Source organism: Thermus antranikianii DSM 12462 (assembly GCF_000423905.1).
Classification (GTDB): Bacteria; Deinococcota; Deinococci; order Deinococcales; family Thermaceae; genus Thermus; species Thermus antranikianii.
Window position 1 is genome coordinate 1 of the sequence record NZ_AUIW01000016.1, and the last position, 43,246, is coordinate 43,246.

39 protein-coding genes and 1 pseudogene are annotated in these 43,246 nt (G+C 64.8%); 14 read left to right on the plus strand and 26 right to left on the minus strand.

The window, feature by feature from the left end:
• The 9 genes and pseudogenes from G584_RS12545 to G584_RS0109740 all read right to left on the minus strand — a co-directional run.
• Positions 1–186, minus strand: a pseudogene (locus G584_RS12545) (IS256 family transposase); the annotation flags it as partial.
• Positions 179–1,114: an MFS transporter gene (locus G584_RS12145; RefSeq protein ID WP_051209241.1), complete on the minus strand. Its 936-nt coding sequence runs from the start codon at positions 1,112–1,114 to the stop codon at positions 179–181. The pseudogene G584_RS12545 and the gene G584_RS12145, both read right to left, overlap by 8 nt.
• Positions 1,102–2,370, minus strand: a complete 1,269-nt coding sequence (locus G584_RS0109710; protein ID WP_028494453.1) for a TRAP transporter large permease — start codon at positions 2,368–2,370, stop codon at positions 1,102–1,104. The genes G584_RS12145 and G584_RS0109710 overlap by 13 nt, the downstream gene beginning before the upstream one ends.
• A gap of 4 nt (positions 2,371–2,374) precedes the next feature.
• Complete coding sequence (locus tag G584_RS0109715) at positions 2,375–2,833, minus strand: TRAP transporter small permease (protein WP_028494454.1); 459 nt, start codon at positions 2,831–2,833, stop codon at positions 2,375–2,377.
• Positions 2,833–3,879, minus strand: coding sequence for a DctP family TRAP transporter solute-binding subunit (locus G584_RS0109720; protein WP_028494455.1), 1,047 nt, complete (start codon positions 3,877–3,879; stop codon positions 2,833–2,835). The genes G584_RS0109715 and G584_RS0109720 overlap by 1 nt, the downstream gene beginning before the upstream one ends.
• Position 3,880: 1 nt before the next feature.
• The gene (locus G584_RS0109725) at positions 3,881–4,123 is read right to left on the minus strand and encodes a lipoyl domain-containing protein (protein WP_028494456.1); all 243 of its coding nucleotides are present in this window, start codon (positions 4,121–4,123) and stop codon (positions 3,881–3,883) included.
• Complete coding sequence (locus G584_RS0109730) at positions 4,114–5,094, minus strand: alpha-ketoacid dehydrogenase subunit beta (protein WP_028494457.1); 981 nt, start codon at positions 5,092–5,094, stop codon at positions 4,114–4,116. The genes G584_RS0109725 and G584_RS0109730 overlap by 10 nt, the downstream gene beginning before the upstream one ends.
• Positions 5,091–6,062 carry a thiamine pyrophosphate-dependent dehydrogenase E1 component subunit alpha gene (locus tag G584_RS0109735; protein WP_028494458.1) on the minus strand — a complete coding sequence of 324 codons (972 nt, stop codon included), beginning with the start codon at positions 6,060–6,062 and terminating at the stop codon, positions 5,091–5,093. Before G584_RS0109735 ends, G584_RS0109730 begins: the two co-directional genes overlap by 4 nt.
• Complete coding sequence (locus G584_RS0109740) at positions 6,049–6,885, minus strand: TrmB family transcriptional regulator (protein ID WP_051209244.1); 837 nt, start codon at positions 6,883–6,885, stop codon at positions 6,049–6,051. The genes G584_RS0109735 and G584_RS0109740 overlap by 14 nt, the downstream gene beginning before the upstream one ends.
• Positions 6,886–7,181: 296 nt before the next feature.
• Here G584_RS0109740 and G584_RS0109745 point away from each other — a divergent pair, with 296 nt between their 5' ends.
• From G584_RS0109745 to G584_RS0109770, 5 genes are all read left to right on the plus strand, one after another.
• Positions 7,182–8,174, plus strand: a complete 993-nt coding sequence (locus tag G584_RS0109745; protein ID WP_028494460.1) for a LacI family DNA-binding transcriptional regulator — start codon at positions 7,182–7,184, stop codon at positions 8,172–8,174.
• 88 nt (positions 8,175–8,262) lie between these two features.
• Positions 8,263–9,567, plus strand: a complete 1,305-nt coding sequence (locus G584_RS0109750; protein WP_028494461.1) for a sugar ABC transporter substrate-binding protein — start codon at positions 8,263–8,265, stop codon at positions 9,565–9,567.
• Between the two features lie 43 nt (positions 9,568–9,610).
• A complete protein-coding gene (locus tag G584_RS0109755) occupies positions 9,611–10,531 on the plus strand; it encodes a carbohydrate ABC transporter permease (RefSeq protein WP_028494462.1) in 921 nt (306 codons plus the stop codon).
• A gap of 2 nt (positions 10,532–10,533) precedes the next feature.
• Positions 10,534–11,391, plus strand: a complete 858-nt coding sequence (locus G584_RS0109760) for a carbohydrate ABC transporter permease (protein ID WP_028494463.1) — start codon at positions 10,534–10,536, stop codon at positions 11,389–11,391.
• A 171-nt stretch (positions 11,392–11,562) separates the two neighbouring features.
• Positions 11,563–12,858 (plus strand): GH1 family beta-glucosidase, encoded by a 1,296-nt coding sequence (locus tag G584_RS0109770; RefSeq protein WP_276324495.1) that lies wholly within the window; start codon positions 11,563–11,565, stop codon positions 12,856–12,858.
• A 66-nt stretch (positions 12,859–12,924) separates the two neighbouring features.
• Here the strand turns inward: G584_RS0109770 and ppdK are convergent, their stop codons facing one another.
• The gene (ppdK, locus tag G584_RS0109775; protein ID WP_038051042.1) at positions 12,925–15,531 is read right to left on the minus strand and encodes a pyruvate, phosphate dikinase; all 2,607 of its coding nucleotides are present in this window, start codon (positions 15,529–15,531) and stop codon (positions 12,925–12,927) included.
• 108 nt (positions 15,532–15,639) lie between these two features.
• Here ppdK and G584_RS0109780 point away from each other — a divergent pair, with 108 nt between their 5' ends.
• From G584_RS0109780 to G584_RS0109790, 3 genes are all read left to right on the plus strand, one after another.
• Complete coding sequence (locus G584_RS0109780; protein ID WP_028494466.1) at positions 15,640–16,779, plus strand: MFS transporter; 1,140 nt, start codon at positions 15,640–15,642, stop codon at positions 16,777–16,779.
• A gap of 47 nt (positions 16,780–16,826) precedes the next feature.
• Complete coding sequence (locus G584_RS0109785) at positions 16,827–17,819, plus strand: pyridoxal phosphate-dependent aminotransferase (protein ID WP_028494467.1); 993 nt, start codon at positions 16,827–16,829, stop codon at positions 17,817–17,819.
• A 180-nt stretch (positions 17,820–17,999) separates the two neighbouring features.
• Positions 18,000–19,913, plus strand: coding sequence for a cobyric acid synthase (locus G584_RS0109790; RefSeq protein ID WP_028494468.1), 1,914 nt, complete (start codon positions 18,000–18,002; stop codon positions 19,911–19,913).
• On the opposite strand, the gene G584_RS0109795 is transcribed toward G584_RS0109790, so the two are convergent.
• From G584_RS0109795 to hpaI, 14 genes are all read right to left on the minus strand, one after another.
• Entirely contained in the window at positions 19,910–20,707 is a 798-nt protein-coding gene (locus G584_RS0109795) for an SDR family NAD(P)-dependent oxidoreductase (RefSeq protein WP_028494469.1), read from the minus strand. The genes G584_RS0109790 and G584_RS0109795 overlap by 4 nt on opposite strands.
• 96 nt (positions 20,708–20,803) lie before the next feature.
• Entirely contained in the window at positions 20,804–21,226 is a 423-nt protein-coding gene (locus G584_RS0109800) for a thioesterase family protein (protein WP_028494470.1), read from the minus strand.
• A gap of 2 nt (positions 21,227–21,228) precedes the next feature.
• Positions 21,229–22,566 carry a phenylacetate--CoA ligase family protein gene (locus tag G584_RS0109805; protein ID WP_028494471.1) on the minus strand — a complete coding sequence of 446 codons (1,338 nt, stop codon included), beginning with the start codon at positions 22,564–22,566 and terminating at the stop codon, positions 21,229–21,231.
• Positions 22,566–23,027: a hydroxyphenylacetyl-CoA thioesterase PaaI gene (gene paaI, locus G584_RS0109810; RefSeq protein WP_028494472.1), complete on the minus strand. Its 462-nt coding sequence runs from the start codon at positions 23,025–23,027 to the stop codon at positions 22,566–22,568. The genes G584_RS0109805 and paaI overlap by 1 nt, the downstream gene beginning before the upstream one ends.
• Positions 23,028–23,030: 3 nt before the next feature.
• The gene (locus G584_RS12150) at positions 23,031–23,819 is read right to left on the minus strand and encodes an ABC transporter ATP-binding protein (protein WP_051209247.1); all 789 of its coding nucleotides are present in this window, start codon (positions 23,817–23,819) and stop codon (positions 23,031–23,033) included.
• Entirely contained in the window at positions 23,816–25,570 is a 1,755-nt protein-coding gene (locus G584_RS12155; RefSeq protein WP_038051044.1) for a branched-chain amino acid ABC transporter ATP-binding protein/permease, read from the minus strand. Before G584_RS12155 ends, G584_RS12150 begins: the two co-directional genes overlap by 4 nt.
• Positions 25,570–26,547, minus strand: coding sequence for a branched-chain amino acid ABC transporter permease (locus G584_RS0109825; RefSeq protein ID WP_028494473.1), 978 nt, complete (start codon positions 26,545–26,547; stop codon positions 25,570–25,572). Before G584_RS0109825 ends, G584_RS12155 begins: the two co-directional genes overlap by 1 nt.
• 3 nt (positions 26,548–26,550) lie before the next feature.
• The gene (locus tag G584_RS0109830) at positions 26,551–27,723 is read right to left on the minus strand and encodes an ABC transporter substrate-binding protein (RefSeq protein WP_028494474.1); all 1,173 of its coding nucleotides are present in this window, start codon (positions 27,721–27,723) and stop codon (positions 26,551–26,553) included.
• Positions 27,724–27,853: 130 nt separating this feature from the next.
• A complete protein-coding gene (gene hpaD / locus G584_RS0109835; RefSeq protein ID WP_028494475.1) occupies positions 27,854–28,810 on the minus strand; it encodes a 3,4-dihydroxyphenylacetate 2,3-dioxygenase in 957 nt (318 codons plus the stop codon).
• On the minus strand, positions 28,798–29,247 hold the full coding sequence (hpaC, locus tag G584_RS0109840) for a 4-hydroxyphenylacetate 3-monooxygenase reductase subunit (RefSeq protein ID WP_028494476.1): 450 nt from the start codon (positions 29,245–29,247) through the stop codon (positions 28,798–28,800). Before hpaC ends, hpaD begins: the two co-directional genes overlap by 13 nt.
• A 50-nt stretch (positions 29,248–29,297) precedes the next feature.
• Positions 29,298–30,749 carry a 4-hydroxyphenylacetate 3-monooxygenase, oxygenase component gene (gene hpaB, locus G584_RS0109845; protein WP_028494477.1) on the minus strand — a complete coding sequence of 484 codons (1,452 nt, stop codon included), beginning with the start codon at positions 30,747–30,749 and terminating at the stop codon, positions 29,298–29,300.
• Between the two features lie 4 nt (positions 30,750–30,753).
• On the minus strand, positions 30,754–32,304 hold the full coding sequence (gene hpaE, locus G584_RS0109850; protein WP_028494478.1) for a 5-carboxymethyl-2-hydroxymuconate semialdehyde dehydrogenase: 1,551 nt from the start codon (positions 32,302–32,304) through the stop codon (positions 30,754–30,756).
• Positions 32,301–33,041 carry a fumarylacetoacetate hydrolase family protein gene (locus G584_RS0109855; RefSeq protein WP_028494479.1) on the minus strand — a complete coding sequence of 247 codons (741 nt, stop codon included), beginning with the start codon at positions 33,039–33,041 and terminating at the stop codon, positions 32,301–32,303. Before G584_RS0109855 ends, hpaE begins: the two co-directional genes overlap by 4 nt.
• Positions 33,038–33,928, minus strand: coding sequence for a 2,4-dihydroxyhept-2-ene-1,7-dioic acid aldolase (gene hpaI, locus G584_RS0109860; protein ID WP_028494480.1), 891 nt, complete (start codon positions 33,926–33,928; stop codon positions 33,038–33,040). The genes G584_RS0109855 and hpaI overlap by 4 nt, the downstream gene beginning before the upstream one ends.
• 144 nt (positions 33,929–34,072) lie before the next feature.
• On the opposite strand from hpaI, the gene G584_RS0109865 reads away from it, so the two are divergent.
• Both G584_RS0109865 and G584_RS0109870 read left to right on the plus strand, forming a co-directional pair.
• Positions 34,073–35,449 (plus strand): PucR family transcriptional regulator, encoded by a 1,377-nt coding sequence (locus G584_RS0109865; RefSeq protein ID WP_028494481.1) that lies wholly within the window; start codon positions 34,073–34,075, stop codon positions 35,447–35,449.
• A gap of 9 nt (positions 35,450–35,458) precedes the next feature.
• Positions 35,459–35,890, plus strand: coding sequence for a hypothetical protein (locus G584_RS0109870; protein WP_028494482.1), 432 nt, complete (start codon positions 35,459–35,461; stop codon positions 35,888–35,890).
• A 200-nt stretch (positions 35,891–36,090) separates the two neighbouring features.
• Here the strand turns inward: G584_RS0109870 and serA are convergent, their stop codons facing one another.
• Entirely contained in the window at positions 36,091–37,656 is a 1,566-nt protein-coding gene (serA, locus tag G584_RS0109875) for a phosphoglycerate dehydrogenase (protein WP_028494483.1), read from the minus strand.
• Between the two features lie 99 nt (positions 37,657–37,755).
• On the opposite strand from serA, the gene G584_RS0109880 reads away from it, so the two are divergent.
• Genes G584_RS0109880 through dtd form a run of 3 tightly spaced genes read left to right on the plus strand, consistent with a single transcriptional unit; the run spans position 37,756 to position 39,895 of the window.
• Complete coding sequence (locus tag G584_RS0109880) at positions 37,756–38,598, plus strand: DegV family protein (protein WP_028494484.1); 843 nt, start codon at positions 37,756–37,758, stop codon at positions 38,596–38,598.
• Positions 38,582–39,424 carry a DegV family protein gene (locus tag G584_RS0109885; protein WP_028494485.1) on the plus strand — a complete coding sequence of 281 codons (843 nt, stop codon included), beginning with the start codon at positions 38,582–38,584 and terminating at the stop codon, positions 39,422–39,424. The genes G584_RS0109880 and G584_RS0109885 overlap by 17 nt, the downstream gene beginning before the upstream one ends.
• A 3-nt stretch (positions 39,425–39,427) precedes the next feature.
• On the plus strand, positions 39,428–39,895 hold the full coding sequence (gene dtd, locus G584_RS0109890) for a D-aminoacyl-tRNA deacylase (RefSeq protein WP_028494486.1): 468 nt from the start codon (positions 39,428–39,430) through the stop codon (positions 39,893–39,895).
• On the opposite strand, the gene G584_RS0109895 is transcribed toward dtd, so the two are convergent.
• The gene (locus G584_RS0109895) at positions 39,882–42,839 is read right to left on the minus strand and encodes a bifunctional diguanylate cyclase/phosphodiesterase (protein ID WP_245563391.1); all 2,958 of its coding nucleotides are present in this window, start codon (positions 42,837–42,839) and stop codon (positions 39,882–39,884) included. The two genes, dtd and G584_RS0109895, sit on opposite strands and share 14 nt — an antisense overlap.
• An 85-nt stretch (positions 42,840–42,924) precedes the next feature.
• Here G584_RS0109895 and G584_RS0109900 point away from each other — a divergent pair.
• A partial coding sequence (locus G584_RS0109900) for a transposase (RefSeq protein WP_028494488.1) occupies positions 42,925–43,246 on the plus strand: 322 nt, incomplete at its 3' end.

The window sequence follows — 43,246 nt, forward strand, 5'->3', positions numbered from 1 at the left end:
GCTTGCGGGGGTAGTAGCCGTTCCTGCGGCCTCCGTGCACCTGCAAGAAGGCCGTCCGGTCCAACTCCAGAACCGTCTGCAAAACCTCGGCCACCTCTCCCGCACCGCTTCCCTCAGCAAGATTCGCAAGGTATCCTGGTCCACGGGGCACCTCCTCGTGCTAAGGTGTGCCCCCCTATTAAACACGGACCCTTACACATAAATCCTTACACGACCGGAAGAGACCGGCTGTGAAGAAGGCGATACCAAGAAGCAAAGAACATTTTGTACCGCAATGGCCAGCCAGTATACCAGCCAACACCCCTCCAACAACGGATGCGGCGTTGAGAATCAGGAGCCACAATCCTACCAGGCGAGCATCCAGGCCTACCTCGTAGGCATAGGCCCCCGCCCATAGGCTCTGCACGGCGAAGAACCCACCAATGTAGGCAAACGCCACCAAGCTCAGGGAAACCAAGCCCCAGCTAGCCACTCCTGGAGAGTCCTCCTTATCGACGGATAGGGGGATAAAACCCCTTAGGACACCCCCGGGAACCACGCCAGGCCGGTTCTTCGCTGACGGTGGATCCCGGGGAACCGTGCATAGCCCCACAAAGGCCAGGACAAAGGCGAGTAAGGCCAACAGCAGAAAAGCTCCCTGCCAGCCCACGCCTTCGGTTACGTAAGCCATAGGCGAGGTAGCCAGAAGCCCGCCCAAGCCTCCCAGGGCCACGGTAAACCCGCTTAAAGCGCCCATATGAGCGGGAATGTGCAACTGGTAAGCCCTCACGGCACCCACCAACGCCAAGGCCACACCGGCCCCCATGAGGGCGCGTCCAATCAGCAGAAGGGCAAACCCTAGGCCCAGGGCAAAGAGAAGGGAACCAAGACCCGCAACAAACAGGAGGGGGAAAAGCACCCTGCGTGGACCGTACCTGTCCAAGAGCCAACCCAAGGGAAGTTGGGCCAGGGCAAAGGCCAGGTAAAAGGAGGCCGTTAGACTTCCTAGAGCTGCCGGGGAGAGCCCGAGGTCCCCAGCCAATGGGCCCGCCAAAACAGCATTGGCAGAACGCAGTAGGTACGAAAGGGCATAGCCCAGGGCATAAGGCAGTAGCCGGAAGGCTAACCGCCCCATAGGACGCGCCGCAAGAAGGGCCAGTAGGCCAGCAGGAGGAGGCCCACCGCCGAGGCCAGGACGAAAGGCCAGATCTCCCGCCAGATCTTCTCGATGGGCAATCCGCTAATCCGGGCGCTCACGAAGAGGTTCACCGCCACCGGTGGGGTGATCTGCCCGATGGCCATGTTTACGGTCATGACGATGCCCATCCACACCGGATCCCAACCCATGTGGAGCATAACCGGAAGCAGGATGGGCAGGGTCAGGTAGTAGATGCTCACAGCATCCAAAAGCATCCCCAGCACCAACCAGAAGAGGTTGAGGACGAGCATCAGGACCAGGGGATTTCCAGACCACTCCAGAAGGACCTGGGAAGCCCTTCCCACCAGGCCCACGGTGTCCGCAGCCCAGGCGAAGATCCCCGCCCAGGCCACGATGGCCATGACCACAGCGCTGGATACTCCCGCCTCCACCAGGAGAGGAACGAGATGGGCGGGGCGCAGGGTCCGGTAGACGAAGAAGCCCACAAATAGCCCCCAAAACACCCCCACGGCGGCCGCCTCCGTGGGGGTGAAGACCCCGCCGTAGATGCCCCCCAGGATGACCAGTGGGGTCAGGAGCCCGGGCACCGCCTCGAGGAAGAGGTGGAACCGGGGCACCCCCACCTCCACCGCTTCCCCCCAGCCCCGGGCCCGGACCACCAGAACCGCAGCCAGGCCCAGGAGCCCCCCTATGAGGATTCCCGGAAGGATCCCCGCCCAAAACTGCTGGGCCACCGAGGTGCTGGCCAGGGTAGCGTAGACGATCAGGGCGATGGAAGGAGGGATGATGATGGAGAGCTCCGCCGAGGCGGCCACCAAGCCAGCGGCGAACCCCGGGGCATACCCTTGGCGCACCATCATGGGGATGAGAATCCCTCCCAAAGCGGCCACGGTGGCGGGGCCCGAACCGGACACGGCACCCCAGAACATCCCGGCCAGAACCGTGGTTATCGCCGCCCCCGCCCGCCATCCCCCCATGAGGGCCAGCAGAAGGCGCACGATCCTCTCGGCGATGCCGGCCCGGTCCATCACCGCCCCAGCCAGGATGAAGAAGGGGATGGCCAGTAGGGGAAACTTGGCAATGCCCGCCTGGAAGTTGAAGGAAACCACCTGAAGCCCAAGCCCCCCGGCAGCGATCACGCAAACAGCGCTGGCCCCCAAAGCAGCGGCCACGGGAACGCGCAACAGGAGGAGGGCAAGGAAGAGCCCTATGAGGAGGACCCCAAGCCCCATCCGCCTACCCCCGAAGGCTCCGCCACACCCCTTCTAAGGCGCGAAAGGCCACCCAGAGGGCCAGGAAGGGGGTGGGCAGGGTGTAGACCGCATTGGGCAGGCCCAGGGAGGGGGAGGTGGTCCTGAGGAAGAGGTCGTCCTGGGCCTGCCTCCAGGCCAGTAGGGCCAAGAGCAGGAAGAGGAAGCCAAACACCGCAAAGCCCAGGGCAACAAAACCCCGGCGCCAGGGCCCTGGAAGAACCTCAGTCAGGGCCACAAAGCGGATGTGGGCACCCTCCTGGCCCTCGCGCAAACCGATGGCTACGCCCAGCAGGGTGGCCCAGACAAAGGCGTTCACCAGGAGTTCCTCCGTGAAGGCCAGGGGATAGCGCAGGAAGTAGCGGGTAAGCACGTTGGCGAAGGCCAAGGTGACCATGCCGCCCAGGAGCAGGGCTAAGAGGGTTTCCTCTACCTTGCGCAGCATCACTTGGCCCGCTTCTTGTCCGCCTCCGCCTGGACGATCAGGGTCCCCCCAATCTCCCCCATCCACCGCTGGACCACACCCGACACCCGCTCCCGGAAGCGGCCGATCTCCAGGGGCGTCAGGACCGTGACCTGCACGCCGTGGGACCGGAGATAGGCCAGCGGATCGGCGATCTCCACCTTCACCCCCTGGGAGGAAAGGTAGCGGAGGGCGGTGCCGTCGTCCATTCCCGCGCGGGCCAGGGCCTTCTGGTAACGGGCCGCCTCGAGGGCAGCCTCCTGGATGGCCTTCTGCACATCGCTGGGGAAGGTGCGCCAGGTCTGGGCGCTGGCGGCGAAGATCAGGGGATCGATCACGTAGTTCCACACCGTGAGGTAACGCTGTCCAAGCTCCCAGAGCTTATAGGGAATGATCACCCCCACGATGGGGTTCTCCTGGCCCTCGATGACCCCCTGTTGCAGGGCGGTCAGCACCTCCGCCCAGCTCATGGAGGTGGGGTTAGCCCCAAGGGCACGGAAGGTATCGATGAAGATGGGGGCCCCCACCACCCGGATCTTCAGCCCCTGGAGGTCCTCCGGGGTGCGGACGGGCCGCTTGGAATTGGTGAGCTGGCGATACCCGTTTTCTCCCCAGGCTAAGGGTTCCACCCCCAACTGCCTTAGCCGTTGGAAAATGGCCTTACCTGCTTGACCCTCCTCCACCGCATCCAGCTCCCTATAGCTGGGGAAGAAAAAGGGCAGGTTGAAGAGGTTCAGCTCCTTCACCTGGGGAGACCAGTTGATGGTGGAGCCGATGGCGAAATCGGCCACGCCAGTGCGCAAAAGCTGGAACTCGTTGGTCTGCTGTCCGGCAAAGAGCTGGCCCGAGAAGTAGACCTTGATGTTGACCCGGCCCCCCGTCTTCTCCTTGACCAGATCGGCGAACCTCTGGGCCCCCATGCCCCAGGCGGTGTTGGGAGCCACCACCACGGAGAGCTTGTACTCGCTCTTGAACTGGGCGAGAGCGAGTCCCAAGAGCACCAGGATGCCGGCCAAGATCCTCTTCATCTCACACCTCCTCGTAGTACCCCAGAATTGCGCCCACGGGGTAGGTTCTGCCTACCTCCGCCAAGGCCTCCCTCAAGACGCCATCCGCCTCGGCCTCCACCTCCACCAAGGCCTTGTCGCTTTCCACCTGAAAGAGGGGTTCCCCACGGCGAAACCGCTCACCCACCTCCTTGAGGAAACCCTGGAAGGTTCCCTCCTGCATGGTGAGGCCGAGCTGGGGCATCAGGATGGGTTTTAGCGCCACGCCAACACCTCCTTTGCCGCTTTGAGGATGTCCTCCACCTGGGGAAGAACCCGGCGCTCCAACGGAGGGCTAAAGGGAATGGGCACATGGGCCGCCCCCACCCGCGCCACGGGGGCCTTGAGCTTTCCCCAAAGCCTCTCCTCCAAGGTGGCGGCGATCTCGGTACCCGGACCCAGGAAGCGCCACCCCTCGTGGGCCACCACCGCCCTGCCCGTCCTTTCCACGGAGGCCAGCAGGGTATCCCAGTCCAGGGGATAGAGGGTCTTAAGGTCCACCACCTCCGCCTGCACGCCCTCCCCGGCCAGGAGTTCGGCAGCTTCCAGAGCCTTGTGCAGGGTCAGGGAGTAGCTGATGAGGGTGAGGTCCGTCCCCGGACGCACCACCTCCGCCCGGCCCAAGGGGACCAAGTACTCCTCCTCGGGGACAGGCCCTTTTCGCGGATAAAGGGCCTTGTGCTCAAGATAGAGCACGGGGTCCTCAGACCGAATAGCGCTTTTTAATAGACCCTTGGCATCCTTGGGGGTAGCGGGGGCCACCACCTTGAAGCCCGGCAGGTGGAGGAAAAGGGTCTCGAGGCTCTTGGAATGATGGGCGCCAGCGGAACGGATGGCCCCATCCGGGGCCCGGATCACCAGGGGAACCCGGAGCTTGCCCCCGGACATGTAGCGGATGCTGGCCGCCTGGTTGGCCAGCTCATCCATGGCCAGAAGAAGGAAGTCCGCGAAGTGGATGTCCAAGACGGGACGGGCACCCACCAGCGCCGCCCCCAAGGCCGCCCCCACCAGGGTGGGCTCGCTGATCGGGGTATCCCGAACCCTTTCCAGGCCGAACCGCTCCGGCAACCCTTTGAACTGCCCGAAAATGCCCCCCTGCTTGGCGATGTCTTCCCCCATAAGAAAGACCCGAGGATCCCGGGCCATCTCCTCCTCCATGGCCTCCCGGGTGGCCTCGGCAAAGGTGATCTCCCTCATCCCTCCCCCCACGGGTAGTCGCCCACCGGCTCGGCGAATAGGTCTGTCAGGGCTTCCTCCGGATCTGGCCACGAGCTGCGCTCCGCAAAGGCCACCGCCTCCTCCAGAAGCTCCTCCTCTTCCCTTTCCAGGTCCTCGAGTTCTTTCTGGGCAACGCCTGAGGCCAGGAGCTTACCCCGGGCGATGGCCAAGGGATCCCTCCTTCGGGCTTCCTCCACCTCCTGGCGGCTCCGGTACCGCTCGGGATCACCCACATAATGCCCCTTAAAACGATAGGTGTGCACCTCCAGGAAGGCTGGCCCCCGGCCCATGCGAATGCCGGAGAGGAGTTCGGCCGTAGCCCCATAGACCTCCTCCACGTCGGTACCATCCGCTTCCAGATACGGCACCCCATAGGCGGCGACCAGGGCGGGAACACGGAAAGCATGGCTCTCCTCAAAACCGGTGGTGGAAGCATACCGGTTGTTTTCCAGAACAAAGAGCACGGGAAGCCTCCACAGGGCCGCCAGGTTCAGCCCCTCGTGGAGCACCCCGCGGCCCAAGGCCCCATCCCCGAAGAAGCAGAAGACCACCCCCTCCCGCCCCAAAACCCGGAGCCCCAGCCCGGCACCCACGGCGATGGGGATACCGCCAGCCACGATGCCGTTGGCCCCCAGCATCCCCCGGTCGGCGTCAAAGAGGTGCATGCTCCCCCCCTTTCCCCGGCAGATCCCCGTCTTACGGCCGAAGAGCTCCGCCATCATGGCCCTCGGTTCGACCCCCACCGCCAGGGCGTGGCCGTGACCCCGGTGCGTGCTGGTGAGGTAGTCCCCCGGACGGTAGTGGGCCAAGACTCCTGCCGCCACGGCTTCCTGCCCGATATAGAGGTGGACAAAGCCAGGGATCTTTCCCGCAAGAAAGAGGCGCTCCACCCGCTCCTCGAAGCGGCGGATCCGGTACATGAGCCGGTAGAGGTCAAGGAGCCCCATGAACCTCCTCCCCCGTCACCATTTGCCTGAGATCCTCCCGTCCCGTCCACAGGGCGGTGAGCTTGTCCACCCCGTACGCAAGGGTCATCTCCGCCAGAACCACATCGTGGCGCACATATTCCTCCGCCACGAGCACAAGGGCAGGATCCCGCGTACGAACGGCCCAGCTATCTCCCTGGCTACTGAGGTTGCCCACCACCACTTCTTGATGATCCCGAACAACCACGAAAAGTCGGGCACGAAGCCTGCCTTCCACTACTTTGGGATCGACGAAGTGATGGTAGTAAACCTTTCCCAGTCTGGGATCAGCCCGATCCCCAAAAAGCACGAGGCGGATCCGCACACCTCGCTCTCGAGCGTTCAACAAGGCGTCGTGAAGAGCATCCAACTGCTCCTGCCACAAGGACAGGGTAAGGGCCCCCTGGGCCTGCTCCACCAAGGACAGGGCCTCGGTCAGGGTCCTATCTGGCCCGCGAACCCGCCAGATGGCCTCTGCAGGCCGCTCTGGAGTCAGCCGGGACAAGCTCTCCTTAGCACGGGAAAGCTTGCCCATCACATCCCGCTGTAGGCGGGAAAGTAGCTCTTCCGGCGGAACGGCTCCGTAGAAAACGCCCTCCTTATCCTCGATCCGGTATGCAGCTCCCCTTGTCACGAGGCGCTCCAGGGCCTGATAGACCATCGAGCGGGGCACGCCGCTTGCCTTGGCCACCTCATATCCCTTCTGCCTACCCCCACGCAACAGGGCCAGATAAGCCCTGGCTTCATACTGGCTGAAACCGAGAGCCTGTAAATCCCTAAGGGCGATGGCAGCGGGATCCATCATATACGGGCGTAGTTAGCCTCCTGACGTCTTTAGGCATAGGCTATCACCCACCCCGCCCCATGTCAAGCTGGCAGCGCGCGGCCCAAAACTTGCTTCAAACAGGGCGCTGCTAAGCGGAATCTTCCCATTGGCAGAGAAAACTAGCCTTCCCACTTTTCGGGAATGGAAACGCTTTTTGGGAAACAATCGCTTCCGGCGCATGGCGGTTTGGGGAGGATAACCCGTAACGCCAAAAGGGTCAGAGGCCCCCTCTTGCAAGCGCTTTCACCCCATGGTATAGTGACGGACAAGACACCATGGTGCGCAGTCGCCCAACCATTGAGGAGGTCGCCCGCCGCGCTGGGGTCTCGCCGGCCACCGTTTCCAGGGTGCTGAACGGCACAGCAAGGGTTTCCCGGGATAAGGTCCGGGCCGTCCTCGAGGCCGTGGAGGCGCTAGGCTACACTCCAAGCCCCCAGGCCCAGAGCCTAGCCAAGGGCCGCTCCTACGCGGTGGGAATCATCCTACCCGACTTCTCCAGCGCCTTTTACGGGCCCATCCTCGAGGCCATCACCCTGGAGCTGGAGTCCACCCCTTTCCGTCCCATCGCCGTACCCGGCCATTGGAGCCTGGTGCGGGAACTCGAGGCCCTGGACTTCCTCAAAGGGCACCGGGTGGAAGCCCTCCTACTTTTGGGAACTTCTTTGGAAAGCTCGGCCCTCAAGAACTTGGATATGCCCGTACTGGCCTTCGGACAACCCCTGGAGGGACCCAGGGTATGGTCCTTAGTGCTGGACAATCGCCAAGCGGCCTACCGTGCCACCCGCTACCTCCTCGACAAGGGGCACCGGAAGATTGCCCACATTTCCAGCCACCGGGGAGGCATGGACATTCGCGAGCGGCTTCTTGGCTACCGCAAGGCCATGCGGGAAGCCGGCCTCGAGGTTCGGGTGGTCTACGGCAACCTTCAGGAAGACGGCGGATACAGGGCCACCCAGGAGCTTTTAAGCCGCTACCCCGACACCACGGCTATCTTTGCCGCAAACGACCAAACCGCCTTTGGGGCCAGGCTCTACCTCTTTGAACAGGGCGTGCGCGTACCCGAGGACATCTCCCTTGTGGGCTTCGACGACATTCCCTTGGCGGCTTATCACATTCCCCCCCTTACCACTGTCCGCCAGCCCGCAGGGGAGGTGGGCCATGCCCTTATAGAAGCCCTAAAAAACCTTCTTGAAGGAAAGGAGCCCCAATTCCCTTTCATCGCCTTGGACCTCGTGGAGCGGGCTTCGGTAAAGGAGGTGGGAACCTGAGCTGAAAAAGGAAAGCGGGTTTCCGTAGGGCCCAAAGGCAACTAGGACTTCAGCCGCCCTTGAGGCAAGCGAAAGAGGAGGTTTGCGTATGCTTAAGAAAGCGCTTTCAACCCTTCTCTTCCTCCTGTCCGTTAGCTTTGGACAAAAGACCCTCGAGGTATGGATCATGCCCAACTCAGGCCAACCGGCAGAGGACTTCAAGGCCTTGGTAGCGCCATTTGAGCGGGCCAACAACGTGGAGGTTAAGGTTACGGTACTGGACTGGGGCGTGGCCTGGACCAGGATCACCGCCGCCGCCACGAGCGGGGTAGGCCCCGACATCACACAACTGGGCACCACATGGGTGGGAGCTATAAGCGCCATGGGTGTTCTAGAGCCTCTGGACGATGTGCTCCAAGCTCTTGGCGGTCAACAAGCCTATCTCCCCGCTGTCTGGAACACCACCCGCCTGGCCGGATCCCGCCAGGCCACCGCCATGCCGTGGTTTTCCGAGCTCAGGGCCTTTTACTATCGCACCGACGCCCTGCGATCCGCCGGAATCAATCCCGCCCAGATGTTCTCCAGCTGGCAAAACTTCGAGGCGGGTTTGGAGCGCCTGGCCCGCTCCTCCTTCACCGACCCCGAAACCAAGCAGCGCCTTTTCCCCTTTTGCACCGCGGGAAAGAACTCCTGGGATGTGCTCCATAACGCTGCTCCCTGGATATGGGGCGCCGGTGGAGATATCGTCAGACAGGTGGCTGGACGGTGGCAAAGCGCCTTGAACACCCCGGAGAGCCTGCAAGGCCTTTACTTCTTCCTCTCCCTAGCGCAGAAGGGCCTCATCCCCGCGGAAAGCCTGGAAAAGAACACCGCCCAGATTGAGGCCGACTTCCAAGCAGGCCGATGCGCCACCTTCGCCAGCGGTCCTTGGATGATCCAACGGGCTCAGGTACCCGAGGCCAAGGGAGGGTTCGCGGAACGGCCGGCCGCCAAGAACCTCGGCGTAGCCCCCTACCCTCCGGGTCCAAAGGGGCGTTACACCTTCTTTGGAGGCTCCAATCTGGCCATCTTCACCTTTTCCAAGAACAAGCCTCTGGCCAAGGAGCTTCTGAAGTACCTGGGTAGCCTCGAGGCCCAACTGGCCTACGCTAGGGCTACCGGAATGTTGCCTGCTTTGCGGGCCGCTTGGAACGCTCCGGAAATCCAGGGTAACCCCCTAATGCGCACCTTTATCCAGGCCGCCCAGTTCGGGCGCACCTACCCGAGCCTGGCGGGGTGGGGCGGGGTTGAGAACCTGGCCGTCCAGCACCTGGGCATGGCCTGGGACCTGGTGGCCCAGAAGAAGCTCACCCAGGAAGGGCTTAAGGACCTCATGGACAAGGCCTCCAACGCCATCAACGGGGCCCTGAGGTAGCAAAGGGAAGGGGGCAAAGCCCCCTTCCCTTATCCCCTAGACCATGGCTCACCTTTGGAAGAAACACGGTCTAGCCTACCTTTTCGTCGCCCCTGCCATTCTGGGCATGCTCCTCGTCCACTACGGGCCCATGCTTCAAGGCATCTATATGGGTTTCCTGGACCTCCGCCTGGAAACCCTGCGCCTCTACCTCTCCGCCCCTTTTGTAGGGTTCGCCAATTTCCAGGAGATTCTCTTCGACCCAAGCTCCACCTTCCGTACCGGCTTCGTCCACGCGGTACGCACCACCCTCCTTTACGCATTGGCCGTAAACACCTTGACCTTATCCCTTGGCCTCCTCATGGCCCACGTGCTCAACCGCCCCCTGGTGGTGCGGGGTCTACTCCGCACCCTTTTCCTCCTCCCCTGGGTAGTGCCCAGCTATGTGGTGGGATTGTTGTGGGGCTTCATGTGGCTTAAGAACGGCGTCATCAACACCCTCCTGGTGGAAATCCTTCGTCTCCTACCGGAAAAACCCCATTGGCTCATCGGACCCCTGACCTTCGTCGCCATCGTTCTGCCCACCGTCTGGCGGAGCTGGCCCTTCGTAATGGTCACCTACCTCGCGGCCCTCCAGAGCATTCCTCAGGAGCTTTACGAAGCAGCCCGGGTAGACGGGGCCACTCCCTGGCAGCGGTTCCGCTTTATCACCTGGCCCTACCTTCGCCCTGTAACGGCCATCCTCCTCCTCTACGGGCTCCTGGGCACCCTCTACAGTTTCAACATCGTCTACATGATGTTCGGCCACGGGGCTGGCTACCCCGGGGAATGGGGGGACCTTCTTATGACCAACCTCTTTCGCAACACCTTCGGCATGTGGAACTTCGGACTGGGCGCAGCGGCCAGCACCCTTTATATGCTCCTTACCTTGGCCCTCATCCTATTGTGGTATCGCGCTTTCCACGAGGACCTGAGAGCGAGGTGAACATGCGCGAGGAACGGTGGGTAACCTACGGCGCATGGGTGGTGCTCGTCCTGATCCTCACGCTGCAGCTTTTCCCTATCGCCTGGATGGTCAATACCTCCCTAATGACCCAGCTGGAGGCCGCCACAGGAAGCCTCCTACCCAAAACACCCCGATGGGAGAACTACTTGGACATCTGGAGGGTTCTGCCCTTCTTTCATTACCTGAAAAACTCCCTCCTCGTCTGCTCGCTCACCACCCTCTTCGCCTTGGGGATAGCTACCCTGGCGGGCTATGCCCTGGCTCGCTTTCGCTTCCCCGGAGCGGAACTCTTCGGGGGAAGCGTTCTCCTCACCCAGGTCATCCCGGGCATTCTCTTCCTCATTCCCATCTACATCATGTACATTGCCTTTCAAAACTGGGTCCGGCAGGCCCTTGGCCTCGAGATCCGCTTAGTCGGCACCTACCCGGGTCTTATCCTGACCTACACCGCCTTCTTTGTTCCCATTAGCATCTGGATCTTGAGGGGGTTCTTCGCTTCCATTCCCAAGGAACTGGAAGAAGCGGCCCTGGTGGACGGGGCTACCCCCTTTCAGGCCTTCCGCCAAGTCATCCTTCCCCTGGCCCTCCCCGGAATCGCTGCCACCGCAGTTTACATCTTCCTCACCGCTTGGGATGAGCTTCTCTTCGCGCAAATCCTCACCAACGAGGCCACCGCCACCATCCCCGTGGGCATTCGTAACTTCGTGGGCAACTACCAAAACCGTTACGACCTGGTCATGGCCGCTGCCACAGTGGCCACGCTCCCCGTGCTCGTTCTCTTCTTCTTGGTGCAGCGGTGGCTGATCCAAGGGCTAACCGCTGGGGCGGTGAAAGGATGAGGAAAGCCCCTGCGCACCCCTACCCTCGCCGCGCCCAGCCTCCCTTCCAACCGGAAATCCCCGGCTGGAACCTGGGTCCAACCCTCCCTCCCCAAACCCAACCCCACCCCGTGCCCAGGTCCCAGGCGGGGAAGGGCTTCCTGCTCACCTCAAACTAAAAGGAGGTTGACCGTGAACGCGAACTCCTTCTTGTTTGGCGTGGCCACCAGCGCGTACCAGATCGAGGGCAGCACCAAAGAGGATGGGCGTGGGCCCTCCATATGGGACGCCTTTGCCCAGCGAAAGGGTACCATTCGTGACGGCAGTACGGGCGAACCCGCTTGTGACCACTACCGCCGCTGGCGGGAGGACCTTGCCCTAATGAAGGAACTGGGTATAGGGGCCTACCGCTTCTCGATAGCCTGGCCGAGGGTTCTCCCGGAAGGGAAGGGGCGAGTGAACCCCAAGGGCCTTGCCTTCTACGACCGGCTGGTGGATGGGCTCTTGGAAGCTGGGATTACCCCTTTTATCACCTTGTACCACTGGGATCTGCCCCTGGCCCTTGAGCAACGGGGAGGGTGGCGAAGCCGGGAAACCGCTTACGCCTTCGCCCAGTATGCGGAGCTCGTCGCAAGAAGCCTGGGAGACAGGGTCCCTTTCTTTGCCACCTTGAACGAACCCTGGTGCAGCGCTTTCCTGGGGCACTTTACCGGAGAACACGCTCCAGGTCTCCGCAACCTCGAGGCAGCCCTTCGAAGCGCCCACCACCTGCTCCTAGCGCATGGCCTCGCCGTGAAGGCCCTCCGCGCATCTGGGGCAAGGCAGGTGGGCATCGTCCTTAACTTTACCCATATAGAAGGAGAGGACAGGGAAGCCGTGGCACGGGCGGACGCTTACCATAATCGCTTTTTCCTGGATCCACTCCTGGGCCTCGGCTACCCCCAGGGGATCTTCTTGGCGGAGCATCCGATGCCTATCCAGCCGGGTGACATGGAAATCATTGCGGCACCCATCGACTTCCTCGGGGTGAACTACTACACCCGGGCCAGGGTGGCCCCAGGCGAGGGGCTATACCCTGTGCGCTATCTTCCCCCCAAGGAAGCCACCACCAGCATGGGTTGGGAGGTGTACCCCGAGGGTTTATACCTGCTCTTACGGCGCCTTTCGCAAACGACCCCCTGGCCCCTTTACGTTACCGAAAACGGCGCCGCCTACCCTGACCGCTGGCGGGGAGAAGAGGTGGTGGAAGATCCCGAACGGGTTGCCTACCTTCAAGCCCACCTCGAGGCCACCTTGAAGGCTAGAAGGGAAGGTGGGGATATCCGTGGGTACTTTGTCTGGAGCCTTCTCGACAATTTTGAATGGGCTCAAGGCTACACGCAACGCTTTGGCCTTTTCTATGTGGACTACCCAAGCCAGCGTCGCATACCCAAGCGAAGCGCCCTCTGGTACCAAAAACGCATCGCCGAGATCACCGCTGATCCCTGAAAACTCCCTGGGTTAAAGAGCCAAGCCCAGGGGGGTAAGCCCCCCTGGGCTTCCTTCAGGTTTCGGTCAGGTGCCAGCGTACCTCGAGGCCCGAAGCCCCGCCTGGGCTGCGGCAAGCCGGGCGATAAGCACCCTGAAGGGGCTCGCCGAGGTGTAATCCAGGAGGTCGGCCACAAAGGCCACGCTGCGGGCCTCGCCCCCATGTTCCCCGCAAAGCCCTACCTTAAGCCTGGGGTTAGCCCGCTTCCCTTCCTGCACCGCAAGCCGAAGAAGCCTTCCCACCCCCTTCTCGTCCAGGCGCTCCGTGGGGTCGAAGGGGAAAAGCCCTTCCTCCACGTACTGGGGCAGGAACTTCCCGGCATCGTCCCGGGAAAGACCAAAGGCCATCTGGGTGAGGTCGTTGGTGCCAAAGCTGAAAAAGTCCACCAAGGGAGCGATCTCCGAAGCCAGGAGGGCCGCCCTTGGAGTCTCGATCATGGTGCCGAAGGGGATGGGGCCGTACTCCCGGAAAAGCTCCTCCGCCAGGGCCTTGGCCCTTTCCACCTCCTTGGGATCCGCCACCAGGGGAACCATGACCTCCGGGCGGGGATCAAAACCCTCTTCCCTTAGCTCCTTGGCCGCCTCCAGGAGGGCCCGGAGCTGCATGCGGAAGATGCCCGGCCTGAGGAGCAAAAGCCGGATGCCCCGAAAGCCCAGCATGGGGTTCTGCTCCGCCAGGGCCTTGGCCCGCTCCCAAAGGGCCTTGGCCTCCTCGTCCCCGGCCTCCGCCTGCGCCTTCAGTTCCTCGAGGGAGGGCAGGAACTCGTGGAGGGGAGGATCCAGGAGGCGTACGGTCACCGGGAGGCCATCCATGGCCTTGAGGATGCCCTTGAAGTCCTCCTTTTGGAAGACGAAAAGCCGCTCCAAGGCCTCGGCTTCCTCCTCCGGGGTGCGGGCCAGGATCAATCGCCGAACCCAAGGCAGGCGTTCCTCCTGGAAAAACATGTGCTCGGTACGGCAAAGCCCGATCCCCTCGGCGCCGAAAGCCCGGGCCCTTTGGGCATCCAGGGGGGTATCGGCGTTGGCCCTGACCCCCAGGGAACGGTGAGGCTCCGCCCAGGAAAGAAGCTTATGCAAAAGCTCCTCCTCGGCCGCTTCAGCCAGGGGCACCGCTCCCAGGTAAACCTCCCCGGTGCTCCCGTCCAGGGTAAGCAGCTCCCCCTCCCGGATCTCCAGGCCGTCCACCCAGGCCCGACCTTCCTCGGGAACCACCCTCAAGGCTTCCGCCCCCACCACCGCCGGCACCCCCAGGCCCCGGGCCACCACCGCCGCATGGGAGGTCAAGCCCCCCCGGGCGGTGAGGATTCCCTTGGAAAGGTACATGCCGGTGATGTCCTCGGGGGTGGTTTCCGGGCGCACCAGGATGGTGGGAAGCCCTTGAGCGGCGTAGCGCTCCGCCGCCTCGTTGCTGAAGACCGCATGGCCGAACGCCGCCCCTGGGCTTGCGGGAAGGCCCCGCAGAATGGGCTTGGGAGCCTTCTCCCGGTCCACGGTGGGCTTGAGGAGGCCGGGCAGGGCGTTGGCCTCCACCCGGAGCACGGCCTCCTCCTTGCTGATCAGGCCCTCCTCCGCCATCTCCACGGCGATGCGCACCGCGGCCTGGGCCGTGCGCTTGCCGGAGCGGGTTTGGAGCAGGTAGAGCCTCCCCCGTTCCACGGTGAACTCAAAATCCTGCATGTCGCGGAAGTGGCGCTCCAAGAGGTGGGCCACCCGCTCGATCTCCCTATAGAGCTCGGGGGCGTACTCCTTGAGGCGGGAAAGGGGCTCGGGGGTGCGGATACCCGCCACCACATCCTCACCCTGGGCGTTCCGGAGATATTCCCCGTAGAGGCCCTTCTCCCCGGTGGCGGGGTTACGGGTAAAGCCTACCCCGGTCCCCGAGTCCTCCCCGAGGTTCCCGTAGACCATGGCCTGGACCACCACCGCCGTGCCCAGGTCCTCCGGAATGCCGTAGATGCGGCGGTAGGTTTTGGCCCGGGGATTCAGCCAGCTGCGGAAGACCGCCTCGATGGCCCCTTGCAGCTGAAGCCAGGGGTCCATGGGGAAGGGCGTACCCCGCTCTTGCAGGTGGCGCAGGTATTGGAAGGAAAGCGCCTCGAGGTCCTCGGGGGAAAGCTCCGTGTCGCTTTGCACACCCCGCTTCTCCTTCAAGGCAGAGAGCATGCCCTCAAAGACCTCCGCCCTCTCCCCCAAGACCACCTCCCCGTACATGGAAAGGAGCCTTCTGAAGGCATCCCAAGCGAAGCGGGGATTCCCCGTAGCCCGGGCCAGGCTTTCTACTCCTTCCAAGGAGAGGCCCAGGTTGAGGATGGTGTCCATCATCCCGGGCATGGACACCGGGGCCCCGCTCCGCACAGAAACCAAAAGGGGAGGGGTGCTCCCCTCCCCTTTGCCGAAGCGCTTGCCTACTAGGCCCTCGAGGGCCGCCAGCTTGGCCCGGACCTCCTCCCACAGGCCCGGCACCGCCCCCTCCTTGAGGAAGCGGCGGCAAGCCTCCGTGGTGATAATGAGGGCCGGGGGGACGGGAAGCCCCGCCTGGGCCATCTCCACCAGCCCAAACCCCTTGCCACCCAAGAGGTCCCGGGAAAGGCCCCGGGCTTCGGAAAGGAGATACACCTGCGTGCGCGTACCCACGCCCCTAGTTTCCCCCGGGGCATGGAAACGTGGAAAGGTGTAAGGCCCGGAGGTCTACACCGCTTCGTGCCCTACCCACCCTGGCCCGGTTATGGGTAGGCTTTTCCCGTGGACTCGAGGCTCGTGGCCCTCCTCTTCGGCGTACTCCTCGGAACGGTGAGCGAAAGCAGCCTGGCCCCCGCCCTCCCCCTCCTGTCCCGGATCTACGGGGTAGGTCCGGATACCGCCCAGCAGGCGGTTTCCGCTGGGCTTTTGGGAGCGGCCTTGGCCTATTTGCCCGTGGCCTGGCTGGCCCGCCACCTGGGTGCCGCGCGGCTTTTCCGCCTGGGCCTGATCCTGCACGCCGCCTTGGCCTTGGCCCTAGCCCTGGCCTCGAGCCTTCCCTACCTCATCCTCCTCCGCCTGGCCCAGGGAGTGGCCACCGCCATGGTGGTGGGCCTGGTGCCCGGCCTGGCCACCAGCGCCTTTCCCCAGGCCCGGGGTTACGCCATGGGCATGGTGGCCAGCACCGTGGCCACCGGCACCCTCTTGGGCCCTGCCCTTGGGGGCTTGGCCGCCACCTGGGGCCTTTCCTATGTCTTTCTCCTCCCCCTTCCCGTGGGGCTTCTGGCCCTCTTCCTCTCGGGCAATCTTCCGGAACTTCCCAGGCAGGAAGGCTCTCTAAGGCGCTTGCTCAAGGCCTCTGGGTTCCTTCAGGCCCTCGCGGCCACCTCCTTGTACTTCCTCCACACCCTGGGCACCACCGTGGCCTTGGCCTTCCACCTGGGGGCAGAGGGGTTCTCCCCCAGCGCCATCGGCACCCTTCTCCTCCTCAATCCCTTGCAACTTCTCCTCCTGGGTGCCTGGGCCGGCCGCACCGCGGACCGCCTGGGGTATAACCGCATGGCCCTCCTTGGGGCCTACCTCCTGGTGGCCGCGGGCGTGGGCTTCGCCCTCTTGGCCCTTTGGCACCCCCTCTGGGGCTCGGCCCTGGGGCTCCTCCTCCTGGGGATAGGACGGGCCCTTTTTCAAGCGGCCAACAACGCCCTGGTGCTCTCCCTGGCACCTGGGGGCCTCGAGGGGCTGGCCTCGGGTGCCCTGTCCGTGGCCCGGGCCCTGGGCCAAGCCCTGGGAAGCGCCCTGGCCGGGGGTTCCCTAGCCTTCTTCTACGCCGTCCTTCCCAACCACCGCCTGGCCTTCGCCGCCACCCTCTTGCTCCTCACAGGCCTCATGGGCCTTTCCGCCTGGCTGGTGCGGGCCAGGGGTTAAGGGCCAGGCCACACTCCGGAGGAGCAAAAGGAGCGTAGCATGTAGCCATGCTGGACGATGCGCTGAGGCCCATCCACGGTGGGCCCGATGGGGGTCCTGAGCCCCTCTACGACTTCTCCACCAACGCCAACGCCCTAGGGCCCAACCCGGTGATCCTGGAGTACCTCAGGCAGGCCGATCCAAGCCGCTACCCGGACCCCCTCTACCATAGAACCCACCGCCTTTTGGCCGAGGCCCACGGGGTTCCGGAAAGCCATGTGGCCGTGGGCACGGGCACCAGCGAACTCATCCACCGCCTGGCCCGCTGGAACCCCCTCAGGGGCCCCATCCTCCTCCTTAAGCCCACCTTCAGCGAGTACGCCAGGGCTGCGCGGGCCCTGGATCTGCCCCTTTTTGAAGCGGGAAGCCCGGAGGAGTTCCTGAGGCTTCTACCCCGAAGCTCCTTGGCCTTCCTCTGCGTGCCCAACAACCCCACGGGGGAGGTGTACCCCTTCCTGGAGGAGGCCGCACAACGGGCCGGGGGGGCCTTGGTGTTGGATTTGGCCTACTACCCCCTTATGGAAAAGCCCTTTCCCCTGCCCCAAGGAGCTTGGCGCCTGTACAGCCCCAACAAGGCTCATGGCCTCACTGGGATACGGGCCGGGTACCTTTTGGCCCCCATAGACCTCACTCCCTTCCGCCATCTGGCCCCTTCCTGGCCGGTTTCCGTCTACGGGGAGGCCCTCCTCTTAGGCCACCTGGACCCAGAGGCCCAGGGGTGGTTGGAGGAGAGCAAAAAGGAACTCATCCGCCTGCGCCGTCTCCTAGCCCAGGGCCTACGGGAGCTAGGCCTACCGGTGCGGGAAAGCCCGGCCAACTTCCTCCTGGTGCGGGTGGGGCAGGCCACGGAAGTGGCCAGGAGGCTAAGGGAAAAGGGCATACGGGTAAGGGACGCCACCAGCTTTGACCTGCCCGAGTGGCTAAGGCTTTCTGCACAGAAGGAGGAGGCCATAGAGGCCCTCCTGGCAGCCCTCGCCGAGACCCTGGCCGCGAGGGCCTGATGGAGGATTGAACCCTGATGAGTGTGGAAAAGGGATGGCTTAAAACATGGCCCTGGTTCCCCTCGCCTAGGACACCTCGGCCCACTGGGCCAAGCCTGAAGGCCCAGAATGGCTGGGAGGGAACAGAGAAGGCTTGCACGTTGACCAAGACCTCCTTCGCACCGGTTTCGGAGGTTCAGGGTGAAGGCTAAGGCGCTCATCATCTGGGGAACGGGAAGCGGGGTGGGAAAAAGCCTCATCACCGCTGGGCTCCTCAGGCACTTCCGGCGCCTGGGCCTCCGGGCAGCTCCCTTTAAGGCCCAGAACATGTCCAACCACTCCCGGGTGGTGGCGGGCGGGGAGATGGCCAGCGCCCAGTGGCTCCAGGCGGTGGCGGCAGGGACCGAACCCGATCCTCGCATGAATCCCATCCTCATCAAGCCCATGGGCCTCGAGGGAAGCCAGGTGGTGGTCCTGGGCCGGGTGGACCCCCTTCTTTCCCGGCTTTCCTGGAAGGAGCGAAGACCCCATCTGGAGGCTCCCGTACGGGAAGCCCTGGAGGCCTTAGGAAAGGAGTTCGACCTCCTGGTCCTGGAGGGGGCAGGAAGCCCAGTGGAGCGGAACCTTTGGCCGGACCTCCCCAACCTTCAGGTGGCGGAGTGGGCGGGGGCCCAGGCCCTCCTGGTGGCCGACGTGGACCAGGGAGGGTCCCTGGCCGCCCTCTACGGCACCTGGGCCCTGCTGGGGGAGCACCGGGAGAGGCTCCTTGGCTTCGTCCTCAACAAGTTCCGGGGGGACATCCGCTTGCTGGAACCCGCCTACCGCCTCCTGGAGGGCTGGACGGGAATCCCGGTCCTAGGCACCCTGCCCATGCTTCCCCTGGAGTTGCCCGAGGAGGATGGATTCCGCCACCACCCGAGAAAGAGCCTGGGCCCAAAGGTGGCCATCCTCCGCTACCCCCATGCCTCCAACCTGGACGAGTTCTGGCCCCTTTCGGAACTGGCCCAGCCTGTGTACGCCCGTACCCCCGAGGAGGCCCAGGGAGCCGAGCTCCTAATCCTGCCGGGAAGCCGCCTGCCCGCCAGGGACCTGGCCTGGCTCCAGGGTTTCCTACCCCTCCTGCGGGCCCACCTCGAGGCGGGAAAACCTGTGCTGGCCATCTGCGGGGGAGCGGAGATGCTGGCCCAGGCCATCCTTGACGAGGAGGGGGTGGAGGTCAAGGGGGTTTTCCCAGGCCTAGGCCTCCTTCCCTTCCAGGTGCGGATGCTCAGGGAGAAAACGGTACGCCCGGCCGGGGTGGTCTTCCGGGGGCTTTCCGGCTTCTGGGCCAGGTTGAACGGCCTGAGGGCCCAGGGTTACGAGATCCACCACGGCCAGGGGATCCCCTTGGTGCACCAGGAGGGGCCCCTTCTCGCCACCTGGCTTCACGGCCTTTTGGAAAATCCTGGGGTGCAGCGGGCCCTCTTCGGCCAGGAGGCCAAGGCCCTGGAGGCAGTCCTGGACCAGCTGGCCGACGCCTTAGAGGAGCACCTGGACCTCGAGCACCTCCACCGCCACCTAGGGCTTAGGCCAAACCCTTCCCCAGCGCCCAGGGGGAAAGAGGAATCCCTTGACCCCCCACCTCCCCCCGGCCTCATCCTCCTCCTGGGCGGGGCCAAAAGCGGGAAAAGCCGCCACGCCCAAAGGCTTGCCGGCCCCTGGGCCACCCTCATCGCCACCGCGGAGGCCCGGGATGGGGAGATGGCGGAGAGGATCGCCCGCCACCAGGCGGAACGTCCCCCCACCTGGGAAACCCTGGAAGAACCTTTGGACCTGGTGGAAGCCCTTAAGAGGGCCCGTTACCCCACGGTGGTGGTGGACTGCGTCACCCTTTGGGTTTCCAACCTTCTGGAGAGGGACCGCGATCCTCTCGCGGAAGCCCGGCAGTTCCTGGAAGCGGTTTCCTCCAGCGGCAAGCGGGTCATCGCCATCTCCAACGAGGTGGGGATGGGGATCGTTCCCGCAAACCCCCTGGCCCGGCGCTACCGGGACCTCTTGGGAGAGGTGAACGCCCTTCTGGCGAAGGCGGCCCAGGAGGTCTACTTGCTTATTGCAGGCAGACCCCTGAAGCTTTAGGAGAGCAGGTGGCGCATGCGTTTTTGGATCACCCGGGTAGCCCAAAGGGGGCTGATCCGGTAAAGCACATCCATGCTCCTGGCATCCTGGCCCAGGAGTATGCGGAAGGCATCCCGCTCCACTCCATCCAGTAGCATCTTCGCCGCCTTCGCTGGCTCCAGGATAGGGATCCTGGCTTCCCCACCCACCCTCGGTGCCTCAACCCCCGAGTGCTCGGCAATAGCCGTGCGCATGGCCCCCGGCAAAACCAGGGTAACCCGCACGGGGGTACCTTGGAGCTCCGCCCAAAGCCCCTCGGTGAGCAGCTTGAGGGCAGCCTTAGAGGCTCCATAGACCGTCTGCCCCGGTACGGGCAGAAATCCCCCCATGCTGGACACGTTGACCAGATGGGCCTCAGGCCGGGCCAAAAGCAGGGGTAAAAAGGCCTTTATCATGTAGAGGGTACCGTAGAAGTTTACCCGCATCACCCGTTCTATGGTGGCGTAGTCCAGGTCCTGCAAGCGCTTGAAAGGCTGGATGATGCCTGCATTGTTGATGAGGCCATCCACGGCTCCATGTATGGCCACCACCTCCTGGGGAAGGGCTTCCACCCGTTCCCTATCGGTGATATCCAGCTGGTGAAGGCTTAAACTGGCCGCTTTGGCCCCTGCCTGCTCCCTGGTGGCCTCGAGGCCCTCCCGCCTTAGGTCCACCGCCGCCACCCGGGCACCCCGGTATAGCAGCTCCAGGGTGAGCGCCTGCCCTAAGCCACTTCCCGCCCCGGTGACCACCATCACCTTGCCTGCCAACCTCATCTGAACCCCTATTTCCAGGGTACACCCCGAGCCCTCCGAAAGGGCTCGGGGCATCCCGGGGGTATCCCGGGGACCTCTTGGACCAGATCTAGGCAGCTAGACCCTTCCCCTAGCCTCCCACCTCTCCCGCAGCCGGGCGAAGAGGGCCTCCACCTTCTCCTTGGGGAGGATCACCTGTTCCGTGCGCCCCCGGCCAATCAGGTCCCCAAGCTCGTTGTAGGCCTCCATGCTGGCGTAAACCCGGTTCCCCTCCGTACGCTCGTGGCGAGCGACGATCCTCACCCGCATTCCCGGAAGCGCCGAGGCCAGGTGGCGCACCTCCACATAGCTGCCGATTCCCTCCTCCCCCTCCTCCAGGAAGGGGAGGATGATCTTGCGTCCAGCCAGCTCCATGTGCTTGGCCATCCAGTAGGTGGCATAAACGGGATGGACCGGGCCGAGCTCCTCGAAGTTCACGGTCATCTCGGGGGTGACCACGGTCTCAAAAACCGCCTGGAAGCCAGGGGGAATGGGACGCATGGCTACTTCTTGCGCAGGTCCAGAACCCGCCTCAGCTTCCCCCCCTCGCTCCTCGGGGCCTCCCCTGGGGCCAGGAGGGTCACCTTCATGCTCACCCCGATGCTGTCCTTGATCTTGTGGGCCACCTTCTCCCTCAGGGCGTGGAGGCGGTGGTCCGCCTCGATGACCTCATCGGAAAGGGCTTTGCGCCCGATCTCCTGGAAGAAGGCTTCGGAAACCTCCACCTTGAGCTCGGCCTCGTCCAGGGTACCCTCCCGCCGCACCACGATCTGGTAGTAGGGCTCCACCTCGGGTATGCCCGAAAGCACCGCCTCCACCTGGGTTGGGTACACGTTGACCCCGCGGATGATGAGCATGTCGTCGGTGCGGCCCAGGATGGGCCCCATGCGCACGTGCGTGCGGCCACAGGAGCAGGGCTCATGGGTAATAAAGGTGAGATCCCCCGTCCAGTACCGCAAGAGGGGCATGGCCTCCTTGGTGAGGGTGGTGAAAACCAGAACCCCCACCTTGCCCTCAGGAAGGGGCTCGCCGCTATCCGGGTCCACCACCTCGGGCAGGAAGTGGTCCTCCCAGATGTGGCTCCCCTGCCGTTCCTCCACGCACTCGTTGGCAACCCCGGGACCGATGATCTCGGAAAGCCCGTAGATGTTGGTGCTCCTCACCCCAAGCCCCTCGTCCACCTGCTTCCTGATGGTCTCGGTCCAGGGCTCAGCGCCCAACACGGCGTATTCCAGGGAAAGCTCCTCCGGGGAAACCCCCCGCTTCCTGAACTCCTCCGCCAGGGTCTGGGCATAGGAGGGGGTGCAGGAGATCACCTCCGGGCGGAAGTCCTGAATGAGCATGAGCTGGCGCTCCGTCATGCCGCCGGAAACGGGGACCACCGTCATTCCCAAGGCCTCCGCCCCCCCGTGCAGACCCAAGCCCCCGGTGAAAAGCCCGTAACCATACGCGTTGTGGAGCATCATCCCCGGCTTAGCCCCCGCCGCGGCCAGGGAACGGGCCACCACCTCCGCAAAGACCTGGAGGTCGTTTTTGGTATAGCCCACCACGGTGGGCTTGCCGGTGGTGCCGCTGCTGGCGTGGATGCGCGCCAGCCTTTCCCGGGGCACGGCAAAGAGGCCAAAGGGGTAGTGTTCCCTGAGGTGGTCCTTTTTGGTAAAGGGGAGCTTAGGGAGGTCCTCGAGGGTCCGCACTCCCTTCGGGTCCACCCCTGCCTCGTCCAGAAGCCGCCGGTAGAAGGGCACCCTCTCGTACACGTAGGCCACGATGGCCCTAAGCCTTTCCTCCTGCAAGGCCCTCAGCTTTTCCCTGGGTAGGGTTTCCAATTCCGGTTGGTACATCATCCCTCCACCTCCTCCTTGCGCCAAGCGTTCTGCCCGGAAGGTAGCCCTTCCCCTGAACCGGGAAAGGCATTTCCCTCCAGGCGAAACACCGTTCCCGTGAATAAGGCCACCAGTTTCCCCTCGGACACCACCTCCACCCGGTAGGTGGCGGTGCGCCGGGAGAGGTTGACCTCCTGGGCTCTCGCCTCCACCCGCGCCCCGGCGGAAAGGGGACGGAAGTAATCCATGCGGCAGGATAGGGCCACGGCGGGCCCCCGGGAGTTGGAGGCCAGGGCGAAGGCGCTATCCGCCAAGGCGTAGAGAAATCCTCCATGCGCGGTGCCGTGGAGGTTTAAGTGCGCCTCCCCCACCACCCCGGCCACCACCGCCTCCCCCGGGGCCAGGTGCCGAACCTCGAGGCCCAAGGTCCGCATGAAGGCATCCTCCAAGCGTTCGCCCTGGGAAGCAGCCTGCCCCATTCCCTAGCCCTCCTCCTCCGGGTGTTCGCCTGGCGAAGCAACCAGGGGTTCGCCCTCGGAAGCAGCCACCTCCGGCTCCCGGGAAAGCCCCAAATAAGCCTCCACCACCCGGGGATCCTGCCTCAGGGCCTCGGCGGGCCCCTCGAGGACCACCTCCCCCGCCTCCAGCACCAGCCCGCGATCCGCTAGGGCCAAGGCCACCTTAGCGTTCTGCTCCACCAAAAGAAGGGTGGTCCCTTGGGCTTTGAGCTCCCCAAGGATGCGGTAGATTTCCTGCACCATCAGGGGAGCCAAACCCAGGGAGGGCTCGTCCAGGAGGAGGAGCCGGGGCCTGGCCATAAGGGCGCGGCCGATGGCCAGCATCTGCTGCTCCCCGCCGGAAAGGGTGCCAGCGGGCTGCCTCCTCCTCTCCAAAAGCCTGGGGAAAAGGGTGTAGACCCTTTCCAGGTCCGGCCTCAGGTTCTCCCTGCGGCGAAAACGGGTAAAGCCTCCCAGGAGGAGGTTGTCCTCCACGGAAAGCCCGGGGAAGAGGGCCCGGCCCTCCGGCACCAGCACCAGACCCCGGGAAAGAAGGGCCTCCGGGCTTCGCCCCCGCACCTCCTCCCCGTCCAGGAAGACCTTCCCCTCCGCCTGGGCCAGGCCCAAGAGCCCCCTCAGCACGCTGGTCTTCCCCGCTCCGTTGGGGCCGATGAGGGTAAGGGCCTCCCCCTCCCTCAGGGAGAAGCTCACCTCCCGCACCGCCTCGAGGGGCCCGTAGCGCACGGTGAGACCCTGAACGGAAAGGAGACTCATGCCACCTCCTCCTCTCCCAGATAGGCCGCCCGCACCAAGGGGTTCCTCTGGACCTCCTTGGGCGTGCCCTCGGCGATCTTCTCCCCGTAGTTCATCACCACCACCCGGTCTGCTAGGCCCATGATGAGGTCCATGTCGTGGTCCACGATGAGCACCGTGTAGCCCTCCCTGGCCAGGGAGCGGAGGAGGGAGGCAAGCTCCCGCTTCTCCTGGGCCCTGAGTCCCGCAGCGGGCTCGTCCAGGAGGAGCACCTCGGCCCCCGAGGCCAGGAGCCGGGCGATCTCCAGCAGGCGCTGCTGGCCCACGGAAAGGCGCTCCGCCTTTTCCAGGGCCAAGGACTCCAGCCCCACCCGCTTCAGGGCCCAGTAGGCGGAGGCCAAAGCCCGCTCTTCCTCCTTGCGGGAAAGGCCCAGAAGAGCCTGGAAAAAGCCCGCCCGGGTACGGCTGTACGTGCCCAAAGCGGCGTTCTCCAGCACCGTGAGCTCCAGGAAAAGGTGGGGATGCTGGAAGGTGCGGCCCAAACCCATGGCGTGGATCCGGTAAGGAGGAAGCCCCGTGATCTCCTTACCGAAAAGATGGACCTGGCCCCGGTCGGGGAGCAAAGCCCCCGCCACCAGGTTAAACAGGGTGCTCTTCCCCGCCCCGTTGGGACCGATTAAGGCCAGGATCTCCCCCCGCTTCAAAGTGAAGGAAACCCCTGCCACCGCCATCAGCCCCCCGAAGGACTTCTGCAGGCCCCGGACCTCCAAGACCACTTCACCCCGGGGGCCGTCGGGGCTCTTGAGGGGAAGGGGTTCCGCCTTGGGCAACCCCTGGCCCCGGTTTGGCAGGTACCGCTCCACCATGGGCCAGAGGCCCTTGGGGGCCAGGATGAGGATCAGGGCCAGAATGAGGCCATAGCCGATGGTTTCGTAGTTGCCCTGTTGCCCCAAGAGGAGGGGCAGGAGGTCCTTTAACCAATCCTCGAGGCCGGTGAAAAAGGCCGCTCCCAGCATCACCCCGGGAATGCTCCCCACTCCCCCGGCCACGGCCATCACCAGGTACTTGATGGAAGCCTCCAGGGAAAAGGGCGTGGGGTTGACGAAGCGCAGGAAGTGGGCGTACAGGAAACCCGCCAGGCCGGCTATGACCCCCGAGAGCAAAAAGGCCTTGAGCCTGAGGGCTGCCGGGTCCACGCCGAAGCTGGCCGCCGCCAGGGCATCCCCCCTCAGGGCCAGAAGGGCCCGCCCGATACGGCTTTGGCGCAGGTTGTAAAGGGCCAGGACCAGGAGGACCAGGAGGAAAAGGGTGAGGAAGGCGTAGTGGAAGCCGGTGTCCAGGGAGATGCCGAAGAGGTGGATCGGGGGAAGATCCGTAAGCCCCGTATGCCCCCCGGTGAGCCCCACCAGGTTCCCCGCCAGGATGTACAGGGCCACCTGCCAGGCGATGGTGGAAAGAGGAAGAAAATGCCCCTTAAGCCGCACCGTCAGAGCACCCAGGAGCAAAGCCAAAAGAAGGGCGGAGAGGAGCCCGGCCCCAAGCCCAAGCCAAGGGGAAAGCCCAGCCTTGACCGTGAGGAGGGCGGTGGCGTAGGCCCCCATGCCCATGAAGGCCGCCTGGGCGAAGCTGGTCATCCCTGCCAGACCCGTGAGCACGTAGAGGGAGAGGGCCACCATGGCGGAGAGGGCGAAGAAGTTCAGGAGGGTGAGGTAGTAGGGAAAGGGGGACAGGGCCAGGGGCAACAGGAGCAACAAAAACCAGAGGTAGCGCATCACTCCTCCACCGTGCGCGCCCGCAGGCTCTGGTAGAAGAGAGCGGGCACCAAGAGCAGGAAGACCAAAGCCTCCTTGTAGGCGCTGGCGTAGAAGCTGGTGAAGCTCTCAAAGAAGCCCACAAGGAGGGCTCCCAAAAAGGCCACCGGGTAGCTGGCAAGCCCCCCCAGGATGGCGGCCACGAACCCTTTAAGCCCCAGCATGAAGCCCATGAAGTAGGCGGCGTTGATGAGGGGGGCCAAGAGAAGCCCGGAAAAAGCCGCCAAGAGGCTGGCGATGCCGAAGGCCACCATCCCCGCTTCCTCCGGGCGTATCCCCAAGAGCCTGGCCCCAAGCCGGTTCTCCGCCGCCGCCAAAAGCGCCTTTCCGAAAAGGGAGAAACGGAAGAAGAGGTAAAGGACCATCAGGCTCAAAGCGGCGAAGAGGAGGACCAGAACCCCCTGCCAGGAGAGGCCCACCACCACCTCTCCCGAAAGGAGAGGGGCGGGACGGAACTGCTCGGGACCGAAGAAGACGAGGCCCAACCCCTGGTAGGCCACGTGGAGGCCCACGGCCATGATGAGGAGGGAAAGCACCGTGGCCCCCCGCATGGGCTGGAAGAAGACCCGGTAGGTGGCCACCCCCAGGTACACCACGAGGAGCACCGCCGCCAGATAGGCCAAGGGAGGAACCCCTTTAGCTAGAAGGAAGAGGAGGAAAAGCCCCACCCCGCCCACAAGGGGCAGAAGGGCTCCCCGGCCCCGGGCCATGAGGGCCCAGGCCCCTCCCAGGGCCAGGGCCAGCCACAGGGTGCCGGGGAGCTTGCCCTCGAGGAGCCACACCAGGGAAAGGGGGGCGAACATCAGAAGCTCCCCGATGGGCACCAGGATCACCCGGGTGACGGCAAAGACCAGCACCAGGGACAGGGCCAGAAGGCCGTAGACCACCCCGTTTTGCAACCCGTCCAAGAGGAGGAAGCTGAGGATGGTGGCGTCCATGGCTTAGCGGAAGATGCGTTCCAGCTTCCAGCGGCCGTTCTCCACCCGGACCATCACCGCCGCATCCTCAAAGCGCAGGCCCAGGTGGTCCTCCCGGCTGAAAGTGAAGACCCCGTGGGTGGCCACCAGGTTCCGGGTGGCCTCGATCTCGTCCCGCAAGGCAGCGCGGAAGGCGGCGAGGTCCTTAGCCGGGTCAGCCCGCTTCAAGGCCCGCTCCAGGGCCGGCTTCAGGATCAGCCAGGCATCCCAGGCATGGGCGCCGAAGGTGGAGTAGCTGCCGATGCCGTACTTGGCCTCGTAACGCTGGATGTAGTCCAGGGCCACCCGCTTGCTGGGGAAGGTGCCGGGAAGTTGCTCCGCCACCAGGATGGGCCCGGCCGGGAGAAGGGTGCCCTCCACGTCCTTGCCCCCCACCCGCAGGAAGTCGGGGTTGGCCACCCCGTGGGTCTGGTAGATGAGGCCGGCATAGCCCCGCTCCTTCAGGGTGCGCTGGGGAAGCACGGCGGGGGTGCCGCTGGCCCCGATCAAGACCGCGTCGGGCCGCCGGGCGAGGATGCGCAGCACCTGGCCGGTCACCGAGGTGTCGGTGCGGGCATAACGCTCGCTGGCCACCACCTGCAGGCCCTTGGCCTTGGCCTCCGCCTCGAAGAAGCGGGCCCAGCCCTCCCCGTAGGCGTCGTTAAAGCCGATGTAGGCCACGGTCTTGACCCCCCTGGCCACCATGTCCGCCACGATGGCCCGGGCCATGAGCTCCTCTGTCTGGGGGGTCTTGAAGACCCAGTGCCGCTGGGCGTCCACGGGGTGGATGATGTCCTTGCTGGCCGCCAGGGAGATCATGGGCACCTTAGCCTCGGCCACCACGGGGATCATGCCCAAGGAAGCCGGGGTGGTGGTGGTGCCGATAATGGCCACCACTCCCTCCTCCACCAGGCGGCGGGTATTCCGCACCGCCTGGGTGGTGTCCGAGGCATCGTCCAGGATCACGAACTGCACCTTGCGCCCGGCCACGCCTCCCGTGCGGTCCAGCATCTCCTGGAGCATGAGGAAGGTGTTCCGCTCGGGAATACCCAAGGAGGCGGCAGGGCCGGTGGCCGAGACCACCACACCCACCTTGAGAGCCTCCTGGGCCAGGGCCGAAAGGCCTAAAACCAACAGGGCTACCAACCAGCGCTTCATCTTCTTCCCCTCCTTCGTCCCTTCATCTTTCCGCTTCCCACTGTTCATTCCCCACCGGGCGAGACCCGGATCGGGTCTAACTAACGACCGTTTGCCTTCCAGTTTAACCAGGGACTTCTGTCCCGTCAAGCTAGGTCACGTGCTCGGGGATGCCGACAAGGGGCGAAGGCCGCGTGGGCAAGGGCTTTCCCTCGAGGTCCAAAAGCAAGCTTCCCTCCAGGAACCAGCTCTTTGGGGTCCTGTGCCCCCAAAGGGTCTGTCGCCTGGGGTCGTTCAGGCTCCAGCGCACCGGGGGCAGGTCGGGGTCCACGGTGAGGTAGTCGGAGGTGTAGAGCTCGATGCGGTGCCCGTCCGGGTCCTTGAGGTAGAGGAACATGGCGTTGGAGATCCCGTGCCGCCCGGGTCCCCGTTCGATCTGGTCCGTCCTGCGGGCTCCCGCCAGGATGTCCGCCGCCTTCAGGATGGCCATGGGGTCAGGAAGCCAGTAGGCGAAGTGGTGGAGCCTCGGGCCTTCCCCGTTGGTGAAGGCCACGTCGTGGACGTTCCCCTTGCGGTGGAGCCAGCTGGCCCAAAGCCTCCCCTCATCGTCCTCCGTGTACTCGGTGAGGCGGAAGCCCAGCCTCTCCTGGTAATAGCGGGTGGCCCGCTCCACCTCGGGGGAGAAGAGGTTCAGGTGGTCGATGCGCAAAATCCCCGGCCCCCGGTAGAGGTGGTACTCCTGCAACATGCGGGGAAGCTTCTCCGCCCCCGCGTAGAAGACCAGGGGATAGCCAAAGGGGTCCTGAACGCGGAGCATCCTGGGCCTACCCCAGTCCGCTTCCAACCGGTGGGGAAGCCCTTCCTGTTCCGCCCAAGCCTGGGCCTCTTCCATCCCCTTCTCGTCCACCTTGAAGCCCAGGCTCCGCACCGCGGGAAGTTCCGCCTGGGTGAGCTTCAGGCTCCACTCCAGCTCCTCGTAGCCCCGGAGGTAGGCGCTTTTCCCCTCCTTGCGCTCCAGGCGGAAGCCCAAAAGCCCCTCGTAGAACTCCAGGCTTTTCTCCAGGTCCCTCACCCAAAGCTCTATGAATCCAACCCTCACGATGGCCATACCAACCTCCTGTAACCCCGGCCGAAGTACACCAAGGGAAGGCCGGGTTCCCCCAGCTCCACCGCCTCCACCCGGCCCACCACCAGCCGGTGGTCCCCCCCGGGGTAGGCCGCCTCCAGGCGGCAGCGCAGCACCGCCAAGGCCCCTGGCACCCTGCCGTCCACCAACCCCACCCCTTCCTGGGGTTTGCCGGCAAAGTGCTGGGAGACTGCCTCCTGCCCTTCCCTCAGAACGCTAACGGTGAAGGCCCGGGAGGCCTCCAGAAGGGGCAAAAGCCTCGCCTTCTCGTGGATGCCCAGGGCCACCAGGGGAGGCTCGAGGCTCAAGGACATGAAGGCGGTGGCGGTCATGCCCCGCTCCTCCTCCCCCAGCCGGGCGGACACCACGGTCACCCCGGCGGCAAACCGGCTTAGGGCCTCCTTGAAGGCCTCCTTCAAGGCCTCGTCCGGCTTGGGCAAACCCGCAGGCCCCTCGGGAAAGGCACCCGTCACGCCTCCACCTCCGCAAACACGGAAAGCGCCCTCTTCAGGTAGGCGCGGATCCGCTCCTTGTAGGGCTCTTTATCGTAGACGCTAAAGAGGGTCTGATACATGCGCACCGGATCCCCGAAGAAGAAGCGCTCGTAAAGCTCCTGCCGGGCTCCGAATCCCGAGAGGGTCATGTCCCAGGCCAGGCGGAAGAGGGCCACCCGCTCCTTGGCCTCGAGGGTAGCCCCCTGCAGATACTTCTCCAGCAAGGGGGCCAGGGGGCCCTTGAAGTCCCGCTCCGAGGGCAGGGTGATCAGGCCGCTGGCCCCGATCTGCTCCAGGATCTCCCTAAGCCGGGGGTAGAGCCTGGGGTACAGGTTCCTCGCCCCGTCCAAGGCCCCCCGGTCGGGTACCAGCAGGCCAAAGGCATTCTCCTTGGCCTCCTCCTCCGCCCGGGTCCAGAAGGCCCGCATGGCCTCCAGGTAGACGATGATCTCGGCGATCTTCTCCTGCACGTGGCTGTAGGCGTCGGCCCCGATCCCCTCGGCCATCAAGGCCGCCACCCCCAGAAAGGCCTCGGTCTTGGCGGTCTTCAAGGCCACCACCTGGTGGGCCATGTGGTTCAAGGCTCCCGTGGCGGCGTAGGCGTTGTTGCAGAGCTCCACGTTCCCTAAAATGAAGACCCGCTCCCAAGGGACCAGCACATCGTCAAAGATCACCAGGCAGTCCATCTCCTCGAGGCGGCTGCTAAGGGGGTAGTCGAAGGGGCTATCCCCTCCCACCAAGGCCTCGCGGCAGACGAAGTGAAGCCCCGGGGTGGAAGTGGGCAGGGCGAAGGCAATGGCGTACTTCTCGTTGCCCGGCCCCTCCTTAAGCAGGGTGGAAGGGAAGATGAGGACCTCATCCGCCAGGGGAAAGGTGGCGGTCATGCGGGCTCCCCGCACCACGATGCCCTTTTCCGTCTGACGCACCACCCCCACGGGGATGTAGGGGTCGGGCTGGGCCGAGGGGGGCTTGGCCCGGTTCACCTGGGGGTTGGTAAGGGCGTGGGTGGTGGCCAGGTCGTGGTCGCGGAGGTAGCGGTAGTAGGCCCGCACGTTGTCGGCAAACTCCCCGAAGTACTCGGCGCTGGCAGCATAGGCCATGACCACGGCGTTCAGGTAGTCCGGGCTACGGCCCATCATCCCCAGGTTCTGGTCGGCCCAGAGCTTGTAGGCCTGGCCCCGCCGCTTCAGGTCCTCCTTGGTCTTGGGGATGAGGAAGCTCATCCCGTGCCGCTTCCCCTCCTCCTCGTAGGTGAGGGCCTCCCGGTACCGAGGATCGTGCTGCAGGTCATAGAGGGCCGCCATGGTGCGCACGATGCCCCGGAAGACGGGATGGGTAGTGGGGTCCTCTACCTTTTCCCCCTTGTACCAGAGGTTGGGGGGCCGCTCCTTCAAGGCTTCCAGATACTCCGCTCCTGTCCTCGCCATCCTCTCACCTCTTTCCGAACTTGGGCACGTGGGGGGGCCTTAGGGGAAGCCCCACGGCCTTGAGGTCGGTGTAAAACTCAAGAGCATAAAGGCCACCCTCCCGCCGTTCCCCGCTGGCCTTCACCCCGCCAAAGGGGGTGGGCAGGTGGCGCACGTTGTGGCTGTTCAGGTATACGAGGCCCGCCTCTAGCTCCAAGGCCAGGCGATGGGCCCTTTCCAAGTCCCGGGTGAACACGTAGGCCGCAAGGCCATACCGGGTGTCGTTGGCCTTCCTAAGGGCTTCCTCCTCGTCCTTGAAAGGAATGGCCACCAAGACGGGCCCGAAGATCTCCTCCTGGGCGATTTTCATGTGGTTTTCCCCCACGAAGAGGGTGGGCTCCAGGTAGTTCCCCTGGGAAAGATCCTCCCCGCGGAAGGAGGTGGTGGCCCTCCTTCCGCCCACGAGAAGCCTTGCCCCCTCCTTAAGGCCCGCCTCCACATACCCCAAAACCCTCTCCAGGTGCTCGGGGTGGATGAGGGGGCCCACCTCGGTCTCGGGGTCCAGGGGATGGCCCACCCGGATGGCCCGCGCCCGTTCCGCCACCCTCTCCACAAAGGTTTCAAAGATGGACTCCTCCACCAGGAGGCGGGAGCTCGCTGTGCACCGCTCCCCGTTGAAGGAGTAGATCTGGAAGACCACCGCATCCAAAGCCCTTTCCAGATCGGCGTCGGCAAAGACCAAGGCCGGGCTTTTCCCGCCAAGCTCCAGGGAAAGCCGCTTAAGGTGGCGGGCGGCGTTTTGCATCACGATCTTCCCGGTTTCCGTCTCCCCGGTGAGGGTGATGAGGGGAACGAGGGGATGGGCCACCAGGGCAGCCCCCGCCTCCTCGCCGTAGCCCTGGACCAGGTTGAAGACCCCAGGGGGAAGGTCCGCCTCCTGCACGATCTCCGCCAGCTTGCTGGCGGTTAAGGGGCTCCATTCCGCGGGCTTCAGCACCACCGTGTCCCCGAAGGCCAGGGCCGGGGCGATGCGCCAGGTGGAAAGCATCAGGGGAGCGTTCCAGGGAGTGATGATGCCCACCGGCCCAGCCGGGACCCTCAGGCTGTAGTAAAGCCAGTCCCGGTCCACGGGGAAGGTGCGGTCCTCCATGGCGTGCTCGGCGTACTCGGCGTAGAAGGCGAAGTTCTCCGCGGAGCGGGCCACCTGGGCCTTGACAATCCGCAGCACCTGCCCAGCATCCAAGGCCTCCACCACCGCCAGCTCATCCGCATGCTTTTCCAAAAGCTCGGCGATCCTCAGGAGGTAGCGCTTCCTCTCCCGGGCCGGGGTGCGGCTCCACCGCTGGAAGGCCTCGTGGGCCGCCTTGGCGGCCCGGTCCACTTCCCTTTCCCCGCCCCGGGCCGCATGGGAGAGCACCTCGTTGGTGGAAGGATCCAAGGTGGGAAAGACCTCCCCGCTTTCCGAGGGGCGGAACTCCCCGCCGATGAAGTGGAGGGCCGTCCACCCCTTTAGGGCGTTTCGAATGGCCTCGATCCTTTCCCAGGGAATCCCTGCCACCTGGTCCTGGTACCTCATGCCTCCTCCTCTATGGGGTTTTCCAAAGCGCCAAGCCCTTCGATCTCCAGCCGCATCACATCCCCGGGAAGCACCCGGCTTATGCCCTTGGGCGTCCCGGTGAGAATGACGTCGTAGGGCTCCAGGGTCATGAACTCGGATATGTACTCCAAAAGCTCCGCCACGCTGTAGAGCATCCTCGAGGTGTGCCCTTCCTGACGAAGCTCCCCGTTCACATAGGCCCTTAGGGTAAGGTTCTGGGGATCCTCCACCTCCCCCACCACCAGAAAGGGCCCCAGGGGGCCAAAGGTATCCCGTCCCTTGGCCCGGATGGGGGGGCGGAAGGTGTTGGAAACGTAGTCCCGCACCACCAGGTCGTTGGCGATGGTGTATCCCAGGACGTAGTCCAGGGCCTCTTTGGCCTTCACCCTGCGCATGGGCCGGCCCACCACCACCGCCAGCTCCACCTCGTAATGCATGTACTCCACCCCTTTTGGGTAACGCACCACGCCCTTATGGGGAAGGAGGCTATTGTTCGGTTTCCAAAAAAGCGCGGGCTCCTCGGGACGGGAAAGGCCCAGCTCCTCGGCATGGTCCGCATAGTTCAGGGCCACCCCGATCACCTTGCCGGGGGTGAAGGGAAGGAGCCAGGTGACCTCCTCGGGATCATGGGCCTCCCCAGCTTCGTCCAGGAGGATGCCCTCCCTATAAACCCCGTGATGGAGCCTTCCCTTAGCCAGGAAACGGCAGAGCTTCATGCCTCCTCCCCGATCAGGCGGTAGCGCCGGGCCATGGCCCTTAGCCTCTCCTCCACCTCGGGGGTGGTGGGACCCAAGGGGAGGCGCCACTCCTTCTCCAAAAGGCCCATCCAGGAGAGCACCGTCTTCAGGGGAATGGGGTTCGTGTCCCAGAAGATGGCCTCGTTGGCCTCGAGGAGGTAGTAATGGAGCTCCCTGGCCCCCTGGAAATCCCCCGCCAGGGCCAGCTCCGTGAGCCTCGCCACCTCTTTGGGAAGCCAGTTGGCGGTGGCGGCGATGGTCCCCACCGCTCCCAGGCTCATCATGGGCAGGGTGAGGCTTTCCAAGCCGCAGAACACCAGGAAGTCCCGGCCCACCTCTTGGAAGAGCTGGGAGAGGTACTCCAGGTCCTTGGAAGAGTGCTTCAGCCCCACGATGTTGGGAAAGTCCCGCCTAAGGCGGGCCACGGTCTTGGGGGCGATCTCCACCCCTGCCCGGCCCGGGATGTTGTAGATGAGGATGGGAAAGTCGGGTACCGCCTTGGCCACCTCGGCGAAGTAGCGGTACAGTCCTTCCTGGTTGGGTTTAACGTAATAGGGGACGATGACCATGGCCCCCTGGGCCCCTGCTTCCCTGGCAAAGCGGGTGAGCTCGAGGGTCTCCTCAAGCCTGAGGGCCCCGGTGCCGGGGATGACGGGAACCCGGCCCGCCGCCTGCTCCAGGGCGATCTCGATCACCCGCTTCCGCTCCTCCAGGGTCTGGGTGCCGGGTTCGCCCGTGGTGCCCCCCACGCTAAGGCCATGGGAGCCCCCTTGGATTACCCGTTCCACCAAACCCCGTAGGGCTTCCTCATCGATCCGGCCTCGCCGAAAGGGTGTGGGTAAGGGAGGAATGGACCCGCGGAACATGCTGCTCCTTTCGCCCCTCAGGATGGCCGTCCCGGCCCGGGAGGGCAACTGTAAGTAGCACAAGATTCTGCCGAAATATGTTTCGTTGTACAAAAACGCCCCCCTTGTCCCCTGGCAGAACCGGGTATATTGTGCAAGACAACAATGTCCATGCCAGAATTTAGGTCAATTTCCATCGGCTTCCTCCATCTGGCCCAGGACCTGGGCCTCGAGGTCCTGGTCCCCTCCCATAGGCCGGTCCTCTACCTCCTGGAGGAGGCGAGACCCCTCCTGCCCCTGGAGGGGGCCCTTCTCCTCGCCCGCCCCGAGGGAAACCTCTGGCGCTACCGCACCGCCTCCGGCTTCCTCCTTCCGGCCCCGGATCCGGAACTCCTGGAGTATGCCCGGAAGGAGGGCCTAGGGGTAGCGGTCTACCCCCCTTGGCTGAAGCGGGAGGAACTGGCCAAGGCGGTGGCCCTGCGCCTCTTCCACCTGGGCTCGGGCCTGGGGATGGCCGGGCTTTTGGACCTCCTGTTGAGGCTTCCAGAAAGGCCCTTCCTGGAAGTCCTCTACCAGGCCACGGGCCTGGCCCTGGCCCGGGTAGCCCCTTGGGGAGAAGTGCTGGGATTTGCCGGTCCCGTGCCTCCCCAGCACCCCAAGGAGCCTGGGGAAGGCCGAGGGTGGCTTTCCCTGGAGGCAGGCGAGGGCGTTCTGGTGGCCTACGGGGAGGAGGAGGGTCTACGGCAAGCCCGGGGCCTTCTGGAGGTGGCCGCCCGGCTCCTTCGGGTGCGGGCCCTGGAACGCTCCCTGGAAAGGATGCGGGAGGAATCCCTGGGCGGGGCGCTCCTGGAGGGCCTTATCCTGGGGGAAGCGGAACCCGACCGGCTCTTCGCCTTTGGCTTCACCGAGGGGGTGGAGTGGGTCCTGGCCCTGGTGGAACCCCCGGCGGTACCGGGCCGCCACCGGCTGGCAGAGGAGCGAAGGAGGGAGGCCACCCTGGAACTGAGGCGTCGGGCCGGCACCTTTCTGGACCGGCTGGGCGTGCCCTACCTCCTCACCACCCGGGGGAACCGCCTGGCGGCCATGTGGCAGGTGCACAACCCTAAGAAGGAGGCGCAAAGCCTCCTTTCTGCCCTGCCCCCGGGAAGCCGGCTAGGGTATTCCGCGGTCCACGCCGCTGGCGAGGAGGTCCAAAACGCCTACCGCGAGGCCCTCATCGCCCTGAAGGCGGCCCGGGCGGGGGAGGCCCTTTCCTTCAGCGGCCTGGATCCCGTGGCCTTTGTGCTCCTCCAGCAGTCTCCCGAGGACCTGAAGGCCCTGGTGGAGCGCTACCTACCCCTTCCCCCGAAGCTCCTGAAGACCCTCGAGGTGTACATGGCCACGGGCAGCGTGGAGGAGGCGGCCTCTTCCCTCCACATCCACCCCAACACCCTGCGCTACCGCCTTAAGCGGATCGAAGCCGCCCTGGGTTCCCTGTCCCGCCCCGAGGTCCTGGCCCAGGTTCACCTGGCCCTTAAGGCCCGAGACCTCCTGATGGGGTAAGATCCCTATATGCCAAAGCCCAGGGTGGTTCTCCTGGTCCTCCTGCTTTTGGGCGGCGTGGGCTTTGCCCAGACCCTCCTGGAGGCCACCGCCGTGGTGGCCTTGGCCTCCAGCCTGGACCCAGCGGTGCGCCTGCCCACGGGAAGCTACAAGGCCAAAAACCCCGAACCCCTCCTCCTTCGCTTTCCCGAGGCCAAGGGGTATGCCCTCGAGGCCTTCGTGGCCAAAGGCATCGCCAGCAGGCTCCACGCTGCTTTCGTCCAGCAGGTGCTCACCAGCTTTGCCGCCGCGGGCTACTTCGTGGAGAGGCAGGAGGAGAAAACCATAGACGGGGAGGTGCGAAGCCTTTACCTCCTCAAGGACAACCTGGGCCGGTCCGCCATCCTCCTGGTGGTGCGCAAGGGGGAGGAACTGGTCTACGGGTTCGGCAAAAAGCGCTGAACCCGTAGACTCCGCGCTGGGCCCGGGCTATCCCAAGCACCGGAGAAACGGCCCACCTCTCCTAATCCCCCTTAGCCCCAGCACGAAGGTGGCTGTTTGCGGCAGGAAGGGGGCAGTGTATGTGCCTATTTTCACGATAAAACCTGCTTGTGCCTACCTTCTCCACTGAAGTCACCCCTAACCAGCCTCCCACCCCAGGCCTAAAGCTCCGCCAGATCCACCCTCTCCAACACCGGCAAAGCCCTAAGGGCCTCCAGAACCTCCGGGCTTGGCTTCTGGTCCACGGTAAGCACAAAGAGGGCCCTTCCCCCCGGCACATCCCGGCCCAGTTGCATCCCGGCGATGTTCACCCCCGCCTCGCCCAGGAGGGTTCCCACCTGGCCCACCACCCCCGGGCGGTCGTAGTTGATGCAGACCAACATGTACCCCTCCGGCACCACCTCGAGGGCATAGTCGTCGATGCCCACCAGGCGGGGCTTACCCGCCATCACCACCCCGCGGGCCCGGCGCTCCTCCTGGTCGGTGGCAAGGCGCACCTCCAGAAGCCTGGTGTACTCCCCCGCCTCCTCCTGCCTGCGGGTGACAAGCCGGATGCCCCGGTCCTTAAGAAGGGGCCTGGCGGAAACCAGGTTCACCATCTCCTCCCCCAGCACCCGGGAGAGGAAGCCCTTGGCCACGGCGCTGGCCACGGGCTCGGGGTCCTTTTCAAACCGGCCCAGGAAGCTTACCTCCAGCACCTCGGGCCGGCCCCGGGTGATCTGGGCAAGAAGCTTCCCCAACGCCTCCCCCAGGGGCAGGAAACCCCTCAGGGCCTCGAGGGCCTCGGGATCAAACCCGGTGTTCAGGGCATAGGAGAGATCCCCCTCCAGGGTGCGCACCACCCGCTCCAAAACCGCCTCCCCCACCCGGTCCTGGGCCTCAAAGGTGTTGGCCCCCAGGTGGGCGGTGAGGACCACCCTCGGGTGCTTAAGAAGCGGGTGGTCCTTGGGGGGAGGCTCCTGGGTAAACACGTCCAGGCCTGCGGCAAAGAGGTGGCCCTCCTCCAACACCTCCAACAGGGCCTTCTCGTCCACGATGCCCCCTCTGGCGGCGTTCACCACCACCGCCCCCCGGGGGAGGAGGTAGAGCTCCCTCCGCCCGATCATCCCCCGGGTTTCCTCGGTGAGGGGGGTGTGGACGGTGAGGAAGTGGCTCTGACGGAGGAGGTCGGAAAGGTCCTCCAGGAGCTCCACCCCCAGGCTCTCCGCCCGGGTCCGGGGGATGTAGGGGTCGTAGGCCAAAACCCGCATCTCAAAGGCCTTGGCAAAGCGGGCCACCTGGCTTCCGATCCTCCCCAGGCCGATGATACCCAGGGTTTTCCCCTTAAGCTCAAGGCCCAGGAACTTCCGGTCCCACTCCCCGGCGCGGATCTTGCGGTCGGAAAGGGCAATGCCCCGGGCCGCCGCCAGAAGGAGGCCAAAGGCCAGCTCCGCCGCCGAGCGGGTGTTGGCCTCGGGAACGTTGACCACCAGGATGCCCAAGCGGCTTGCCGCCTCGAGGTCCACGTTGTCCACGCCTACCCCGCCCCGTCCCACCACCTTAAGCCGCTTGCCCCGCTTCAGTAGCTCGGCATCCACCTGGGTTCGGCTCCGGGTGATGAGGGCATCGTAGGCGGGGATGATCTCCAAAAGCTCCTCCCGCCCAATCCCCGGCCGGTAGTCCAAAAGCACCCCTGGGTACTTCACATCCCCAAGCCGCATCTCGTCGGACACCAAGACCCGCCACATATACCCTTGAACCTAGCAGAAAGCCCTTCTTCAAGCAACCAGGCCGCTACACTACACCACCTACCTGTGGTATCTTGTCCGGGAGCACAAGGAGGAGTGATGAAGGTTGCCTTGATCACCGACTCCACCTCTGACCTACCCAGGCCCCTAAGGGAACGCCTGGGGGTAGGGGTGGTGCCCCTTTACGTGAACCTGGGAGGACGCATCTACAGGGACTGGGAGGAGATCACCCCCGAGGAGATCTTCACGAAGGTGCGGGAGGGGGAGGCCTTTCCCACCACCAGCCAGCCTTCCCCTGAGGATTTCCAGCGGGCCTACCGGGAGGCCCTGCAGGAGGCCGACCACGTGCTTTCCATCCACATCTCGGCCAAGCTCTCGGGAACGGTGCAGTCCGCCCTTCTTGCGGCGCAAAACTTTCCCGAGCGGATCACCGTCTTTGACAGCCAGGCCGCTTCCTTGGGGATAGGCATGATGGTCCTGCGGGCCCACGAGCTCTTGCAAGCGGGCCAGGCTCTGCCGGAGGTCATCCGCGAGCTTGAGCGCATCCGCCAGGACCACTTCGTGCGCTTCAGCGTGGCCACCCTGGAGTTTTTGAAGCGAGGGGGGCGCATCGGCGGGGCCCAGGCCCTGTTGGGCACCCTCCTGGGCATCAAGCCCATCCTGACCCTGAAGGAAGGCCGGGTGGAGGCGGCGGGCCGGGCCCGGGGGGAAAAGAAGGCCAGGGAGGAGATCCTCAAGGACTTCCAGGCCTGGGCCAGGGGACGGGAGCGCATCCGGGCCTACTTCCTCTACAGCGCCGAGGCAAGCGCCGTGAGGGAACTGAAGGAAATGGTTCTGGCCTCGGGCCTTCCCGTGGAGGAGGCCCTGGTGAGCGAGCTGGGAGCGGTGATCGCCAGCCACACCGGGCCCGGCACCTACGGGTTCTATGCCTACAGCCTCTAATGTAGCCTTCGTGGCCGACTCCACCTTAGGCCTGAGCCCGGAAGAGGCCTTAAAGCAGGGTATTCACGTGGTGCCCCAGCAGGTGATCTGGGGGAATAGAACCCTCCGCGACCAGCTGGCCATCGCCGACGAGGAGGTCCTGGACCTCCTGCGCCGAGGGGAGCGGCTTTCCACCAGCCAGGTAGCCCTCGAGGACCTGCGCTCCACCTACGAAACCCTCCTGCAAACCCACGAGCGGGTGCTTTCCGTCCACGTGTCCGGCCACCTCTCGGGGACCGTGGCCACCGCCATGGCGGTGGCCCGGGAGTTCGGGGAAAGGGTCAAGGTGCTGGATTCCTGGTCCCTGAATGGGGGCCTCCTCTTGGTGCTGGAGGAAGCCCGCCGGCTTCTAAGAAGAGGGGTGGCCTGGGAACACCTGGAGGAAGCCCTTGCCCCCTACCGGGAGAGGGTGCGGGGCTATGTCCTCCCCGAAACCCTTATCTACCTGCACCGCTCCGGGCGGATCTCCGGCCTGCAAAGGTTCATGGGCGGGCTTCTCAGCATCCTTCCGGTGCTGGAGGTCAAGGGGGGCCGGGTCCTGGCTGGCCCGCGGGTGCGGGGCCTCAAGGAGGGCCTGCGCAGGCTGGTGGAGCTCTTCCGCCGGGACTTCCCGGATGGGGGACCCGTCTACCTGGCCCATGCGGGCAACCTGGAGGGCGCCAGGACCTTGGGCGAGGCCCTGAGGGCGGAAGGCGTGGAGGTCTTGGGCACCTTGCGGGCAGGAGCTGCGGTGAGCGTCCACGCGGGCCCGGGCACCGTGGCCCTCTTCGCCGGGCCCAGGGGGTGAAGCATGCGGGCAGTGGTGCAACGGGTTTCCGAGGCCTTCGTGGAGGTGGACGGCGAGGAGGTGGGCAGGATCGGCCTCGGGCTTCTGGTCCTCCTGGGGGTGGGGCACGGGGACACGGTGGAGGACGCCCTTTACCTGGCGCGCAAGATCGTGGCCCTGCGCATCTTCCCCGACGAGGCCGGAAAGATGAACCTCTCCCTCAAGGAGGTGGGCGGGGAGGTGCTCCTCGTGAGCCAGTTCACCCTTTACGCGGACACCCGCAAGGGAAACCGACCCTCCTTTGTCCAGGCGGCCCCGCCCGATCTGGGCAAGCGCCTCTACGAGGCGGCCATAGAGGCCTTCCTGCAACAGGGCGTGCACGTGGAAACCGGGGTCTACGGGGCCCACATGCGGGTGCACCTGGTGAACGATGGCCCCGTGACCCTCATCCTGGACTCGGAGGCGAAGGCGGAGAGGTTCAGGAGCCGCTGATGGGCTGGGGAGTCCCGAAGAGGTACCCCTGGGCAAACCGGTACCCAAGGCGCAACAACCAGTCCCGCTGCACCTCGGTTTCCACCCCTTCCGCCACCAGTTCCAACCCCAGCTCCCGGGCCAGGCTTAAGGAGGCCCGCAGGACCGCATGGGATTTGGGATTTTGCCCAAGCCCGGCGGTGAAACCCCGGTCCATCTTGACCATGCAGAAGGGGTGTTGGATCAAGGTGTTGAGGGAGGCGTAGCCCTGGCCAAAGTCATCCAGGACCAGCCCAAACCCCATTTCCACCAGCTCCTTTAGCACCTCCTCCACCCCTTGGGCCAGGGCGTACTCGGTGATCTCAAACCGCACCCCCTTGCCCCGCAGGCGGGAGGCCACCTCCAGGAACCGGGGGTCGCGCAGGGTCTGCGGGGAAAGGTTCACGTGCCAGACGCTACTCTCGGGCAGGGTCTCCACCCGGCGGAGCACGTAAAGGTCCAGCTCCCGGATCAACCCGGTTTCCTCCGCCAGGGGGATAAAGGCCCCCGCAGGCCAGAAGCCTCCCTCCCTGGGCCAGCGCACCAGCACCTCCGTGGCCACGGCCTCGAGGGTGGAAAGATCCACGATGGGCTGGCCGAACAGGATCAACCGGCCTTCCCGCAGGGCTTCCTCCAGGGCGGCCAGGACCTCCACCCGCTCCATGTAGGCCGCCTCCAGCTCCCGGTTGAAGTAAGCGATCCCCCGGCCCTTCTTGGCCTCCCGCAGGGCAAGGTCCGCCCGCCGGAGGAGTTCGCCCAGGTTCCGCCCGTCGCAGGGGTAGGCCACCACCCCCACGGAGATCCCCAGCTTGGCCTTTTCCAAGGCGCTTGGGGCGCTGGCCTCTAAGGCCCTCGTGAGGTCCTGGTAGAACCCCAGGACCCTTCCCGGTTCAAGGGGAAGCACAAAGAGGAACTCGTCATCCCCCAAGCGGTAAAGCTCCCCACCCTTGGGAAGGAGTTCCGCCCAGGCCCGGGCCGCTGCCGCGAGAAGCATATCCCCCACCTTCCGGCCATGCGTCTGGTTGTTTTCCCCAAAGCTGTTGAGATCCGCCAGCACCAGGCTGAGGGTTTCCTCCCTTTCCCGCCAGGCTTCCTCCAAAAATGCGCGGTTGGGCAGGCCGGTAAGGGGATCGTGGTAGCGGAGGTACCGGGCCTGCACCTGGGCCCGCTCCCAGGAGAAAACCATCTCCAGCCAACGGGCCAGGAAACGGAAGGGATCCAGGGCCTCCTCAGGGAAAGGAGCCTGGAAGGCATCCAGGTACAGGGCCCCGATGGCTTCCCCCTCCACCTCGAGGCGGGCGTAAAGGGTTTCCTTAAGCTCCCCAAAACGCCCCCTTTGCCTAAGGATCCCCCCCTTTTCCGGGGGCAGGTGCCGGAGGAACTCCCCAAGCACCGCTCCCGACACCCGGCCCTGCGAAGCCTGGGCCTGTAGGGCGTAAACCTCCTCGGGAGCAAGGCGCACCTCCTTTAGCCCGGGGTCATGCCCCGTAAGGGCCACGAAGGAGAAGCTCCCGTCCTGGTTTCGTAAAAGGAGGCTTCCCGCCTCCGCCCCCGGGATGGCTTCCAGGACCCTGTCCAGAAAGTGCTGGAAGAAGGAGCGGCCCATCCCCTCCTGCAAAAAGCGCTCCAGCATCTGGATGAGCACCTGCTGGATGCGGTAAAGGCTCCACTCCCGGGTGATGTTCCGCCCCGTGGAGGAGTAGGCCACCACCTGGCCCCTAAGGTCCCGTATGGGGGTGAGGATTTTGTGCTCCACCACCAGGCGCCCATCCTTGCGGCGGTTATAGAAGAGGCTCTGAAATACTTGGCCTCGCTGCAAGGTGTCCCAAAGGTGCCGGTAGAAAGCCTCCGGGTGCTTCCCCGACTTGAAGATGCGGGGATTCTGCCCCAGGACCTCCGAAGGAGAATAGCCCGTCTGGGTATATAGCGCCGCGTTGGCGTAGGTGATGCGCCCTTCCAGGTTCGTGATGAAGATGGCCTCCGGCACCTGCTCCACCACCTGGGAAAGGAGATGGGCCAAGGCTTGGGCACGGAAGCGCTCCAAGGCCTTCCCCGCCGAATAAGCCAGGTCCTGGAGGAGGGCCACCTCCTCCGGGTCAAAGGCATCGGGCTCGGGGGCGTAAACGTTGAGCGTCCCGAAGACCCTTTCCCCTATTCGCAAGGGAAAAGCGGCGCTGGAGGCAAAGCCAAAGCGCTGGGCCCGAAGGCGCCAAGGGCCGTAGTTTGGGTCCGTGCCCACATCCCTCAGCACCTGGGGCTTGCCCAGGCGGATGGCCCTTCCCGTGGGACCCTGACCCTCGGGGGTTTCGTCGTGGCGCACCACCAGTCCCTCCAGGTACCCCACCGCCCCCGCCCCTTCCAGAGGGCGCACCCGGCCGTCGGGCAGGGCCTCCCCCACCCAGGCCAGGGCGTATCCCTCCTCCACCAGCAAACCACACAGGCGCTGGAAATACTCGGCCTCGTCCTGGGCCTCAAGGGCCACCTGGCTGGCCCGGTGCAAAACCCTGGCCGCCCTCTCCGCCCGCTCCCTGAGCACCGCCAGGGCTAGAAGGCCCGCGGCCATCTCTAACGTGGCCTTGACTGTTGTGGAGAGCCTCACCCCGGGCTCCAGGTACAGGTTCAAGACCCCGAGAACCCGCTTTCCCACCTTGAGGGGAAGGATGGCGTGGCCGTGGGGAGGCATCCCCGGGTAGGTGATCTCGTGGGCCTCATCCACCTCAGGGATCCAGAGGGGCTCCTCCGTGAGCCCCACCCGCCCGCACAGGCACCGGCCCAAGGGCAAAAGGGCACAGGCGGTCTTCAAGGGTTCGTCCAGACGGTACTCCGCCACCAGGTGGAGGCCTTCCCCCCGCTTGAGGAAGATGGCCCCTTTTGTCTGTAGGGGAAGCCAAGGCACCTCTAGGAGGGCCTGGAGGAACTCCCGCAACCTCGCCTGTAAGGGAGCCTCCTTTAGGAGGATCCGGGAAAGCTCGAGGGTTAACGGTCGTGTAAGGATTTATGTGTAAGGGTCCGTGTTTAATAGGGGGGCACACCTTAGCACGAGGAGGTGCCCCGTGGACCAGGATACCTTGCGAATCTTGCTGAGGGAAGCGGTGCGGGAGACGGTGGCCGAGGTTTTGCAGACGGTTCTGGAGTTGGACCGGACGGCCTTCTTGCAGGTGCACGGAGGCCGCAGGAACGGCTACTACCCCCGCAAGCTGGAGACCGCCTTTGGCCAGGTGGACCTGAAGGTCCCTAGGGATCGGGAATCTCGGTATTACCCGGCTTTCCTTAAGCCCTACGTCCGCCGCCTGGTGGACGTGGGGGAAGTGGCGGTAGCCCTTTACGCCGCCG

Bases quoted from the DNA above. Each gene is read 5' to 3' on its own strand.
- G584_RS12145 (WP_051209241.1), bottom strand. From the start codon at position 1,114: ATGGGGCGGTTAGCCTTCCGGCTACTGCCTTATGCCCTGGGCTATGCC.
- G584_RS0109710 (WP_028494453.1), bottom strand. From the start codon at position 2,370: ATGGGGCTTGGGGTCCTCCTCATAGGGCTCTTCCTTGCCCTCCTCCTG.
- G584_RS0109715 (WP_028494454.1), bottom strand. From the start codon at position 2,833: ATGCTGCGCAAGGTAGAGGAAACCCTCTTAGCCCTGCTCCTGGGCGGC.
- G584_RS0109720 (WP_028494455.1), bottom strand. From the start codon at position 3,879: ATGAAGAGGATCTTGGCCGGCATCCTGGTGCTCTTGGGACTCGCTCTC.
- G584_RS0109730 (WP_028494457.1), bottom strand. From the start codon at position 5,094: ATGAGGGAGATCACCTTTGCCGAGGCCACCCGGGAGGCCATGGAGGAG.
- G584_RS0109735 (WP_028494458.1), bottom strand. From the start codon at position 6,062: ATGGGGCTCCTTGACCTCTACCGGCTCATGTACCGGATCCGCCGCTTC.
- G584_RS0109740 (WP_051209244.1), bottom strand. From the start codon at position 6,885: ATGATGGATCCCGCTGCCATCGCCCTTAGGGATTTACAGGCTCTCGGT.
- G584_RS0109745 (WP_028494460.1), top strand. From the start codon at position 7,182: ATGGTGCGCAGTCGCCCAACCATTGAGGAGGTCGCCCGCCGCGCTGGG.
- G584_RS0109750 (WP_028494461.1), top strand. From the start codon at position 8,263: ATGCTTAAGAAAGCGCTTTCAACCCTTCTCTTCCTCCTGTCCGTTAGC.
- G584_RS0109755 (WP_028494462.1), top strand. From the start codon at position 9,611: ATGGCTCACCTTTGGAAGAAACACGGTCTAGCCTACCTTTTCGTCGCC.
- G584_RS0109760 (WP_028494463.1), top strand. From the start codon at position 10,534: ATGCGCGAGGAACGGTGGGTAACCTACGGCGCATGGGTGGTGCTCGTC.
- G584_RS0109785 (WP_028494467.1), top strand. From the start codon at position 16,827: ATGCTGGACGATGCGCTGAGGCCCATCCACGGTGGGCCCGATGGGGGT.
- G584_RS0109795 (WP_028494469.1), bottom strand. From the start codon at position 20,707: ATGAGGTTGGCAGGCAAGGTGATGGTGGTCACCGGGGCGGGAAGTGGC.
- G584_RS0109800 (WP_028494470.1), bottom strand. From the start codon at position 21,226: ATGCGTCCCATTCCCCCTGGCTTCCAGGCGGTTTTTGAGACCGTGGTC.
- G584_RS0109805 (WP_028494471.1), bottom strand. From the start codon at position 22,566: ATGTACCAACCGGAATTGGAAACCCTACCCAGGGAAAAGCTGAGGGCC.
- paaI (WP_028494472.1), bottom strand. From the start codon at position 23,027: ATGGGGCAGGCTGCTTCCCAGGGCGAACGCTTGGAGGATGCCTTCATG.
- G584_RS12150 (WP_051209247.1), bottom strand. From the start codon at position 23,819: ATGAGTCTCCTTTCCGTTCAGGGTCTCACCGTGCGCTACGGGCCCCTC.
- G584_RS12155 (WP_038051044.1), bottom strand. From the start codon at position 25,570: ATGCGCTACCTCTGGTTTTTGTTGCTCCTGTTGCCCCTGGCCCTGTCC.
- G584_RS0109825 (WP_028494473.1), bottom strand. From the start codon at position 26,547: ATGGACGCCACCATCCTCAGCTTCCTCCTCTTGGACGGGTTGCAAAAC.
- G584_RS0109830 (WP_028494474.1), bottom strand. From the start codon at position 27,723: ATGAAGCGCTGGTTGGTAGCCCTGTTGGTTTTAGGCCTTTCGGCCCTG.
- hpaD (WP_028494475.1), bottom strand. From the start codon at position 28,810: ATGGCCATCGTGAGGGTTGGATTCATAGAGCTTTGGGTGAGGGACCTG.
- hpaB (WP_028494477.1), bottom strand. From the start codon at position 30,749: ATGGCGAGGACAGGAGCGGAGTATCTGGAAGCCTTGAAGGAGCGGCCC.
- hpaE (WP_028494478.1), bottom strand. From the start codon at position 32,304: ATGAGGTACCAGGACCAGGTGGCAGGGATTCCCTGGGAAAGGATCGAG.
- G584_RS0109855 (WP_028494479.1), bottom strand. From the start codon at position 33,041: ATGAAGCTCTGCCGTTTCCTGGCTAAGGGAAGGCTCCATCACGGGGTT.
- hpaI (WP_028494480.1), bottom strand. From the start codon at position 33,928: ATGTTCCGCGGGTCCATTCCTCCCTTACCCACACCCTTTCGGCGAGGC.
- G584_RS0109865 (WP_028494481.1), top strand. From the start codon at position 34,073: ATGTCCATGCCAGAATTTAGGTCAATTTCCATCGGCTTCCTCCATCTG.
- G584_RS0109870 (WP_028494482.1), top strand. From the start codon at position 35,459: ATGCCAAAGCCCAGGGTGGTTCTCCTGGTCCTCCTGCTTTTGGGCGGC.
- serA (WP_028494483.1), bottom strand. From the start codon at position 37,656: ATGTGGCGGGTCTTGGTGTCCGACGAGATGCGGCTTGGGGATGTGAAG.
- G584_RS0109880 (WP_028494484.1), top strand. From the start codon at position 37,756: ATGAAGGTTGCCTTGATCACCGACTCCACCTCTGACCTACCCAGGCCC.
- G584_RS0109885 (WP_028494485.1), top strand. From the start codon at position 38,582: ATGCCTACAGCCTCTAATGTAGCCTTCGTGGCCGACTCCACCTTAGGC.
- dtd (WP_028494486.1), top strand. From the start codon at position 39,428: ATGCGGGCAGTGGTGCAACGGGTTTCCGAGGCCTTCGTGGAGGTGGAC.